This window comes from Pseudomonas sp. COW5, from assembly GCF_026240005.1.
Classification (GTDB): Bacteria; Pseudomonadota; Gammaproteobacteria; order Pseudomonadales; family Pseudomonadaceae; genus Aquipseudomonas; species Aquipseudomonas kribbensis.
Genome location: NZ_JAPHVP010000001.1, coordinates 4,511,711 through 4,569,381 on the forward strand (window position 1 = coordinate 4,511,711; position 57,671 = coordinate 4,569,381).

The 57,671-nt window shown below is 61.8% G+C and carries 47 protein-coding genes and 1 pseudogene (2 of these 48 running past the window's edge); 20 read left to right on the top strand and 28 right to left on the bottom strand.

Annotated features, from left to right (window positions below; genetic code table 11):
- From OQ248_RS20640 to OQ248_RS20665, 6 genes are all read right to left on the bottom strand, one after another.
- Window positions 1-771 carry the 5' portion of a transporter substrate-binding domain-containing protein gene (locus tag OQ248_RS20640; protein ID WP_265813807.1) on the bottom strand. It extends 15 nt beyond the left edge of the window, so 771 of the gene's 786 nt are visible here — the first part of the coding sequence; its start codon is at window positions 769-771; its stop codon lies beyond the left edge, outside the window.
- A 59-nt stretch (window positions 772-830) separates the two neighbouring features.
- Window positions 831-1,694, bottom strand: coding sequence for a copper homeostasis membrane protein CopD (gene copD / locus OQ248_RS20645; protein ID WP_265813808.1), 864 nt, complete (start codon window positions 1,692-1,694; stop codon window positions 831-833).
- Between the two features lie 3 nt (window positions 1,695-1,697).
- On the bottom strand, window positions 1,698-2,072 hold the full coding sequence (gene copC / locus OQ248_RS20650) for a copper homeostasis periplasmic binding protein CopC (RefSeq protein ID WP_265813809.1): 375 nt from the start codon (window positions 2,070-2,072) through the stop codon (window positions 1,698-1,700).
- A gap of 31 nt (window positions 2,073-2,103) precedes the next feature.
- Entirely contained in the window at window positions 2,104-2,961 is an 858-nt protein-coding gene (locus OQ248_RS20655; RefSeq protein ID WP_265813810.1) for a copper resistance protein B, read from the bottom strand.
- A gap of 11 nt (window positions 2,962-2,972) precedes the next feature.
- Window positions 2,973-4,685: a copper resistance system multicopper oxidase gene (locus OQ248_RS20660; RefSeq protein WP_265813811.1), complete on the bottom strand. Its 1,713-nt coding sequence runs from the start codon at window positions 4,683-4,685 to the stop codon at window positions 2,973-2,975.
- An 84-nt stretch (window positions 4,686-4,769) separates the two neighbouring features.
- On the bottom strand, window positions 4,770-5,417 hold the full coding sequence (locus tag OQ248_RS20665) for an NAD(P)H-dependent oxidoreductase (protein ID WP_265813812.1): 648 nt from the start codon (window positions 5,415-5,417) through the stop codon (window positions 4,770-4,772).
- A gap of 101 nt (window positions 5,418-5,518) precedes the next feature.
- Here OQ248_RS20665 and OQ248_RS20670 point away from each other — a divergent pair, with 101 nt between their 5' ends.
- Window positions 5,519-6,373 carry a LysR substrate-binding domain-containing protein gene (locus OQ248_RS20670; protein WP_265813813.1) on the top strand — a complete coding sequence of 285 codons (855 nt, stop codon included), beginning with the start codon at window positions 5,519-5,521 and terminating at the stop codon, window positions 6,371-6,373.
- Window positions 6,374-6,379: 6 nt separating this feature from the next.
- On the opposite strand, the gene OQ248_RS20675 is transcribed toward OQ248_RS20670, so the two are convergent.
- A complete protein-coding gene (locus tag OQ248_RS20675; RefSeq protein ID WP_114884309.1) occupies window positions 6,380-6,862 on the bottom strand; it encodes a hypothetical protein in 483 nt (160 codons plus the stop codon).
- A 170-nt stretch (window positions 6,863-7,032) separates the two neighbouring features.
- Between OQ248_RS20675 and OQ248_RS20680 the strand changes: the two genes are divergently transcribed.
- The 4 genes and pseudogenes from OQ248_RS20680 (at window position 7,033) to OQ248_RS20695 (ending at window position 10,227) form a co-directional block, all read left to right on the top strand.
- On the top strand, window positions 7,033-7,698 hold the full coding sequence (locus OQ248_RS20680; protein WP_265813814.1) for a ribonuclease T2: 666 nt from the start codon (window positions 7,033-7,035) through the stop codon (window positions 7,696-7,698).
- Window positions 7,699-7,836: 138 nt separating this feature from the next.
- Window positions 7,837-7,941: pseudogene (locus OQ248_RS20685) on the top strand (PAAR domain-containing protein); the annotation flags it as partial.
- A gap of 188 nt (window positions 7,942-8,129) precedes the next feature.
- Window positions 8,130-8,465: a hypothetical protein gene (locus OQ248_RS20690; protein WP_265813815.1), complete on the top strand. Its 336-nt coding sequence runs from the start codon at window positions 8,130-8,132 to the stop codon at window positions 8,463-8,465.
- 190 nt (window positions 8,466-8,655) lie between these two features.
- Complete coding sequence (locus tag OQ248_RS20695; RefSeq protein WP_265813816.1) at window positions 8,656-10,227, top strand: diguanylate cyclase; 1,572 nt, start codon at window positions 8,656-8,658, stop codon at window positions 10,225-10,227.
- A gap of 58 nt (window positions 10,228-10,285) precedes the next feature.
- Here OQ248_RS20695 and OQ248_RS20700 read toward each other — a convergent pair whose 3' ends face one another.
- From OQ248_RS20700 to OQ248_RS20715, 4 genes are all read right to left on the bottom strand, one after another.
- On the bottom strand, window positions 10,286-10,582 hold the full coding sequence (locus OQ248_RS20700) for a hypothetical protein (protein WP_265813817.1): 297 nt from the start codon (window positions 10,580-10,582) through the stop codon (window positions 10,286-10,288).
- Between the two features lie 81 nt (window positions 10,583-10,663).
- Complete coding sequence (locus tag OQ248_RS20705) at window positions 10,664-13,087, bottom strand: TonB-dependent receptor (protein ID WP_265813818.1); 2,424 nt, start codon at window positions 13,085-13,087, stop codon at window positions 10,664-10,666.
- A 98-nt stretch (window positions 13,088-13,185) separates the two neighbouring features.
- Window positions 13,186-14,145 (bottom strand): FecR domain-containing protein, encoded by a 960-nt coding sequence (locus OQ248_RS20710; RefSeq protein ID WP_119428478.1) that lies wholly within the window; start codon window positions 14,143-14,145, stop codon window positions 13,186-13,188.
- Window positions 14,145-14,651: a sigma-70 family RNA polymerase sigma factor gene (locus OQ248_RS20715; RefSeq protein WP_192552064.1), complete on the bottom strand. Its 507-nt coding sequence runs from the start codon at window positions 14,649-14,651 to the stop codon at window positions 14,145-14,147. The genes OQ248_RS20710 and OQ248_RS20715 overlap by 1 nt, the downstream gene beginning before the upstream one ends.
- Window positions 14,652-14,880: 229 nt before the next feature.
- On the opposite strand from OQ248_RS20715, the gene OQ248_RS20720 reads away from it, so the two are divergent.
- Window positions 14,881-15,321 carry a carboxymuconolactone decarboxylase family protein gene (locus OQ248_RS20720; RefSeq protein ID WP_265813819.1) on the top strand — a complete coding sequence of 147 codons (441 nt, stop codon included), beginning with the start codon at window positions 14,881-14,883 and terminating at the stop codon, window positions 15,319-15,321.
- Window positions 15,322-15,325: 4 nt separating this feature from the next.
- On the opposite strand, the gene OQ248_RS20725 is transcribed toward OQ248_RS20720, so the two are convergent.
- The 3 genes from OQ248_RS20725 to OQ248_RS20735 all read right to left on the bottom strand — a co-directional run bounded on the left by OQ248_RS20725 (window position 15,326) and on the right by OQ248_RS20735 (window position 18,897).
- Window positions 15,326-16,918 (bottom strand): DHA2 family efflux MFS transporter permease subunit, encoded by a 1,593-nt coding sequence (locus OQ248_RS20725; RefSeq protein ID WP_096822022.1) that lies wholly within the window; start codon window positions 16,916-16,918, stop codon window positions 15,326-15,328.
- Window positions 16,915-18,036, bottom strand: a complete 1,122-nt coding sequence (locus OQ248_RS20730; RefSeq protein WP_265813820.1) for an HlyD family secretion protein — start codon at window positions 18,034-18,036, stop codon at window positions 16,915-16,917. The genes OQ248_RS20725 and OQ248_RS20730 overlap by 4 nt, the downstream gene beginning before the upstream one ends.
- 96 nt (window positions 18,037-18,132) lie before the next feature.
- Complete coding sequence (locus tag OQ248_RS20735) at window positions 18,133-18,897, bottom strand: helix-turn-helix transcriptional regulator (protein ID WP_265813821.1); 765 nt, start codon at window positions 18,895-18,897, stop codon at window positions 18,133-18,135.
- 97 nt (window positions 18,898-18,994) lie between these two features.
- On the opposite strand from OQ248_RS20735, the gene OQ248_RS20740 reads away from it, so the two are divergent.
- From OQ248_RS20740 to OQ248_RS20755, 4 genes are all read left to right on the top strand, one after another.
- Window positions 18,995-20,128 carry an MFS transporter gene (locus OQ248_RS20740; RefSeq protein ID WP_265813822.1) on the top strand — a complete coding sequence of 378 codons (1,134 nt, stop codon included), beginning with the start codon at window positions 18,995-18,997 and terminating at the stop codon, window positions 20,126-20,128.
- A 105-nt stretch (window positions 20,129-20,233) separates the two neighbouring features.
- Complete coding sequence (locus tag OQ248_RS20745) at window positions 20,234-21,961, top strand: ShlB/FhaC/HecB family hemolysin secretion/activation protein (RefSeq protein WP_265813823.1); 1,728 nt, start codon at window positions 20,234-20,236, stop codon at window positions 21,959-21,961.
- A 94-nt stretch (window positions 21,962-22,055) separates the two neighbouring features.
- On the top strand, window positions 22,056-26,525 hold the full coding sequence (locus OQ248_RS20750) for a hemagglutinin repeat-containing protein (RefSeq protein WP_265813825.1): 4,470 nt from the start codon (window positions 22,056-22,058) through the stop codon (window positions 26,523-26,525).
- Window positions 26,526-26,670: 145 nt separating this feature from the next.
- The gene (locus OQ248_RS20755; protein WP_265813826.1) at window positions 26,671-27,399 is read left to right on the top strand and encodes a class II aldolase and adducin N-terminal domain-containing protein; all 729 of its coding nucleotides are present in this window, start codon (window positions 26,671-26,673) and stop codon (window positions 27,397-27,399) included.
- A gap of 173 nt (window positions 27,400-27,572) precedes the next feature.
- On the opposite strand, the gene OQ248_RS20760 is transcribed toward OQ248_RS20755, so the two are convergent.
- The 3 genes from OQ248_RS20760 to OQ248_RS20770 are packed head-to-tail and all read right to left on the bottom strand — an operon-like array spanning window position 27,573 to window position 31,512.
- Window positions 27,573-28,628, bottom strand: a complete 1,056-nt coding sequence (locus OQ248_RS20760) for a GlxA family transcriptional regulator (RefSeq protein WP_265813827.1) — start codon at window positions 28,626-28,628, stop codon at window positions 27,573-27,575.
- Between the two features lie 13 nt (window positions 28,629-28,641).
- Window positions 28,642-30,303: a choline dehydrogenase gene (locus tag OQ248_RS20765; protein ID WP_265813828.1), complete on the bottom strand. Its 1,662-nt coding sequence runs from the start codon at window positions 30,301-30,303 to the stop codon at window positions 28,642-28,644.
- Window positions 30,304-30,342: 39 nt separating this feature from the next.
- Window positions 30,343-31,512, bottom strand: coding sequence for an aromatic ring-hydroxylating dioxygenase subunit alpha (locus OQ248_RS20770; RefSeq protein ID WP_265813829.1), 1,170 nt, complete (start codon window positions 31,510-31,512; stop codon window positions 30,343-30,345).
- Between the two features lie 188 nt (window positions 31,513-31,700).
- Here OQ248_RS20770 and OQ248_RS20775 point away from each other — a divergent pair, with 188 nt between their 5' ends.
- From OQ248_RS20775 to OQ248_RS20790, 4 genes are all read left to right on the top strand, one after another.
- Window positions 31,701-32,540, top strand: a complete 840-nt coding sequence (locus OQ248_RS20775) for a hypothetical protein (protein ID WP_265813830.1) — start codon at window positions 31,701-31,703, stop codon at window positions 32,538-32,540.
- Between the two features lie 57 nt (window positions 32,541-32,597).
- Window positions 32,598-33,098 carry a sigma-70 family RNA polymerase sigma factor gene (locus OQ248_RS20780; RefSeq protein ID WP_045121794.1) on the top strand — a complete coding sequence of 167 codons (501 nt, stop codon included), beginning with the start codon at window positions 32,598-32,600 and terminating at the stop codon, window positions 33,096-33,098.
- A gap of 40 nt (window positions 33,099-33,138) precedes the next feature.
- Complete coding sequence (locus OQ248_RS20785) at window positions 33,139-34,122, top strand: FecR family protein (protein ID WP_265813831.1); 984 nt, start codon at window positions 33,139-33,141, stop codon at window positions 34,120-34,122.
- A gap of 98 nt (window positions 34,123-34,220) precedes the next feature.
- Window positions 34,221-36,644: a TonB-dependent receptor gene (locus OQ248_RS20790; RefSeq protein WP_265813832.1), complete on the top strand. Its 2,424-nt coding sequence runs from the start codon at window positions 34,221-34,223 to the stop codon at window positions 36,642-36,644.
- Window positions 36,645-36,686: 42 nt separating this feature from the next.
- Here OQ248_RS20790 and OQ248_RS20795 read toward each other — a convergent pair whose 3' ends face one another.
- From OQ248_RS20795 to tssI, 4 genes are all read right to left on the bottom strand, one after another.
- Window positions 36,687-37,838 (bottom strand): MFS transporter, encoded by a 1,152-nt coding sequence (locus OQ248_RS20795; RefSeq protein ID WP_265813833.1) that lies wholly within the window; start codon window positions 37,836-37,838, stop codon window positions 36,687-36,689.
- 110 nt (window positions 37,839-37,948) lie between these two features.
- Window positions 37,949-39,055 (bottom strand): hypothetical protein, encoded by a 1,107-nt coding sequence (locus tag OQ248_RS20800; RefSeq protein WP_265813834.1) that lies wholly within the window; start codon window positions 39,053-39,055, stop codon window positions 37,949-37,951.
- Window positions 39,052-42,300 (bottom strand): phospholipase D-like domain-containing protein, encoded by a 3,249-nt coding sequence (locus OQ248_RS20805; RefSeq protein WP_279309476.1) that lies wholly within the window; start codon window positions 42,298-42,300, stop codon window positions 39,052-39,054. The genes OQ248_RS20800 and OQ248_RS20805 overlap by 4 nt, the downstream gene beginning before the upstream one ends.
- 2 nt (window positions 42,301-42,302) lie before the next feature.
- A complete protein-coding gene (gene tssI, locus OQ248_RS20810) occupies window positions 42,303-44,732 on the bottom strand; it encodes a type VI secretion system tip protein TssI/VgrG (protein ID WP_265813836.1) in 2,430 nt (809 codons plus the stop codon).
- Window positions 44,733-45,001: 269 nt separating this feature from the next.
- Here tssI and OQ248_RS20815 point away from each other — a divergent pair, with 269 nt between their 5' ends.
- Window positions 45,002-45,994: a diaminopimelate epimerase gene (locus OQ248_RS20815; protein WP_265813837.1), complete on the top strand. Its 993-nt coding sequence runs from the start codon at window positions 45,002-45,004 to the stop codon at window positions 45,992-45,994.
- Window positions 45,995-46,147: 153 nt separating this feature from the next.
- On the opposite strand, the gene OQ248_RS20820 is transcribed toward OQ248_RS20815, so the two are convergent.
- The 6 genes from OQ248_RS20820 to OQ248_RS20845 all read right to left on the bottom strand — a co-directional run bounded on the left by OQ248_RS20820 (window position 46,148) and on the right by OQ248_RS20845 (window position 52,030).
- A complete protein-coding gene (locus tag OQ248_RS20820; RefSeq protein WP_265813838.1) occupies window positions 46,148-46,804 on the bottom strand; it encodes a carboxymuconolactone decarboxylase family protein in 657 nt (218 codons plus the stop codon).
- A 114-nt stretch (window positions 46,805-46,918) separates the two neighbouring features.
- Entirely contained in the window at window positions 46,919-48,154 is a 1,236-nt protein-coding gene (gene codA, locus OQ248_RS20825) for a cytosine deaminase (protein ID WP_265813839.1), read from the bottom strand.
- A 14-nt stretch (window positions 48,155-48,168) separates the two neighbouring features.
- Complete coding sequence (gene codB / locus OQ248_RS20830; RefSeq protein WP_265813840.1) at window positions 48,169-49,440, bottom strand: cytosine permease; 1,272 nt, start codon at window positions 49,438-49,440, stop codon at window positions 48,169-48,171.
- A 170-nt stretch (window positions 49,441-49,610) separates the two neighbouring features.
- On the bottom strand, window positions 49,611-50,423 hold the full coding sequence (locus OQ248_RS20835; protein WP_265813841.1) for an alpha/beta hydrolase: 813 nt from the start codon (window positions 50,421-50,423) through the stop codon (window positions 49,611-49,613).
- Window positions 50,424-50,507: 84 nt separating this feature from the next.
- Entirely contained in the window at window positions 50,508-50,864 is a 357-nt protein-coding gene (gene queD, locus OQ248_RS20840; protein ID WP_007955941.1) for a 6-carboxytetrahydropterin synthase QueD, read from the bottom strand.
- Between the two features lie 86 nt (window positions 50,865-50,950).
- Window positions 50,951-52,030 (bottom strand): patatin-like phospholipase family protein, encoded by a 1,080-nt coding sequence (locus OQ248_RS20845; protein WP_265813842.1) that lies wholly within the window; start codon window positions 52,028-52,030, stop codon window positions 50,951-50,953.
- Window positions 52,031-52,175: 145 nt separating this feature from the next.
- On the opposite strand from OQ248_RS20845, the gene OQ248_RS20850 reads away from it, so the two are divergent.
- Genes OQ248_RS20850 through OQ248_RS20865 form a run of 4 tightly spaced genes read left to right on the top strand, consistent with a single transcriptional unit; the run spans window position 52,176 to window position 54,777 of the window.
- Window positions 52,176-52,484 (top strand): PepSY domain-containing protein, encoded by a 309-nt coding sequence (locus OQ248_RS20850; RefSeq protein WP_265813843.1) that lies wholly within the window; start codon window positions 52,176-52,178, stop codon window positions 52,482-52,484.
- Window positions 52,484-52,795: a PepSY domain-containing protein gene (locus OQ248_RS20855; RefSeq protein WP_119428499.1), complete on the top strand. Its 312-nt coding sequence runs from the start codon at window positions 52,484-52,486 to the stop codon at window positions 52,793-52,795. The genes OQ248_RS20850 and OQ248_RS20855 overlap by 1 nt, the downstream gene beginning before the upstream one ends.
- A 3-nt stretch (window positions 52,796-52,798) precedes the next feature.
- Window positions 52,799-53,467 carry a response regulator transcription factor gene (locus tag OQ248_RS20860; protein WP_085712534.1) on the top strand — a complete coding sequence of 223 codons (669 nt, stop codon included), beginning with the start codon at window positions 52,799-52,801 and terminating at the stop codon, window positions 53,465-53,467.
- Window positions 53,464-54,777 carry an ATP-binding protein gene (locus OQ248_RS20865; RefSeq protein WP_265813844.1) on the top strand — a complete coding sequence of 438 codons (1,314 nt, stop codon included), beginning with the start codon at window positions 53,464-53,466 and terminating at the stop codon, window positions 54,775-54,777. Before OQ248_RS20860 ends, OQ248_RS20865 begins: the two co-directional genes overlap by 4 nt.
- 199 nt (window positions 54,778-54,976) lie before the next feature.
- Here OQ248_RS20865 and OQ248_RS20870 read toward each other — a convergent pair whose 3' ends face one another.
- Complete coding sequence (locus tag OQ248_RS20870; RefSeq protein ID WP_265813845.1) at window positions 54,977-57,124, bottom strand: methyl-accepting chemotaxis protein; 2,148 nt, start codon at window positions 57,122-57,124, stop codon at window positions 54,977-54,979.
- A 314-nt stretch (window positions 57,125-57,438) separates the two neighbouring features.
- Between OQ248_RS20870 and OQ248_RS20875 the strand changes: the two genes are divergently transcribed.
- A protein-coding gene (locus OQ248_RS20875; protein WP_085712531.1) for a Na+/H+ antiporter NhaC family protein crosses the window boundary here: on the top strand, window positions 57,439-57,671 show its beginning. It continues 1,087 nt past the right edge of the window; only the first 233 of its 1,320 coding nucleotides appear in the window; it begins with the start codon at window positions 57,439-57,441; its stop codon lies off the right edge, out of view.

Sequence of the window (57,671 nt, forward strand, 5' to 3'; positions counted from 1 at the left end):
CAGCCACTCACCAATAACTTTCTGATATTTCCCGGTGACCTTGCTCAGGTGCAGCCACTGATCGACATACAGCTTCCAGCTCACGTCATCACGGGGCAGCAGGTAAGCCTTTTCCCCGTACTGCATGAACTGCTCCGGGTTGACCGCGCACAAACCGGGTTTCTGTTTCTGCTGATACCGCGCCTCGGAAGCGTCGGTGATCATCACGTCGGCCTTGTTGTTGAGCAGCTGCTGGAAGATCGTCACGTTGTCATGCAAGGCCAGTTGCGCCTTGGGCAGGAAGGCGTGGACGAAGGCTTCGTTGGTGCCGCCGGCGGGTTCGACCAGGCGCACGTTCGGCTGGTTGATCTGCTCGATGGTCTGGTACTTGGACTGGTCGGCGCAACGCACCAGCGGGATCTTGCCGTCGACGTCGAGGGTGTTGCTGAAGTAGGCCTTTTTCTGTCGCTCCAGCGTCACCGAAATCCCGCCCATGCCGATGTCGCATTTGCCAGCCTGCATGTCCGGCATCAGGGTTTTCCAGGTGGTCTGCACCCACTCGATCTTGACCCCGAGACTGTCGGCCAGCGATTGCGCCATGGCGATGTCGATGCCTTCGAAACCGCCGTCTTCGCGTTTGAAGGTGTAGGGCTTGTAGTCGCCGGTGGTGCAGACGCGCAACTGGCCTTGTTGCTGGATGGTGTCCAGGTGTGAGGCTGGTTCTTGTGCCTGAGCGGTGCCGGCCAGCGCCAGCAAACCGCAGAAGATCATCGTGTTTTTTCGATTTGTCATTGTGATCGGGCTTGTGCAGTGGGAGTGCGGGCCAGTGTAGTGAAAGGGTTTGCCGGGTGTCATCCCGCGTCCGGCCCCAGCGTTCCCAGCCACGCCACCAGTGCCACGATCAACAGCGCCATCCCGAGCTCCACGGCAACACTGCGTCGTAGCGCATTGGCTGCCACTTGATGCTGGCCGTCTCGCAACGATTGTTCCAGCAACGGCCCGAGGTGAAAGCGGTTCAACGCCGCTAAAACCAGCATGCCGGCGAACAGCACGACCTTGATCCCCAGCAGCATTCCGTAGGTGCGGAGCAACATGTCGTCCAGTGTCGGGCCGACGATGAACAGGTAGTTCGCCACACCGGTCACCGAGAGGATGAGCACAATCGCCGCGCCCACGCCTTCGAAACGTTTGACGGCATCGGCCAGCGAACGAATGCGCGCCTCACTGCACAGCGCATCGAGCCGCGACATCAAGATCAACGCGAACATCGCGCCCATCCACGCACCCGCCGCGAGCAGGTGCAGGATGTCGCTGAGCAGATGCCACGCGCCATCCATCGCGCCGTGCCCGCTCCAGGCCAGAGAGGCGAGGGCGAGTGCGCCGGCTATCGACGCCAGCCACATTCCCGGCCAGATCATCACCACGATCAGTGCAAACATCCGCACCGCCCACGCCACGCCGACATCGGTTTCAAACAGCATCATTTGCAGATGCGGCCACAGCGCCGCGAATTGCGTTTCGCCACTCATGGCGCGGGTCATCAGCACCAGTCCCGCCACTGACAGCAGTGCACCGATCAACGCCATCCCGCGCAGCATCGGCCGAAACCGCAGCGTCGCGCCAACGTTGTACAACCCGAACAACGCCACCCCGAACAACAACAGCAAATCCACGTACAACGCCATCCGCAGCAGGATGTTGATCAGGTCGGCCATCGATCACTTCACTTTGAACGTGACGTTGCCGGTGATCGGGTGCGTGTCCGACGACACCGCGCGCCATTCGACCTTGTAGGTGCCGGCCGGCAAGGGCGAGAGCGGGGTGACGAGCATGGTTTTCGGGTCGCTGCCGGCGCTGACCTTGGCCTTCATCGGCATCGGCGAGTGAGCCATGCCGGGCATTTCGGTCATCACCAGTTTGGCGCCGGAGAACTGGGTCATCAGGTTCTCGGAAAAATGCAGTTCGATTTTCTCCGGTGGTGCGCCGTCCGCGCCTTCGGCCGGGGTCGATGACAGCAGTTTCGGGTGGGCCTGGGCCAACGTGCTCAGAAGCAAACCGGTGGCGAGGGCGAGGGAAATTTTCAGTGTGCGCATGCAAGACCTCTGTGTTGTTTTTTGAAGGGAGTCAGAACCACATCCGCACGCCAAGGACGAGTCGCGCTTCGCTGCGATCCTCGCCTTCTTCCCGTGCGTAATCAGCGGTGTTGCCGTAGTTGCGGTTCCAGGTCACGCCGATGTACGGCGCGAATTCACGACGGATTTCATAGCGCAGACGCAAGCCGGCTTCGGTGTTCGCAAGGCCCGAGCCGATTCCGCGTTGCGGATCGTTTTTGCCGTAGACGTTGAGTTCGGCGGTAGGCTGCAGGATCAGGCGATTGGTCAGCAGGATGTCGTAGTCGCCCTCCAGCCGTACCGCGCTCTGGCCGTTTTCGCCGAGGAACGCCGTGGCTTCAGCTTCGAAGTTGTACAGCGCCATGCCTTGCAGACCGAACGCGGCCCAAGATTGCGGGGCGCCGGGTTTGAAGTCCTGGCGCACGCCGCTGACCACGTCCCACCACGGCGAGATCGCGTGGCCCCAGAGCGCCTGGATCTCCGCGTCTTCGGTCTTGCCGTTGCTGCGCTCGCCTTCGGAGCGCAGCCACAGGCGATCAATGTCGCCGCCGATCCAGCCGGACAAATCCCAGGCCAGCGTGCTGGCGTCGTCGCCGTTCTGCCATTCGAGTTTGTCGGCGAGGAAGTAAGTATTGATGGCGCTGTCGTGCACCTGGTGGCCACCGTGACTGGTGAACACGGCGGCACGGTCAGCGTCGGTCAACTTCGGGATCGGCGTGCGGCTTTCGGTCGGCGCGGCGGGTTGCATCATGCCGTCGTCCATGCTTTGCAGATTGCCCATCTGGCTGTGGTCCATGCCCTGCATGTCGCTGGCGGCGAACGCCGAAGACAGCGACAGAAGTGACAATGAAAACGCGGCAAATCGAGTCATGGTCGGCGTCCTCATTCTTCCACCCGCACTTCACGGAACATGCCCATTTCCATGTGATAAAGCAGGTGACAGTGAAAGGCCCAACGACCCAGCGCATCGGCGGTCACGCGATAGCTGCGGCGGGTGCCGGGGGGCATGTCGATGGTGTGTTTGCGCACCTGGAAGTTGCCGTTTTCGTCCTCCAGATCGCTCCACATCCCGTGCAGGTGAATGGGGTGGGTCATCATTGTGTCGTTGACCAGCACCAGGCGAACGCGCTCACCGTACTTCAAACGCAGGGGCTCGGCGTCGGAGAACTTGATGCCGTTGAACGACCAGGCGAATTTCTCCATGTGCCCGGTCAGGTGCAGTTCGATGGTGCGACCCGGGTCGCGGCCATCGGGGTCTTCGAACGTGCTGCGCAGGTCGGCGTAGGTCAGCACGCGGCGCCCGTTGTTGCGCAGGCCGAGGCCGGGGTCGTCGAGTTTCGGCGCGGTGGTCATGGCTTGCATGTCCACCAATGGATTGTCCTTTTCGCTGTCGGGGTGCGACTGCATCGGGCCCATGTTCATGCTGGCGTGGTCCATGGCGCTCATATCACTCATGTCCATCGAACCATGATCCATGCCGCCCATGCCCATGTCGTCCATGGTCACCAGCGGGCGCGGGTCCAGCGCCGGCACCGGCGCCGACAACCCGGCGCGGGCGGCGAGGGTGCCGCGGGCGTAGCCGGTGCGGTCCATCGACTGGGCGAACAGGGTGTAGGCGTCGGCGGCGGGCTCGACGATCACGTCATAGGTTTCCGCCACGGCGATGCGCAGTTCATCGACGGTCACCGGTTTGACGTGCAGGCCGTCGGCGGCGACCACGGTCATTTTCAATCCGGGAATGCGCACGTCGAAGTAAGTCATGGCCGAACCATTGATCAGCCGCAGACGCAGTTTTTCGCCGGGCCGGAACAGCCCCGTCCAGTTGGAATCAGGGGCGTGGCCATTCATCAGGAAGGTATACGTGGCGCCGCTGACATCGGCGATGTCGGTGGGATTCATCTTCATCTGCGCCCACATCGTGCGATCGTCAACGGTGGCGCCCCAGCCTTTTTCACCGACGTCCTGGATGAAATCGCCGACGGTGCGCTTGTGGTAGTTGTAGTAGTCGGACTGCTTTTTCAGGGTTTTCATCAGGCTGGCCGGGTCTTCGTCGGACCAGTCGCTGAGCATCACCACGTGCTCGCGGTCGTACTGGAACGGCTCCGGCTCCCGGGCGTCGATCACCAGCGGCCCGTAGACGCCGGCCTGCTCCTGCAACCCGGAATGACTGTGATACCAGTAGGTGCCGTGCTGGCGCACCTTGAATTGATAGACGTACACGCCACCCGGTTCGATTCCCTTGAAACTCAGGCCCGGCACGCCGTCCATGTTGGCCGGCAGCAGAATGCCGTGCCAGTGGATCGAGGTGTCGGCCTTGAGCCGGTTGCGCACCCGCAGCGTCACGGTGTCGCCTTCGCGCCAGCGCAGCAGGGGACCGGGGACGCCGCCATTGATGGTCATCGCGGTACGCGACTGGCCGGTGAAGTTGACCGGGGTTTCGCCGATGAACAGCTCGAACTCGGTGCCGGTCAGTTCGTTGAGTTGACCGGGACTGTTGAGTGCCAACACCGGCGTGCGCCACAGGCCGAGGCCGCCGAGCAGACCGCCGGCGGCCAGGCCTTTGACGAAGGTGCGTCTTGAGGTGTTGGAAAGCATGCGCTGGAAGTCCCCGTTTGACCAATTACGGGGAGGCTAACCAGCGGCAGCTTTCAGTTGGCTGAGGCGCGGATTACAGTTGCGTCAGGTTCGGCGGGCGAGGTTGTCCGCAAGATCCCGAGCTTGTTGCGATGCGGCAAACCGCGAATCGCGATCGACCTCTTCACCGAAGATCGTTTTCTCGACAATCAACGTGTGCACATCGCTCACGCCGATAAACTCCAGCCACGCTTCCATGTACGGTTTCTGAAAATCGAACCGCTCGGCCGGCGTGCTCGATTGCGCCGAAAAATCCATCCCTCGCGCATAGGCCACCACGGCTTGCTTGTCTTGCAGCAGACCTTGCAAACCGCGCTCCGGGTCGAAGCTGAAGAGGATGTCTTTCTGCGACACCAGGTCGATGAAATGCTTGAGTTTGTAGGGAATGCTGAAATTCCACAGCGGCACCGAGAACACCAGCACATCGGCCCCGCGTAGGTGGGCGGCGAGGTCTTCGAGGGTCTGCCAGGCCGATTGTTGCGACGGCGTCAGCGGCGTTCCACTCAGGCCTGCGTATTTGGCGTTCATCGCGTCCTCGTCAAACTCCGGCAGGTGCAGGCGCCATAAGTCGAGTGTGCGAACCTGGGTCTGCGGATCATTTTGCCGATAGCGCTCAATGAAACGGTGCGCCACTTCAATGGACGCGGAGCGTTGTTTGCGGGGAGAGCATTCGATGTGCAAGAGGGTGGTCACGGTAGGCCTCGACGTTCGGGTGGGGAAGGCGAGGCATTGCAACATAGCTGGCTTCTTACTATAAATTGTAAATAAATAAGCTATTGATCACGTACTGAACTATGTTCGACACCCTGTTGTTGAAGACATTTGTCACCGTTGTCGATGAGGACGGCTTCAGCCGTGCCGCCGAAAAACTGCATCTGACCCAATCGGCGGTCAGCGGTCATCTGCGACGGCTGGAAGAGCAGATCGGCAAACCGTTGCTCAAGCGCACGACCCGCTCCCAGCAATTGACGGCGGATGGCGAGCGCTTGATCGCCTATGCGCGCACGATTCTGGCGCTGAATCGCGACGCCTGGGCACAGCTCACGCGCACGCCGTTTCAGGGAAGGGTGCGGATTGGCGTGTCGGAGGATTTTGTCGAGCCAAGGTTGTTGCGGGCACTGCAGGACTGTGCGGCGCAGCATCCGGGCATGGAGATCGATGTGCAGGTCAACATTCCCGGTACGTTGTTGAACCAGATGAAGCAGGGCAATCTGGAGTTGGTCATCGGGTCGCTGTGCGAGACCCGAGAGCCGGGGTTGTTGCTGTGGCAGGAACCGCTGGTGTGGGCGTGGTCGGCGCAACCGGTCGCCCAATTGCCGACGCCGTTGCCGCTGGCGCTGTTCCCCGAACCCTGTCCGTATCGCGAAGCCGCGTTGACCCGCCTGGCCCAGGCCGGCATTGCCCAGCGCACCGCGATGCTCTGCACCAGCACCGCTGGCTTGCGTGCCGCGGCGTTGGCCGGGTTCGCGGTGGCACCGATGGCCGCCAGCCAGTTGGGGCAGGGCCTGGCGGCGCTCGGTGTGGAGCTGGGTTTGCCGACGCTGCCGGACGCGGAGTTTCGCCTGTTCACGGCGAGTCATGCCGATCCACAAATGATCGAAGCGGTTTCCCGGGTGATCGTCGACTATTGCTCGGCGCGACGGGAGTGAAGCGTCCTACAACCCGAGACCTTCCTGAACCACCAGCAACAGGTTGTTTTCCGTCAGCGCAATCGCATCCAGTTGTTGACCGGTCTCGATGGTTTGCAACCACCAGTGACTCTCGCCGTGTTCATCGACGGTACGCAGCAGTGAAGTTTCCTTTCCCGGCAGGACAATTTGCACGCGCCCGGCACCGTCTTCGGTGAATCGCGCAATGGGATCGAACGTCAGGCTGTGGTGGTTGGCTTCGATGATCAACTGGTCGATGGCGTAGTCGTGGGGCTCGCCGTCCGGTGAACTTTCGCAAACATGGGTAGGATTTCGCCGAATCTTCAGTCCTACCTCGGTGACCGGTTGCAACCAGCCCTCGATGCGGTGATACAGGTCGTAGACCACCGCCGGCCAGCAATCGATTTCCAGTTCGGCGCAGGTGATGTCGTCCGCGTGAGTGTGCCGGGTTTGCTTGAGCTTCGCGGCGAGTTCGTCTGCTTTACTCATTTCGGGGATCCCTGTTTTTGGTGTCTGCTTATTAATCGTAGACCTTTCAACGTAGTACAGCTTTGCCTTGCGTCATGCGCTTGCAACACTGGCATGACTCAATCAGCCCCTGACCATTTGACGGTCAGACCACAGAAACCACGGACGCACGCGTCCCAAGGAACGGGAACATGAAAAAGCTTTTTACAATTATGGCGCTGATTGCGCTGACGGTCGGTAGCATCGGCCTGAGTTCTGCGCGCCAGTCACACGCCAACAAGGCACCGACGGAGTCGGTGGCGGGGGTGTTCGATTACTACCTGCTGACGCTGTCCTGGTCGCCGACGTTCTGCCTCACCCACAAAGATGACCCGCAATGCACCGGCAAGGGCTACGGTTTTGTCCTGCACGGCCTGTGGCCGCAATACGCGAAGGGTGGCTGGCCGGAATCCTGCCCGCCCCTGACCACGCTCTCGGCCGCTGAAACAGCCAAGGGCATGACATTGTTCCCGACGAAAAAACTCCTCGATCACGAATGGAGCAAGCACGGCACCTGCAGCGGCCTCGGCGCTATGGGCTACTTCGACGAAGCAGACAAAGCCGTGGCGGCGGTGACAATCCCGCAAGAGTTGCAACCGTTCAGCAACTCTTATTACTTCGAAGCACAGGAAATCGCCGACCTGTTCCGCAAGAGCAATCCGGGCATTCCGGCCGACGGCATCGCCGTGATCTGCAGCGGCCCGGAGCTCTCGGAAGTACGGGTGTGCATGGGCAAGGATCTGCAATTCGGTGCGTGCGGCAAGGGCGTGAAAACCCAGTGCCGGGCGGGGGATATTCGGGTTCCACCGTCGCGGTAACTCAATCGGTTACCGGCCATAAAAAACAGGCGCCTTTTCAGGCGCCTGTTTTTTTGCGTGCAGATTTGATCAGCGTCGCGACTTTGTTCATGCTGCGCGCCCCACGGATGATGACGCGATACTGCAAGGAGCTTTTTCATGAGCGGAAAACCCGCTGCCCGAGTGACCGACCCGACAGCCTGCCCATTACCGGGACATGGCACCAACCCGATTGTCAGTGGTTCGCCGAACGTGAATTTCGAATTTTACTGATGTTTAGATTGTTCGTTTGCCTGCTAATCGTGATTTGTTCTGGTTGTGCAAAAGACCATGCATGGCCTCCAGCGAACTTGAGCTATGTCTCAGTTGAGAGAGACAGGTCTTTATATGTAATCAGATATCAGTCGAATGTTGATGTCTTGGATCTTTTTGGCCGGGGAGAAAGGGTAGGAATGGCTTCAGGCATGCTTCATTGTGCCTTAGCTGATGATCAGGATTTCTCGGTTGGTAAAGCGATTCGCTTTTCAGCGTTTGGCCTGATATCGCCCGATAAAAGAGACGGAGCCCCAGCGGGATACTCTTATCTGACCCATGCGTTCATTTCCGAGACCTCTAGCGACCGAAGTTCGGAAAGATACTTGTCAGTGGCAGAAATCAACCAACTTCTCTCAGGCAAACAACAAATCCCCTGCAAAGTCGTCGTCACCGCTTACGGCTACAAACCCTACTACTCAAACACCATGAATCTCCCGGTCGCAGACCTGCTGCGCGAAGTCAACAAGCCCTGAACCGGCTTGAGTCGTGAGGCCTGAAAAATAAATCGCCGCGCAGGTCATCCATTTCCACTGCGCGCCGATATCAACGGGGTCGGGATTGTCTCGGTGGCACTTGGTTGCCCCGTACTATCCGGTGGGCTACGCTCACAAAAAACAAGGGTTTCGGGCCTTTGCCCCTGTCGTACCTGCCCAGGACACGCTTTTGCCTATCCCCATTCACGATCCGCATCAGGCCCCCGGCGGCACTCTAAAGCGTTTGCCGCTGCGCAAGGCGGCGGTGCTGTTCATCGTTGCCGTGTGTCTGTGCCTGTCCGGTCTGCTGTATTTGCAGATTGAACAGTCGCGGCGGCAGGATCTGGCGAATGCGCAGATGGCCTCGGCCAACCTGACCCGGGCGATGGCGCAGCAGGCCGAAGACACGTTTCTGGCCGCCGATCTGGTGATGACCAGCCTGGTCGACTGGATTCAGGAGGACGGTTATGGCGCGGGGCAGAAACCGCGTTTGCAGAGAACCTTCGCACGCCGGGTGCAGCAGCTGGAGCAGTTGCACGGTATGTTCCTGTTTGATCGCGAAGGGCAGTGGGTGATCACTTCATTTCCTGATCTGCCACGCGGCAACGGTGTGGCGGATCGCGAGTACTTCAAATATCACCAGCAGAACGTGTCTTCCGTGGCGCACATCGGCCCGGCGATCCGCAGCCGCGAAAACGGCGAGTGGATCATCCCGATTTCCAAGCGGGTCAATGACCGCGCCGGTAATTTCCAGGGCGTGCTGCTGGCCGGCATCAAAATGTCGTACTTCGACAAGTTCTTCAAAAGCTTCAGCCTGGACGACAACGGCACCATGTTCCTCGGCCTGACTGACGGCACGCTGCTCGCCCGTCGGCCGTTCGAGGAGTCCTTGATCGGCACCTCGCTGGCCAAGGGCGAGATCTATCAGACGTTGCTCCCCAATGCCTCGGCCGGCACGGCAATGATCGATTCGGTGGTCGACGGGGTCACACGACTTTACGGCTATCGGCAGCTCGACAGTTATCCGCTGGTGGTGTCTGCTTCTTCATCGCGGGACACGATTCTCAAGGGCTGGCATGACCGTGCCTTTCAGTCCAGCGTGATCGTGGCGCTGGTGATGCTCGGCGTGGGGCTGTTTGGCTGGGTGTTCATCCATCAGGTGCGCGACGGTGAGCGGATCGAGAAAAACCTGATCAAGGCCCAGCGGGCGCTGGAGCTGATTGCCACGCACGACAGCCTGACCGGGCTGGCCAACCGGCGCCTGTTCGAGCAGTCGCTGGAAATCGAGTTCGCACGGGGCGCCCGGCAGTCGAGCCCGGTCAGCCTGATCATGCTCGATATCGATTTCTTCAAGCGCTACAACGATGCCTACGGCCATGTGGCCGGCGACCATTGCCTGACCCAGGTTGCCCAAGTGGTGAAGAACTGCTGCCAGCGCAAATCCGATCTGGCGGTGCGCTACGGTGGCGAGGAGTTCGCGGTGCTGTTGCCGGACACCGACATCAACGGCGCGCTGGCGATTGCCGGGCAGATCCGCCGCAGCGTCATGGACAAACACATCACCCACAGCGGCTCGCCCACCGGTTACCTCACAGTAAGCCTGGGCTGTTATTCGTTCATTCCGCTGGGCAACGACAGCCCGGAACTGTTCATCCAGCGTGCCGATGCGGCGCTGTATCAGGCCAAGAACGCGGGCCGCAATCGCGCGGCTGTGTTGTCGATGGACGGTGGCATTGGCGAGCTGATGCGTTCGGATCGCTGACGGAAAACGGGTTCAGACACAGACCATGATGCGCTCACCATGGCCTGCTCTTGTTCGTTCAGCCGCCGGTACCGGCTCCGGAACCACCCGTTCCGCCACCCGCTGCGCCCGTTCCTCCACCCGCGCCCGAACCTGAGCCGCTGGCGCTGCCGTTGGTTCCGGTACCTGTTTTCATCCCGTCGGACGGGCCGTCGTTAGGTCGTTTAGTGGTGTTGTCCGGCGGCATGCTCGTTCCGCCGTTGGCGCCGGACTGGGTGCCCGACGTGTCGGCACCGTCATTGGCGGCAAAACTGGCGGCGGACGCTGTGGCCAACAAACCGGCCAGCAGCATCGAGGTCAATGTGCGCGTCTTCATGGTACGTCTCCAGAAAGGGGATTTACCTGATATTGGTCTGAAGCGCGCATCGCTTGGTGCCGACCGGGTGACCAGCGGTACTCAGAAATCCACGGTGGCCGAAACCTTCAACGTGCGCGGTGCGCCTTGGGTCAGGTAGCCGCCATTGGCCGAGGCCCAATAGGCTTCGTTGGCGACGTTTTCCAGATTGGCGCGCAGGGTGATCTGCTTTTCATCGAGTTTGAAGGCGTAGCGCGAGCCGAGATCGAAGCGGTTCCACGACGGGATGCTCTGGGTGTTGGCCGCGTTCAGGTATTGGCCGCCAGTGCGCAACATACGGGCGGTGAGGGCTGCGCCTTCGAGTCCCGGAACATCCCAGTCGGCGCCGATGTTGAACTGGAAGCGTGGCACGCCGATGGCGCGGTTGCCGTCGTTGACGCCGTTGCTGCTGCCGTCGAGTTCGGTCTTCATCACCGTCGCGCCGCTGAGCAGGCGCAAGCCGTCGACGGGTTCACCGTAGACGTTGAGTTCCACGCCCTTGTTGGTCTGCTGGCCGTCGACCCGGAAGATCCCGTCCTGGGTGTAGCTCGACGGTTGCTCGATGCGGTAGACGCCGAGGCTGGCGCCATAGCTGCCCATGTCCAGCCGCACGCCGGCCTCGACCTGTTTGCTGCGCACCGGGGCGAAGGTTTCGTCGCGGTTGATCGCGCTGGTCGGTGGCGTCGGGCCCTTGGCCAGGCCTTCGATGCGGTTGGCGTAGAACGACACGTGTTCCCAGGGCTTGATGACCAGGCCGTAGACCGGAGTGGTGATCGATTCGTCGTAACTCGAAGTGCGCGCCCCGGTGGCCGTGGCCCAGCCATCGACCTTCATTTGCTGGCGGCGCAGACCGAGGGTCAGCAGCACGCGATCATCGAGGAAACCGAGGGTGTCGGAAATCGCTTCGCTGCGCAGGGTGTTCTTGCCGACGACACGCGGATCGTTAATGTCACCGGCGAACGAGGTGGCCGGCGGGCGCGGTTTGTCGGTGACGTTGTACAGATTGGTGGAGTAGCGCGAGGCGTTGCCGATGGTTTCGAACGCCGAGCGTTGCTCACCCCAGATGCCCGCCCAGCCGAGGTTCAACTGATGGCTGACGGGGCCCGTGTCGAAGTGACCGTTGAGGCCGGCCATTGCACTTTGATTGTCCTCGTCGTGGGGCGGATAGAGCATGCCGCCACGGGCGCTGCCGTTGAGGTCGGTGACGGTCAGCGACGAGTACACGCCGTTTTCCCGGGTGTGCTTGGCGCCACCGGACACATAAGCGGTCCAGTTATCGTTCAGGTCATATTCGGCGCGGGCCATACCGAAGGTGTCCTCGAGCTGCGAGTAGCTCCAGCTCTGGGCGTAGCTGGCGTTTGCGTGCGGCACCTTGGGGGCTTTGCTCAGGCTTGAGTCGACGTAGATCACCGAGCGGCCCTGATTGATCACCTGCTTCTGATAGCCGAAATCGGTCGAGACCCGCAGGCGCTCGCCGCGATAGTCGAGGCCGACGCTGAACAGCGACGAACGCTGGTCTTCTTGATCAACGGCGGTGTCGCCTTCGCGCTGCATCAGGTTGACCCGCGCGCCGAAGCGGTTGTCTTCGCCAAAACGCTGGCCGAGGTCCAGATGCGTGCCGACCCGGCCGTCGGCGCTGTAGTCGAGCGTGATGCTGCGGGTCGGGGTGTCCAGGGCGCGTTTCGGTTGCAGGTTGATCCCGCCGCCTATGCCGCTGCCGCTCGGGGTGACACCGTTGACGAATGCGTTCGGGCCCTTGAACAGTTCCACCCGATCCAGCGCTTCGGTGGCGATGATCTGTCGGGGCAGCACGCCGTACAGGCCGTTATAGGAAATGTCATCGGAGGCCAGCGGCAGACCACGGATCATGAACATCTGCGAGAAGTTGCCGAAGCCGTTGGACTGGCGCACGGAGGCATCGTTGAGCAACACATCGCCGATGGTTTGCGCTTGCTGATCGGCCATGGTTTTGGCGGTGTAGCTGGTGACGCTGAAGGGCAGGTCGTTGACTGCCTGATTGCCGAGCATGCCGACCTGCGCGCGGCGGGCGACCTGTTCGCCGCCGTAGGTGTCGTCGCTGCTGTCGTGCAGGGCGCTGACGGTGGTGGCGCCCAGTTCCAGCGCGCCGTCCGCCGCGACTTTCGGCGCCACGGTGTAGCCGTTGTCGCCGGTGCTGATCAGTTCGAAACCACTGCCTTCCAGCAGCCGGGCAAAACCGCTTTGCGCGGTGTAATTGCCTTGCAGGCCCGGGCTCTGGCGATTACCGAGTTGTGCCGGGTCGAACGACAGCGGCACGCCGACGCTGACCGCAAATTGCGCCAGCACATGGCTGAGCAAGCCCGGGCCGATGTTGACGTTTTGGCTGGCACTTTCGCTGACGCTGTTGGCGGCGTGGCCGACAGTCGGCAACAGTGCGCCGAAAGCCAGGGCCAGGCTCAGGGCTTTGAGTGGAAAAGTGGCGGGGCGAGACGTGGGCAATGCGGTCATTCGGCGATCCTGTCGGGCGCGTGGAAATAAAAGGTCTATCCACTCACCGGACGAGGCGCGAAAAGGTATCAGTGAACATTGAAAATTTTTTCGAGGGCTCAGACGCGAGGCTCCACCGACAGCCAGTAACGGGTCAGGCTGTTGATGTTCAGCGGCAGGGTGTCGCTGAGCAGACGCAGGCTGGCGTCGGTGTCACGCAGGGAAAACGCCCCGGACACACGCATCGCCGCGACGTCCGGATGACAGCGCAAGACGCCTCGACGGTAACGGCTCAGTTCGCCGAGCAATTCGTCCAGACGCATGTTGCTGGCCAGCAGCATGCCCTTGTCCCAGGCCAGGCTGGCGGTGTCGAAGGTTTCGGCGCTGTCGAAGCCGTTCAGCTTGAAGCGCTGGCGTTCGCCGGCCTTGATGATCGCGTTTTGCTTGAGCAATTCAGGGGTGATTTGGACCTGGCCCTCCAGCACCGACACCAGGCTGCGCGAACCCTCGGTGCGCACGCAGAACCGCGTGCCGAGCGCGCGGGCGAGGCCTTGCGGGGTTTCGACAATGAACGGGCGGGCGGCAGCATCGCTGGCGGTGTTGATCAGCACCTCGCCGTTGAGTAACAAGACTCGGCGCTCGACCGGGCTATAAGCGATGTTTACGGCACTGTCGGTGTTGAGCAGCAATTGGGTGCCGTCCGGCAATTGCAGATTCTTTTGTTCGCCGACGGCGGTGCGCTGGTCGGCGGTCCATTGCTGCCACGGCACATGTTGCGAGGCGATACCCAGCGGCCCGGCCATCAACAGCAGGCCGAGGCGGGTGAGGGTCTGGCGACGGCTGAGGCCTTCCTTGCGCGAAGCCCGTTGCAGGGTCTGGATCGCGACGTTGGCCGGCACACTGCGCAAATCACCGAGCAGGGCTTCGGCCCGTTGCCAGGCGATCGCGTGTTCGGCGCTGCGGCTGCGCCATTGGGCGATGGCCTGATGATCGGACGGGGAGGCCGTGCCCGAATGCAACTGCACCAGCCAATCGGCGGCTTCACCGAGAATCTGCGGATTGATCATCGACGAACTCATCAGGCGACACTCAGGCAGGCAATGAACGCGGCACGCATGTGGCGTTTGACGGTAATCAGCGAAACATTCAGGCGTGTGGCAATCTGCGCGTAGGTCAGGCCTTCGATCTGCGACAGCAGAAAGGTGTCGCGGGTCTGCGCCGGCAACTCGCGCAGCAAGGCTTCGATGCGCCACAGGGTTTCGAGAATCAGGTAGCGGGTTTCCGGCGACGGCACCTCGGCGGCGGGCAGGCTGGCGATGGTTTCCAGGTAGGCGCGCTCGATGTCCTGGCGCCGCCAGCGGTCGATCACCAGACCTTTGGCAATGTGCGTCAGCAGTGCCCGGGGTTCGCTGCCCAGCGGTTTGACCACCTGACGGCTGAGCAGGCGCAGAAACGTATCGTGCGCCAGGTCGGCCGCATCGCAGCGATTACCCAGCTTGCGTTGCAACCAGCCCTGCAGCCACCCGTGGTGTTCGCTGTAGAGCGTCTGGACTTGCTGATTCAATGGCGGATCGAAAGACGACATGGGCGGCAGATACTCGTTGCGGGCATCCGATGCCTGGCTGCAATTAGAGTGCAATTAAGAATTGATCGCATTCTAGTGGCGCGGAACGAGCGCTGGCAATTGCCCTGTTGCACTTTCTTTTCTGGCGCCAGAAAGGAGTGGCCTACCCGTCTTCCGGGAGATTGGCTATTTGTTTGGCCCGGCCCCGGGACTAACGTAGCCACACATTCACTCGCCCCGGAGAACCACCATGAAACCTCGTGCCGATTTCTACACCGCTTCCCCAGACGCCCTGAAAGCGATGATCGCCCTGGAAACCGCGGTCTCGAAACTGCCGCTGGAAAAGACCCTGATCGAACTGGTGAAACTGCGCGCCTCGCAAATCAACGGCTGTGCGTTCTGCATCGACATGCATACCGCTGACGCGATCAAGGGTGGCGAAACCCCACGTCGGCTGTTCGCCGTGACGGCCTGGCGTGAAGCGCCGTTCTTCACCGACCGTGAACGCGCCGCGCTGCTGTGGACCGAATCCCTGACCCAACTGAGCCTGACCCACGCCCCGGACGAAGATTACGATGCCGTCGCTGCCCAGTTCTCGCCGAAAGAAATGGTCGACCTGACCGTGGCGATCAGCACCATCAACAGCTGGAACCGTCTGGCCGTGGGCTTTCGCAAAACCCCACAAGCCTGATCGGTCAATGTGCATCGGCACTCGGCGCGGCCGGTGGTTGCACCTTGCGCATCAAGGGCACCATCGCCGTGGCGATCACGAAGCACACCATGATCATCAGGAACGTATCGCCGTAGGTCTGGGTCTGCGCCTCGCGGTAGGTCAGCAGCCATAATTGATGCAGGCCGGCGGTGATGCCCACGTCACCGCTCTGACCCAGTGCGGCGAAGTTGCCGCCGACCTGGGCCAGCCACTGGTTCAAGGCTTCGTTGCTGCTGTTCAGATGCTCCGCCAACCGGGTGAAGTGCAGGTTGGTGCGGTCGTTGAGAATGGTCGCGCACGCGGCGATCCCGATTGCACCGCCCAGGTTGCGCATCAGATTGAACAGGCCCGAGGCGTGTTTCAAACGCGCCGGGGCCAGACCACCCAATGTCAGCGTCACCGCTGGCGGCACCGCCAGTTGCTGGGCAATCCCGCGCAGGGCTTGCGGCAACATCAACTGCCCGGCACCCCAATCGTGGGTGATCGGACTGAATTCCCACATCGATAGGGCGAACAACGCCAGGCCGGCCATCATGATCCAGCGCAGGTCGATGCGATTGGCCAGAAAGGCGTACAGCGGGATCGCCATGATCTGGAACACCCCGGTGGAGAAAACCGCCAGACCAATGTCCAGCGCCCCGTAACCGCGCACCCGGCCGAGAAACAACGGCGTCAGGTAAATCGTCGCGAACAGGCCGATGCCGGTGACGAAGGAAAAGAAGCAGCCGAGGGCGAAATTGCGATCCTTGAGGGCGCGTAGGTCGACGATCGGATTGGCCACGTGCAGCGTGCGGCCGACGAACGCCACGCCGGCCAGGGCGCTGATCCACGCGGTGGTGAGGATGGTCTGGTCGCTGAACCAGTTCCAGCGTGGGCCTTCTTCGAGGGTGTATTCCAGGCAGCCGAGAAACAGCGCCAGAAACACCATGCTCAGATAATCCGCGCCCTTGAGCAGCGACAGTTCCGGCTGGTCGATCTTCACCAGCATCGGCACCGCCACGGCAACGAAAATCCCTGGCACCAGGTTGATGTAGAACAGCCAGTGCCAGGACGAAATGTCGGTGATCCAGCCGCCGATCACCGGGCCCAATGTGGGTGCCAGCGACGCCACGGCGCCGATGGTCGCGGCTGCAATTACTCGCTGTTTACCGGTGAAGAAAAAGAACGCCGTGGTGAACACCAGCGGAATCATCGAGCCGCCGAGAAACCCTTGCAGCGCCCGAAAGGCAATCATGCTCTGGATGTTCCAGGCTGCGCCGCACAACAGGCTGGCAAGGGTGAAACCGACTGCCGAAGCGCAAAACAACCAACGCGTGGAGAACACCCGCGACAGCCAGCCCGACAGCGGGATCACGATGATCTCGGCGATCAGGTAACTGGTCTGCACCCACGCCGTTTCATCGGTGCCGGCGGACAGCCCGCCGCCGATATCCCGCAGCGAAGCCGAGACGATCTGGATGTCCAGCAGCGCGATGAACATGCCGATGCACATCGTGGCGAAGGCGAACACCTTAGTCGCCGTCGCCATCTCGGCGGCATTGAACGGCTGTGCAGGGACGGCGAGGGCGCGGCTCATGGCGCGCTGGCCACGGCGGTGGTTTCAGGCTGGGCACGGGTGTCGACTTCAGCGGTCACTGACAGGCCCGGGCGCAGGTGGCCGAGCACACTGTCGGCGGGGTCGAGCAGGATCCGCACCGGCACACGCTGCACGATCTTGGTGAAGTTGCCGGTGGCGTTTTCCGGCGGCAGCACACTGAACTGCGAGCCGGTGGCCGGGGCGAGGCTGTCGAGGCGACCGTGGAATTCCTGGCCGGACAGCACATCGGCACGGATGCTCACGCGCTGGCCCGGCTTCATCCGCGCCAGTTGGTCCTCTTTGAAATTGGCATCGACCCACAGACCACTGGCCGGCACCACCGACAACTGTTGCGAACCGGCCTGGGCGTAAGCGCCGACCCGCGCGCGACGGTTGCCGATCACGCCATCGACCGGGGCGCGCAATTCGGTGTAGCCGAGGTTGAGTTGTGCCAGATCGCGCTCGGCCCGGGCTTGCTGAAGGGCGGCGCGGGCCTGTTGTTTCTGGGTTTCGATCACCGAGAGCTGGCGTTGCGCAGCGAGCAGTTCGGCCTGGGCTTTTGCGCTCAAGGCTTGGGCGGTCTTGAAGGTGGCGTCGGCCCGTTGCGCGGCTTCCACCGAGACTGCATTGGTGGTGACCAGGCGTTTGTAGCGTGCGTTGTCATCCCGGGACCGGGCGGTTTCGGCGCCGGCAGCATCGATGCCGGCGCGGGCCTGGCCGATCACTGCCTGTTGCAGTTGTTCGGTAGCGTCGAGATTGGCCAGCAACGCTTCTTCAGCGGCGACGGCACCTTCGGCCTTGGCCAGATTGGCGCGGTAGTCCCGGGCGTCGAGGCGGATCAGCACATCGCCGGCCTTCACTGGCTGGTTGTCGCTGACCAGCACCTCTTCGATGTAACCGGCGACTTTCGGCCCGATCACCGTGACATCGCCGCCGATGTAGGCATCGTCGGTCTCTTCGAGAAAGCGTCCGGCGCCCCACCAATGCACGGCATACAGCCCGGCGAATACCAGCGCGGCCAGCCCCGCAGTCGGCAACAGCAGGCGTTTGAGCAGGGGAGGTTTGGGGGCGCTGACCGGAACGGCGAGGTCGGGTTCAACGGTGGGCATGCTGGTCATGGCGTAATACCTGCGAAGCGAGGGTGTTATTACGGCTGTAATATGACGCGAGTAATATTTTGTGGCAATTGATTTTTATCGCCGGTCGTCAGTTACTTATCTGAGCCAGGCGCCGGGTGTACTGCCGGTCATGGATTTGAAGAACGCAATGAATGCGCTGTCGCTGGCGAAGCCCAGTTCAAACGCGCAATAGCCGAGGTTGCGTCCGGTGGCGAGCAACTCCATGGCGCGCATCAGTCGCCACTGCTGGCGCCATTGCTGATAGCTCATGCCGGTTTCTTTCTGGAAGATCCGGCCGATGGTGCGGCTGCTGGCGCCGATCTGTTGCTCCAGCACTTGCAGTTCCGGTGGCAATTGCTCGGGCCGTGCGAGCAGGGGGGCGAGACGCTTGTCTTGCGGCAGGGGTAAAAGCATCGGCTGCTGCGCCGCCTCGCGGATTTCACTCAGGTACAGCCCCAGCAGATGGACGAATTTGCCCTGCTGCCAATCGGTGGCGAAATCGGCAATCGCCATCGGTTCCAGCACGGCGCGCAGCAGCGGGCTGACCTCGATCACGCAAACCTGTTGTGGCAGCTCGCGGCACAACTCGGGCGTCAGGTAGATGGAGCGGTAATCAACGCTTTGTTGCATCACCGCCCGATGCGTGACGCCGCCGGGAATCCACGCCGCCCGCGACGGCGGTAGCAGACACAACTGCTGCGCCAGCGTGATGCGGGTGCAGCCCTGTCGGGTGTAGAGCAATTGCCCGCGCTGATGCCGATGCAGGCCGGAGTCGTGATCGCCAAGGGTGGAGGCGATGCCGATGACCGGCGCCGGGAAGCGATCCGGGTCAAAACGGTCGTGGGCTTCGAGCCAGGCCATGGGTTGTCCGGTTTCAACGATAAATTGTCAGGGTTCGGATAATACGCCAGCCACGGCTTTTTAAACTCCTCGGCGTTTTTGTTGAGGAGTCATGGTGATGAGCCATAGAACGTTTTTGATGTTGGCGATTGCACTGCTGATGTTCCCGCAGATCGCCCAGACGTTGTTCAGCCCGGCGCTTGGGGATATCGGCCGTGCGTTCGATGTCGGTCCGCAAGTGGCGGCGCAGACATTGTCGGTGTACTTCCTGGCGTTTGCCTTTGGCGTGGTGACGTGGGGGCGGGTGTGCGACCGGGTTGGCCGGCGGCCTTCGATGCTCGCCGGTCTGGCGATTTATGCGCTTGCCTGCGTAATTGGCTTGAGCGTGCGCAGTTTCAACGGTCTGTTGATGGCCCAGGCGCTGGCGGCATTCGGCGCTGCTGTTGGCTCGGTGGTGACCCAGACGCTGTTGCGCGACCGTTTTCGCGGAACCGAACTGGCCCAGGTGTTTTCTTTGGTGGGCATGGCGCTGGCGGCCAGCCCGGCCATCGGTCTGTTCAGCGGGGCGAGTCTGGTTCAAGGCTTCGGCTATCGCGGTGTGCTCGTTGCGTTGTTGCTGCTGGCATCGATCTTGTGGATCTGGAGTTGGCGCAACCTGCCGGAAACCCGTCCGCCACAACTCACCTCCGTCGGCCTGTTCGCAACCATGGGCGACATGTTGCGCGATCCGGGCATCTGGCGTTCGGCGCTGTGGATCGCATCGTTCAACGTGGCGTTGTTCAGCTATTACAGCCTCGGACCTTTCCGGTTCGAACGTCTCGGCCTGAGCGGCGAGTGGTTCGGCTACAGCGGCGTGATGCTCGCGCTGGCCTCAGGGTTTGGAGCATGGCTTAACAAAAAATTGCTGCAAACCGGTTGTCGCCCGCTGCAGTTGATTCGCCTGGCAGCGCTCACCGGTTTGCTCGGTGGCATCGGCGTTTGGCTGCTGGAAGCGTACGTCTGGTTCGTGCTGCCGATGCTCCTTGTGATACTGGCGTTCGGCATGGCAATCCCGAATATCCTCGGCGCAGCCTTGCGCAATTACACGGATCGTTTGGGCACCGCCGGTGCATTGCTGGGGCTGTTTTATTACCTGCTGATTGGTGCGGGATTGATGTTGGCCGCCTGGTCTCAGGCCCTCGGGGAAACCCTGATGATCTGCAACTTGCTGGCGTTATCGCTGGCGATCCGTGCTAAAAACGCATTTGTTTAAGAAATGTAAGCGATGTAGGAAGCGTCTTGCATTTGTGTAGGAAGGCTCTGACTATCACTGCAATTGATGGGATGGCATTAAGCCATTTGATTGCAAGGATGTTGAGTGCCGTATTCGATTCGCGCTGTTTCTCGTCGTAGTTATCTGCCTCGTCCGCTGTTGTCGGCCTTGTTGTTGAGTGTGTGTGCGCCCAGCGTTTTCGCCGCCGAACTGTCGAATCCAGGCCAGGAAGTGCTGCGCCAGCAGCAACAGCAACAGCGCGATCTGCAACAACTGCAACTTGAACAGCGCAAACGGCAACTGGAGCGCGGCGCGTTCGGCCCGACGCCTGCCACCCCGGCCATTCCCGATTCGATCAAGCCCGACGAACGCTGCTGGCCCCTGAGCGGCACGCGCATCGGCGGCGTCACGTTAATCGACAAAGACAAGCTCAACGCGCGCATCCAGCCATTGCTGGCGCCGTGCATGGGTGTCGGCCAGATCAATCATCTGCTGGCGACCATCACCGCGCTCTACGTGGAGAAGGGCTACATCGCCAGCCGGCCATATCTGAGCAGCGCGCCAGCGGCGGGGCAGTCGCTGGATATCCTGATCGACGAAGGCTACATCGAGTCCATCGAACTGGCCGACCAGAGCCTGCCGGTGTCTCTCGGTGGCGCATTCCCGGGCATGCTCGGCAAGCCGTTGAACCTGCGGGATCTGGAGCAGGGCCTTGATCAGTTGAACCGCCTGCGCTCCCTCGATCTGACCGCTGACATCGCCCCCGGCAGCCAGCCCGGCGCGTCTAAAATCATCCTGCGTTCACGGACCTCGGGACAGTCACGCTGGTCCCTCGGTGCCGGTTTCGACAACCTCGGCAGCGCCAGCACCGGGCGCGATCGCAACACGCTGACCCTGAGCCTCGACAGTCCGCTGGAACTCAACGACCTGTTGAGCGTGAGTGCCAGCGACACCCTCAACCAGGGCGACCGCTACAACCGTAACGCCAGCCTCTATTACGCAATTCCTTATGGCTACTGGACGTTCAGCACGTTTGCCAGCCATGCCGAATACCGTGCGCCGTTCAAACTGCCGGGCACGACGCTGTACAGCACCGGCATCACCGATCAACTCAGCCTGCGCGCCGACCGCGTGTTGTGGCGCGACCAGAGCCATCAGCTCAGCGCCAACCTGCAACTGGCGCACAAGGACGTCGACAGCTATCTGGAAAACGTCCGCCTCGGCATCCAGAGCCCGACCCTGACCGTGGCCGAGGCCGGGCTCAATCTGTTCTGGCTCGACCGCGCGGTGTGGAATCTGGATTTCAACTACGCCCAGGGCCTGCGCTGGCTCGGTGCTGACGACGATGCCGATCACCAGGTCAAGAACCTGCCCAAGGCACAGTTTCGCAAGTACCGCGCCGGCCTCAGCCAATGGCGCAACGGCCAGCTCGGCGCGCAAGCCTGGCAATGGCAGAGCCAACTGAACGTGCAGTACAGCCCGGATCCGCTGCCGGCCATCGAACAACTGCTCGGCACCGACGATTCCGCCGTGCGCGGTTACCGGGTCAGCAGCGCGTCCGGTGCCAGCGGTGCGATCTGGCGCAACACCTTGCGCCTGCCGCTGCGCAGCGATTTGCCGGTGCAACTCACCCCGCGTGTCGGCCTCGACCACGGCTGGATCAAGGCCGATCACGGCGCCCCGGTTCAACGCCTGAGCGGCGCCAGCATCGGTCTCAATCTGGGCTGGAAAAACCTGCAGGTGGATGTCGATTACCAGCGCAGCCTCAACACCCCGACCGGCCTGCACCGCGAGCCTGAAACCTGGCTGATGCGGGTCGGATTACAGATATGAACGTCAGTGAACAACAGCCATCGGACCTGAGCGCGACAGCCGTGGCCTTCAACTCAACGCGCAACGTGATGCCGCACTACATGGAGAGTTTTTTATGCCAATGAACACCTTTGCGTTTCATCTTTCCCCACGGGGCAAACTGCGCTGGGCCATCGCCAGCCTGTTCCTGGTCGCTCATCTGCCGGGCGCCATGGCCGGCGGTGTGGTGGTCGCGCCCGGCCCCGGCGGCACCGCGCAATTGCAGACCCAGGGCGGCGTCCCGATCGTCAACATCGTTGCGCCCAACGGCTCGGGCCTGTCGCACAACCAGTTCCTCGACTACAACGTCGACCGTCAGGGCCTGGTGTTGAACAACGCCTTGCAGGCCGGGCAATCGCAGCTCGCCGGGCAACTGGCGGCCAACCCGCAATTGCAGGGGCAAGCCGCGAGCGTGATCCTCAACGAAGTGATCAGCCGCAATCCGTCGGCCATCAACGGCGCCCAGGAAATCTTCGGTCGCGCTGCCGACTATGTGCTCGCCAACCCGAACGGCATTTCGGTGAACGGCGGCAGCTTCATCAACACGCCGAACGCCAATCTGGTGGTCGGCCGTCCCGAGCTGAACGACGGAAAACTGCAAGCCCTGAGCACCCGCGACGCCACCGGTCAGTTGCAGATTCAGGGCGGCGGGCTGCGTAACGGCGAAGGCTCGATCAATCTGATCGCCCCGCGCATCGACAGCCAGGGTGCGATCACTGCGCGTGATCAACTGAATCTCACCGTCGGGCGCAATCAGGTCGACTACGCCAGCGGCCAGGTGAAAGCCGTGGACCCGGCAGGCAACACCACCGATCAACGGATCGACGCCAGCCTGTTCGGCGCGATGCAGGCCGGGCGCATCAACATTGTCAGCACCGCTGAAGGCGCGGGCGTGAAGGTCGGCGCGGTGCAAATCGCCGGGCGTGACGGTGTGCAGATCCGTTCGGCTGGCGACTTGAGCGTCAGCGGCCAGGCGATCCCGGACAGCCTCGACGTGACCCGTGCCGGCATCCGCAGCAGCCAGGGCGACGTCGGCCTGCACAGCGGCAAGAACCTGACTTTGGCCGCCACCGATGTCAGCGGTCGTGACGTCAAGGTCGATGCCAAGCGCAACCTGACCCTGACCACCGTCGAAAGCCGCAAGCTCCAGGAGCAGCGCGAGAACTGGAACAACAGCACCATCGGCATCACCTGGGAAACCTACGAGCGCACCAAGACCGACAGCGATTCGCGCCAGCACGGCAGCCAGATCATTGCCAGCCGCGACGCGCAACTGTCGTCCGGCAAAGACACCGAACTGAAAGCCGCCAAGGTCGACGCGAAGAACAACCTCAGCGTGCAAAGCGGCGGCGATCTGCGCCTGACCGCCGCCACTGAAAGCCATGTGCAAACCGATCAGGGCAAGCACCGCAAACACCTGTGGAAAGCCGACTGGGACAGCAGCAGCGAAGAGCAGCGCAGCGTCACCAGCCAGTTGAAGGGCGGCAACATCGCCCTGCAAACCGCTGCGCTGTTGCGCTCCGAAGGCGCCGAAATCGACAGCGCCGGTGACCTGCAACTGGCCGGCAAACAGGTGGAAATCACCACCGCGACCCGCACCAATCGCAGCAGCGACAACCGTTATTCCGGTGATCTGGTCGGCGGCGGTTTCTTCGGCAAGACCGGCGACGCCGACAAGGGCCAGACCCAGCACCAGGGCAGCAAGATCAACGCCGCCGGCAAGCTGCTGGTCAAGGCCGACGACGTGCGCATCAGCGGCAGCCAGGTGCGTGGCGCCAAAGACGCCAGCGTCATCAGCGACAACGGTTCGCTGACCATCGACGGCGTGCAGGACACTTCGCACAGCAACAACCATGACAAGGACAGCAAGTTCTTCGGCATCACCAAGGACGAGTCCCGGCAGAACAGCAAGGACAGCACCACGGTGCGCAGCGAGCTGGCTTCCGACAGCAACCTCAAGCTGAAAAGTGCCAAGGACATCGAAGTCGCCGGCTCCACGGTCAAGGCCGGTGGTTCGCTGACGGCGGATGCGGCGGGTGATGTGAATGTGCATTCGACGCAGAACACTCACGACAGCAGCAACAGCACGCAGACCCGTGGCTTCGACGCCTACGCCAAGGAGCAGACGGCGGAGCAGTATCGCGCCGGCGTGCATTACGAAGACAAATCCCAGACCGTCACCGCCAACGATGTCACGCAGCAGGGTTCCAGCCTCAGCGGCGGCACCGTGCAGGTGAAGGCGGGCGGCGACGTGACGCTCAAGGGCGCCGAGGTGAAATCCACCGCTGGCGACACCACGCTGAGCGGCAAGAACGTCTCGTTGCTGGCCGAGCAGGACAGCCATAGCACCTCGACCGAGACCCGCAGCACTGGCGGTGGTTTCTACTACACCGGCGGTCTCGACCGCGCGGGCAGCGGCGTGGATTTCTCGCACAACACCTCGCAAGACACCACCGCTAAAACCACCGCGCAAACCACCGGCGTGCAGAGCAGCGGCAGCCTCAACATCAATGCGGACAAACTCGCCACCGAAGGCGCGCAGCTCAAGTCCGGCAACGGCCTGAACGTCGCCGCCAACGAAGTCGACAACCGTGCCGCCAGCAACACCGAGAGCAGCACCCACAAGGAGAGCAGCTGGTCGGCGGACATCGGCGCCAACGTCGAGTACAAAGACATCGCCCGGCCGATTGCCGGCGCGGTGAAAGACGTGCTCGACGGCAAGGTGCCGGACAAGGACGCATTGGCCAATCTCGGTCAGCCGAATGTCGGTATCGACGTGGCGGTCGGTCACGCCAGCGCCGATAAAACCGAGCAGAGCAGCAATGCCGTGGTCAGCCGGTTCGACGGCCAGACCGTGGACGTGAAGGTCGGCGGCACGCTGCACGATCAGGGCACGCAGTACAACGCCAGCGCCGGCAACGTGAACATCAGCGCCGACAAACTGGTGGCCGATGCTGCGAACAACACCCGCAGCAGTACCGACAATGCGGTGGATGCCAAGGTCGATGTGCGCGTCTACACCAAGACCGGTGAAGACGTGAACGTGGCCGGCAGTGGCGCGGGTGGCAGCCGCCAGTCGAGCAAGGACAGTTCCACGGCGGTGGTCGGCGGTTACGCTGGCAATCAGGGCGTGAACATCAATGTCGCCCGCGACGCACAGTTCGAAGGCAGTCGTTTCGACGGCGGCCAGGGCGGTGTCAGCGTCAAGACCGGCGGTGATCTGGCCCTGAATCAGGCCAACGACCGTCAAAGCAGCGACAGCTCCAGCCTGCGCGGCAACGGCTCGCTGACCGTCGGCACCTTGCCGGGTACCGATGGCACCAATGTCGATCTCGGCGCCGGGTTCCAGCTCGATCACAAAGTCAACCAGACCACCGACACCCAGGCGCATGTCGCCAGCATCAGCGGTAACGGCCCGGTGCAATTGAGCAGCGGCGGCAATCAGGTTCAGCAGGGCACGAAGATCGACAGCGCTGACGCTATCGACCTGAAGGCCGACGGCAAGCTCGACCTGCAAGCGGCCACTGACACGCACGTCGCCACCGGCAGCAATCTTGGCGGCGGTTTGAAGGCGGGCGGCAGCAAAACCAGCAGTGAGAAGAGCCGCGATCAGGGCGGCAACCTCAGCGGCAACTTCAACATCGGTCGGGTCAACGAGAACACGCAGACCCTCACCGGTGGTCAGCTCAACAGCCAGAACGGCATTGCGCTGAGCGGCGACTCGGTGCGCCTGCAAGGCACTCAGGTCAGCGCGCCAAACGTCAACATCGACGCGCAGAAGGGCGGTTACGTTCAGGAGTCCGCGCAGTCCACCGACAACCGCAACAACTGGAATGTGGCGTTGAATGCCGGTGGCAATCTGAGCAAAAGCACACCGACCGCCGCCGATGAAAAAGTCAGCAGCGATCACGGCTTCAATGTCGGGGCCAAGGTCGGCGTGGATTACCTGCAAGGCACCACCCAGCAGAACAGCCAGATCAAGGCTGACACTGTGGTGCTGAACAGCGCAGGTGATGCGAGCCTGAGCGGTGCGCGGATTGATGCGCGCAATGTCAGCGGCAACGTGGCCGGTGATCTGTCGGTCGAAAGCCGTCAGGACTCCAGCACTCACGCCAAGGTCGATGTCGATCTGGGCCTGACCGCCAAGAAAACCCCGGCCGACGACAAGGGAAAACTCGCGGGCACCGACTACAAGCCGACGCTGAAAGCCGAAGGCGAATACGCGCACAAGGACAGCGTGAAACAGGCTTCCGGCATCAGCGGTAGCCAGGGTGTGAACCTCACCGTCGGCGGCACTACGCAGCTGACCGGCGCGCGGATTTCCGCCACTGAAGGCAAGGTCGATCTGGGTGGTTCGAAGGTCAGCAGCACCGACCTGAGCAACCGCGACTACGGCGTGAAAGCCGGCCTGGACCTGCCGCACAAAACCGAAGAAAACGCACCGAAGGTCTCCCTTGAGAACGGCAACCTGAAGGTCGGCCCGGTGACCCTGAGCGGGCATCTGGACAGTCAGTCCCTGCAAGCAGGGATCGACGGAAAAGGTTGATTCACCGTGAGTGAAACCGGCGGGAGCGAGCCAGCTCGCTCCCGCTTCTGATGGATTCCCCGCTCAAAACGGCAGCCACTGTCGTTTCCCGTCAAGTCGATAAAAGCATGCGCTCTACACTCGGGTGAAACCGGGAGGCCGCGCCATGCACGACAACGTCGAACAACTGAGAATCCAGCTGGCCTGCGCCCTGCGCTGGGCCGCGCGCTTGAACCTGCACGAGTCCATCGCCAATCATTTCAGCGTGGCCACTTCACCGGACGGCCGCGAGTTTCTGATCAATCCTTACGGCAAACATTTCTCGCGGATCCGCGCCAGTGATCTGCTGTTGCTCGACGCCGACGATCCGGCCAGTCTCGACCGCCCGGATGCCCCGGACATCACCGCCTGGGCCTTGCACAGCGCTTTGCACCGCAACCAGCCCCAGGCCCGTTGCATCCTGCACACCCACAGCAAATACGCGACGACGCTGGCCTGCCTGAAGGACTCGCGCCTGCCACCGATCGAGCAGAACAGCATGCGGTTCTTCGAGCGGGTGGCGATTGATGAAGGCTTTGACGGCATGGGGTTGGGTGAAGAGGCGGAGCGGGTGAGCAGGTTGCTCGGTGACAGGCCGATCCTGCTGATGGGCAATCACGGCTTGCTGGTTGCGGCGCCGAGCGTGGCTCAGGCGTTCGATGATTTGTATTACTTCGAGCGGGCTTGCGAGGTGTACATCACGGCGTTGGCGACCGGGCGCGAATTGCGTGTGGTCAGCGATGAAGTGGCGCGCAAGACCTGTCGGCAATGGCTGGACTATCCGGGGTTTGCCGACAAGCATTTCAGTGCATTGATGGGCATTCTTGATGAGGAGGAGCCGCAGTATCGGCAGTGACTTCAGCCCTCATCGGAACGCCGCCCGCCTAACCCTCCCGAAACGTCGGACCGCCCAGAGGGAGAGGGGACTGACCGGGGGAAATTGGGGAAATCCGCCGACGTGAACGAATTGCATTGAATCCATAATCGACTCGATGTCTCAGGTCGGCGTATAGCTTGATACACCTCACCCTAACCCTCTCCCTCCGGGAGAGGGTTAGGGTGAGGGGCTTTTTTGCTCAACGGCTGGCGCATCACCGGCGCGCTCCACGCCTGACGCCGGTCCTCGCTCGGCGGGCAGCCAAACCGCGCACGGTAAGTGCGGGAGAAATGCTCAAGCGAGCCGAACCCCGAACACGCTGCCACCTGGGCCACGCTCATTTGCGTCTGTTGCAGCAGGTTGTGCGCCCGGGCCAGGCGCAGGGTGATGTAGTATTTGAGCGGCGAGAGCCCGGTCTGATGCTTGAACTGGCGCTCCAATTGCCGCCGCGACAAGCCGACTTCACTGGCAATCGCCTCGCAGTCCAGCGGTTCTTCCAGCGCCTTTTCCATCAACTGCACGGCGCGGCGGATCTTGTTGCCGTACATCCCGCTGTTGCCCAGGCCGCCGTCGAGCTGATTGTCCGCCGGGGCGCGCATCTGGCCCATCAACAGGTGCAGGCCGATTTCCCGGGCCAGATCCGCATCGATGCGCTGGCCGATCCAGCCCAGCAGCATGTCGAGAATGGTGGTCGCGCCGGCGCAGGTCAGGCGCTGGCGTTCAAGGGTGTAAAGCTGCGGTCGGGCGCGGACCTTGGGGTAGCTTTCCTGAAAGCCTTGCAGGTTGTCCCAATGCACCGCCGCTTCGTAGCCGTCGAGCACACCGGCAGCCGCCAGCAATTCAGTGCCGGTTTCCACGCCGATCAACACCGCGCCGAACAGCGCCTGCTTACGCAACCAGCTCTTGAGCGCCGGATTGCGGCTGTGTTGATGCACCTCGAAACTGGCCAGCACCACGCAGGCGTCGAAGGCCTGCTCAATGTTCAAGCCGTCCTCGGCAATGCTCACCAAGCCGTTGCTAGCTGTCACCGGGCCCGGCTGCAACGACAACAGCGTCCATTCGAACAGCCTGCGCTGACTCAGCCAGTTGGCGATGGCCAGCGGTTCCAGTACCGCCGCCAGACCGAAGTTGGAAAACGCCGGCAACAACAGCACCGCCACTCGCAGCGGTGCTTCATGGCGCGGTACAGCTTCAGCGGATCGGGTCATCGCCATCTCTGCCTTATCGTTGTTCGGTCTGCCAGTGCGGATGGGTCCACACCGGTACATCGGCGGCTGGCAGCGGGGCGAGGTTGCGGATCAGGTCGCTGGCCTTTTCCGCGATCATCACCGTCGGTGCGTTGGTGTTGCCGCTGACGATCACCGGCATGATCGATGCGTCCACGACGCGCAAGCCGTCGAGGCCGTGCACTCGCAGTTGTGGATCGACCACGGCTTCAGGGTCGCCAATCGGCCCCATCTTGCAGGTGCCGCTGGCATGGTAGCCGGTTTCCGTGACCTGCCGCGCCCAGGCGTCGAGTTCGGCGTCGGTCTGCACCGAACGGCCCGGCACCAGTTCTTCACCCTTGAACGGAGCCATGGCCGGCTGGTCGAGGATCTCGCGCACCAGCTGTGCGCCGGCGCGCATGTCGGCACGGTCCTGCGCGGTCTTCAGGTAGTTGAACAGAATCCTTGGCGGCCGCCGGGGTTCAGCGCTGTGCAACGTCACGCTGCCGAGACTGGTAGGGCGCATCAGGTCGATGTGGATCTGGAACGCGTGGGTCGGCACCAGCTCGACACTGCCGGGTTGCACGGCCAGCGGCATGAAGGTCAGTTGCAGGTCCGGGTGTTCGACGCCGGCCCGTGATCGCAGGAATGCACCGGCCTCGAAATGATTGCTTGCCGCCAGACCATCGTGACGGACGAACCAGCGCGCTCCGATCCACCATTTGCCCGGCGCGGTGGTCCAGCGATACAGCGACACCGGTTGCTTGCAGCGAAACTGCACCACGGCGTCCGGGTGATCGTTGAGGCGTTTGCCGACGCCGGGCAGGTCGTGAATGACGCTGATCCCGAGGTCGCGTAATTCTGCTGCCGGGCCCACGCCCGAGAGCAACAGCAACTGCGGGGAGTTGATTGCCCCGGCGGTCAGCAGCACTTCCCGACGGGCGCGGACAGTGTTCGTTTCACCGTTCTGTTCATAGTCAATCCCGACGGCTCGCCGTCCCTCGAACAGGATGCGCAACACCAGTGCATCGGTGACCACTCGCACATTGCCCCGGGCCAACGCTTCGCTCAGATAACCGCGCGAAGTGCTCCAGCGCCGACCGTTGCGCGTGGTGCGATCAACCGGGCCGAAGGCTTCCTGACGGTAACCGTTCAAGTCCTCACTGACGCCATAACCGGCCTCGGCTCCGGCCGCAATGAACGCCGCGCACAACGGAGTTTCGACATCGCCGGGAGTGACGTGAAAATGGCCGCCGGCGCCGCGATACTCATCGCCACCGTCGGCGTGAGTCTGCGCACGCTTGAAGTACGGCAGCACCTCGCGATAGCTCCAGCCGGTGCAGCCCTGTCCGGCCCAGCCGTCGTAATCCCGGGCATGGCCACGGATGTAGACCATGCCGTTGATCGACGATGAACCGCCGAGGGTGCGGCCTCTTGGCGTGCCGATCCGCCGGCCGTCAAGGTACGGCTCTGGCTCCGACTGATAACGCCAGTTGTAGCGCGAGCCGCCCACCACAAGACCCACGGCGGACGGCATGTCGATCGTCCAGCTCTTGTCCTCGGGGCCGGCCTCCAGCAGCAGGATGCGCAAGTTCGGGTCTTCGCTCAGGCGATTGGCCAACACACAACCGGCCGAGCCGGCGCCCACGATCAGGTAATCAAACCCGGTTTCGTCCATGGTTTGCTCCGTTCTGACAAATGACGAGGGAAGGGCGGATCAGTCCACGCAATGGCCGTGAATGCCGTTGAACACCAGGCGATGAAAGTGATGCACCAGATGCTCGCTTTCATTGCTGCGCTGAGCGTCGATCATGTAGCGGCCCTGGTCGTAGCCGAGCGAGCGCAGGCCTTTTTGCACCGAGATGTTCAGGGCGATGTCCTCGGGGCCGAGGTCTTCGTTCATCCACTTCATGCACGCCGTGCTGACGGCGGCTGTCTCGGGGTTGCTGGAGTAGTAACCGAAGCGCAGCAGCGAGCGCTCGGCATCCAGCGGAATCATGATGAACGAGCCGAGAAACTCGGAGAACGGGAAGGTGTAGAAGGTGTTGTTCGGCCACATGCCGATGTTGAAGAAGCATTCCTGCGGGTTCAGAACGCTCTTCAGCGGCACGCCGTAGGCCTCGGTCGCCGAGAGATTGGCCGGTGCGGCGTAGGTCCACCAGTTGTCGCGTTTGATCAACTGGTAACCCTTGAAGTCGATCAATCGGGCGAGGTCGATGTGGCACGGGCCGGACAGTTTGAAGTGATAGCCCTCGATTGAATTGTCCATGATCACCTTCCAGTTGGCCGGCACGATGACGTCCTGTTCCTCGATCAGGCGCATGTCGGTCAGGTCCGGGAACACCCGGCGCATTTCTTCGTCGGCACCGGGGAACAGATCCCGCAGCGACGGCGCATTCGGGTCGAGGTTGAAGTAGATGAAACCGCCGAGTTCTTCGGTGCGCACCTGGGGAATGTTGAACTGCGCCAGCTCGAAATTCTTCATCCGCTCGCAACGCGGCGCACCGCGCAGGCTGCCGTCCATCTCGTAGCACCACGAGTGATAGGCGCAGCGCACCACGCCGCCGGTGGTGCCGCGGCGTTCTTCGAGCAAGCGATTGCCGCGATGCTGGCAGACGTTGTGAAAGCCGTGGATCTGCCCCTGCCGGTTCTTCGCCACCACCACGCTCTGATCGAACAGATCGGTGACCACGAACTGCCCCGGTTCGGCGAACTCACTCACGTGCCCGGCGACATGCCAGGCCTTCATGAAAATGTTGTCGCGCTCGGCACGGAACAGACTGTCATCGTAGAAATAGCGTGAGGGCAGGGTGAAGGCCTGCTCCGGATCCTGCTGATCCCAGGCGTCGACCGGGCTGTGCTGCTTGCGGGTCTGGAAACTGTGCATGAGGCGATCTCCACGGCGTGTTGTTGTGGGATCTAATCTAGGGCGCGGGCCGGTGGGACAGTTGATGGATTGCGACGAGATGCAAGGAGGAATCATCAAGGCCCGGGTGATTGATGGCAAAGCTACTGGGGACGGACTAGGGTATTGAAGCGCACTCTCACGGCAATGGACTGACAGGAAGCGACATCATGGGCGTCAAGGTTGGCAGGTGGTGGGTCGAGGAGGGTGCATTGGTTACCCCCGCCAAGAGGAATAGCCTGGCAGAGGCCCAGGCGCAATTTCCGGACTGTACTCCCTTGGCATTTCTGGCGGGAGATGGTCATGGGAACCCCCCTTTCGGATGGACGAAGACCGAAGAGTGGTGGGGGATTCTGGAGCCGAAGGTGATCGCCAATCAGGTCTACTGCCACGTCGAAAAAACTCAGAGAGACGTCAAGATAGACTCGGTACCCTGGTTTTTCGCACCTGTGTTTGGTCACCACAAAGTCAGGGGCTGGGAGCTGCCGATTTCCGATGAAATATTGAACGCCATGGGGATTTTCGTGATGAATCGCCATTTGGCACCCGCTCGGCTGCCGAAACGGCTGGTCGATGAGATGTGTACAGTGACAGCGCGGGTTGCGGCAGCGGGCTTGCTGAGAGAAGAGGATGCCAATTTGCAGAATTTCCGGCACAGCCTGCTTCCCACACCGCAGACAATAGCGGGACAAGTGATCCAGGTTCACGAAGACTACTTTGGTAACGGAGACTGCCTGCAGCCTGAAAAAGGTGAGCTTTTCATGAACCTGTGCACGAAATACCACGACGCGGTGGTTGGTTACAGGACCAATCCTCACATGCACAGGGCGATAGCCGAACCGCTGGCCGAGGTCATTGGTCTTCATCGGGACCATATTCATTTGATCGCGATCGGATACACCCATCTCGAAGTCAATCCGTTTTATAACTACCTTGCACTGCCTGAAGGCTATTTCGGCATCGCGGATCGGAGTTCGCATTATCCTTCAGTCGGTGCCAAGCCGGAATGATTTGCGGGGCTTAATAGGAAGCATTACTATTCCCGCCCCTTTCCTCAGCACGCCGCAATGATCCCCATGCTGCCCCGCAGACCCGGCTTTCTCGAGCATTACGAAGAGTTGATCGGCACCTGGACCCGTCGCCTGCGCAATCGCTCGCAGGCCGAGGATCTGGCGCACGACACCTTTGTGCGGGTGCTCGAATCCGATTCGTCGGCGGTGCAGCAACCCCGGGCGTATCTGCATCAGACGGCGCGCAACATCGCGGTGGATGGCTATCGGCGTGAGGACCGGCGGGGTGCCATGGAGTCGGAGGCGATCGATCTCAGTGAGTCGCCGACCGGTGACCCGGAGCATTACATGCATGCGATCCAGCTGGCCGATTCCATCGAACGGGCGCTCACGGAGTTGCCGGTCAACTGCCGGCGGATTTTCGTCTGGCAGAAGATCGAGGGCCTGACCCAGGCGGAAATCGCCGAGCGCCTGGGCCTGTCCAAGAACATGGTGGAAAAGTATATGATCCGCACCCTGCGGCATCTGCGTGATCGCCTGGACGGGGCGCAATCATGAGCCGCGGCGTCTTTTCATCCCCAGCCAAACAGGACATTCCATGATGGATACTCGTGATTGCGCGTGCGGGCAAACAACGGTGCGCGATGAGGCGGCACGCTGGTTTGTGCGTTTGCAGGAGCCTGCTGTCGACGCCGAACAATATCGGAACTTCGAAGCCTGGCTGAACGAACATCCGCAGCACCGTGACGAATTCCAGTTGCTGCAAGGCCTGTGGACGGCGGCGGATCTGCTGCCGGCGCCACGGCTCAAGGCCCTGTGCGACACTCCGCCAGCGCGTCGCGAGCGTCGTCCGCTGCTGCGCTATGCCGTGGCAGCCAGTGTGGTCACGATGGCCCTCGGACTCGGTCTGTTCAGTGGCTTGAATCACCCGGCAGGTTACAGCGCCGAATTCGCCACGGCGTTGGGCGAGCGCAGGCATGTGGCGTTGCCGGACGGCTCGGTGATCGATCTCAATAGCCGCAGCCGCTTGCAGGTGCGATTCGAGAAGGATCGGCGCCTGATCGAGTTGACCGAAGGCGAGGCGATGTTCAGCGTCGAGCACGACACCTCGCGCCCGTTTGTGGTCGAGGCCGGCAGCGGCAAGGTCACGGTCACCGGCACGCGCTTCGATGTGCGCCGTGACGTGACGCAAACCCGGGTCGCGGTGGAGCAGGGCACGGTCAAGGTGCAGGGGCGGCATGCGCCGGACAACCAATTCATCAACTTGACGGCCGGCCTCGGCACCCATGTCGACGCCAATGGCGTGGTGGCTCAGGCCTACGCGGTCAACCCGGCGGAGCTGACGGCGTGGCGCAGCGGCAAACTGGTGTTCAACAACGCCAGCCTCAGTGAAGTGGTCGAAGAGGTGTCCCGTTACCGCGACAAGCCTTTGACCGTCGCCAACCCGACGGTGGCCAGTCTGCGCCTGACCAGCGTGTTCAAATCCGACAACACCGACGCCTTGCTCAAGGCCTTGCCGAACATCCTTCCGGTGGCCGTGCGGACCCACGCCGACGGCAGTCAGGAAATAATTTCAAAATAAAATTCAGGTTTTTTTCGAGTTTGTCGTCTTCCTGTTCAACTGCAACTGGTTTGCATTAACAGCCGCACACTCTTGCGATCCACAGGACTCCGTACGACGTGAAAAACACCACTGCCAACAACAAAAAATCCCCTTGGTTGCCGCTGGCGCTTGCGCTGGCGGTCAACGCTGCGATGCCGCTGGCATTCGCCGCCGACGCCATTCATATCCGCGCGCAGCCACTGGGCCAGGCGCTGAGCGAACTGGGTCAGCAAACCTCGCTGCAGGTGTTTTTCAGCCCCGATCTGGTTGCCGGCAAACAGGCCCCGGCCGTCGATGGCAATCTTTCGCCGGAGGACGCGCTGCGCCAGTTGCTGCAGGGCAGCGGCCTGAACTATCAGATCAATGAAGGCTCGGTGACCCTGTCGCCAGCGCCGACCGCAGCCGCCAGCGGCCCGCTGGAACTGGGCGTGACCGACATCAAAGTGGTCGGTGACTGGCTCGGCGACGCCGATGCCGCCGTGGTGCAGAACCACCCGGGCGCGCGGACGGTAATTCGCCGTGAGGCCATGGTCGAGCAGGGCGCAATGAACGTCAGCGACGTCCTCAAGCGTGTGCCGGGCGTGCAGGTGCAGGACTCCAACGGCACCGGTGGCAGCGACATCTCGCTGAACGTCGGCGTACGTGGCCTGACTTCGCGTCTGTCGCCGCGCTCTACCGTGCTGATCGACGGCGTGCCGGCAGCGTTCGCGCCGTACGGTCAGCCACAACTGTCGATGGCTCCGATTTCCTCCGGCAACCTCGACAGCATCGACGTTGTGCGCGGCGCCGGCTCCGTGCGTTACGGGCCACAGAACGTCGGCGGCGTAATCAACTTCGTGACCCGTGCCATCCCGGAAAAAGCCACCGGTGAAATCGGCACCACCCTGGAAACCACCCGTTATGGCGGCTGGAAACACATCGACACCGCGTTCCTCGGCGGCACCGCCGACAATGGCATGGGCGTCGCGCTGTTGTACTCCGGCGTCAACGGCAACGGTTACCGCGAGCGCAACAACGGCAACGACATCGACGACGTGCTGCTCAAGACCCACTGGGCGCCGACTGATCAGGACGATTTCAGCCTCAATTTCCACTACTACGACGCCAGCGCCGACATGCCCGGCGGCCTGACCCAGAAGCAGTACGACGACAAGCCGTATGACTCGGTGCGCGACTACGACAACTTCAGCGGCCGCCGCAAGGACGTGTCGTTCAAGTGGATCCGTCAGATCGACGAACGCACCCAGGCCGAAGTGCTGACCTATTACACCGACAGCTTCCGTGGCAGCACCATCGCCGCCCGCGACCTGAAAACCCTGAGTTCGTACCCGCGTTCCTACTACACGCTGGGTATCGAGCCACGTGTCTCGCGGGTATTCGACGTCGGCCCGACCACTCAGGAAGTCAGCGTCGGTTATCGCTACCTGAAAGAGGCCATGCACGAGCAGTCGAGCCGTCTGGCGCTGGTCAACAATGAGCCGGTGGTCACCAAGACGTCCGACGGCCACGTGTTCCAGGACCGTACCGGCGGCACCGAGGCCAACTCGGTCTACGTCGACAACAAGATCGACGTCGGCAAATGGACCATCACCCCGGGCATTCGCTTCGAGCACATCAACACCGACTGGCACGACCGCGCCGTGCTCGACACCGCCGGCAAACGCGTGCCGGAGAAAAACCGCAGCATCGAGAGCAACGAACCGCTGCCGGCGCTGAGCGTGATGTATCACCTGTCCGATGCGTGGAAGCTGTTCGCCAACTACGAAACCTCCTTTGGCAGCCTGCAGTATTTCCAGCTGGGACAGGGCGGCTCGGGTGACCAGACCGCCAATGGCCTGGAGCCGGAAAAGGCCAAGACCTACGAGATCGGCACCCGCTACAACGATGACGTGTGGGGCGGTGAAGTGACGCTGTTCTACATCGACTTCGATGACGAGCTGCAATACATCAGCAACGACGTGGGCTGGACCAACCTCGGCGCCACCAAGCACCAGGGCATAGAGGCTTCGGTGCACTACGACATGGCGGCGCTCGATCCGCGCCTCGATGGCCTGACCGCCAACGCTGGTTTCACCTACACCCGCGCGACGTACGAAGGCGAGATTCCAGGCTTCAAGGGGCGCGACCTGCCGTTCTACTCGCGTCAGGTAGCGACCGTCGGTCTGCGCTACGACATCAATCGCTGGACCTACAACATCGACGGTTTCGCCCAGTCCAAACAGCGTTCACCAGGTACCGGCGTGAATGCCGACGGCAGCTTCAGCAACAACTACATCACCGAAGGCACGGCGGACGGTCAGTACGGCGACATCCCGGGTTACGTGACCTGGAACGTGCGCGGCGGCTATGACTTCGGTGCGCAGCTGTCGAACCTGAAGCTCGGCGCCGGGGTGAAAAACATCTTCGACAAGCAGTACTTCACCCGCTCCAGCGACAACAACTCGGGGATGTATGTCGGCGCGCCGCGTACGTTCTTCGTGCAGGCCAGCGTCGGTTTCTGACGCTGTTTGGCTCGTTCCCGCACGGCGTGGGAACGAGCCGGTTCAGACCTTGAGGGCTTTGCCGCCTATCGCCACCGCCACCAGCAACGTCGCCATCAATCCGAAGGCGAAACTCAGGCTGCTGGCATGAGCGACAAACCCGATCACCGCCGGCCCCGCCAGAATCCCCGCGTAACCCAGCGTGGTGATCGCCGGCACGGCGATGCTTTCCGGCATCACCGTCTGTTTGCCCACCGCCGTGTACAGCACCGGCACGATGTTCGAGCAGCCGGCGCCGACCAGTGCATAACCGACCAGCGCGGCTTCCCAGCTCGGGGCGAACGTCGCCAGAAACAAACCTGCCGCCGCCAGCAGTCCACCGAACAGAATGATCCGCGTCGCACCCAGCGCGCGAACAATCCGGTCACCGGTCAAACGACCCGCAGTCATCGTCAGCGCGAACGCGGCATAACCCAGCCCCGCATAGGCCGTATCGATCCCGCGTTCCTGCGCCAGAAACACCGCGCTCCAGTCCAGCGCCGCGCCTTCGGTGAGGAACACGATGAAGCACATGCCGCCGATGAACAGCACGATGCCGTGGGGCACCGCGAACGCCGGTCCCGAGCTTTCACTGCCGTAAGGCAACATGTGCGGCACAGCCTTGAACAGCGCCGCGATCAGCACCACGACCACCACCAGCATCGCCGCCAATGGCGACAAACCGAGGCCGAGCAGAGCGCTGACGCCCGCCGCGCCGACGATCCCGCCGAGGCTGAACAGGCCGTGAAACCCCGACATCATGTTCTTGCCGCTGGCCCGCTCGACGATCACCGCTTGCAGGTTCACCGTCGAATCCACCGTGCCGAGTCCGGCGCCGAACATGAACAGCGTGGCGATCAACGCCGGAATCGACGACACCGTCGCCAGCAACGGCAACGCTGCACAGATCAGCAGCGTGCCACCGGTGGCCACGCGCCGGCAGCCGAACCGCGTGGCCAGGATCCCCGCCAGCGGCATTGCCAGAATCGAGCCCACCCCCAGACACAACAGCAACAGACCCAGCGTCCCTTCATCAAGCCCGGCCCGCGCCTTGGCATACGGCACCAGCGGCGCCCACGCGGCGATGCCGAGCCCGGCGATGAAGAAGGCGATGCGCGTGGACATCTGTTGCAGGCGTCCGGGAGCGAGGGGAGGCGGGGTATTGATGGCAGTCATGAAACGTCCTTGGTCTTGCGGTCTATGGCGTGATGCAGGGCAACATCCTTGCATATCAGTCCATGGGCCGCGACCTTGAGTTCCCGATCAGGCCGGTCGGCGAGAACGGATCACTGCTCGCGGATGCTTTGCGTCAACTTCAAAAAGCGCGGTACGACTGCCTCGGGCGGTGGCACCAGATCTTTCAGTCCGTCGGTGCCTTTCTGGAAAGTGAACATCTGCGCTGCGATCAGCGGGCTGGCGAGACCGCCGACGTGGGCGATGGCGAACCAGGCGCGATCCTGTTCGGTGGTTTCCGGGCGAGGGTCCAGACGCCAGCCTTCGAGGGTGGTCATGCGATCGCCGATATAGAACTTCTCCATGATTTTCGACTTTTTCCAGATTTCGGCATCGTAGCCGGGGCGGTAGTCGGTATCGTAGGTGCCGTCGGTGGGTTTGGCGTGGTTGCCGAGTGAGGCACTGATAAGACTCATGATCACGTTGGGCGTGCTGGTGAAGCGCAGGCTGTTCTTGACGTTGAAACCGGTTTTGCCGTCGTCATGGATAAATCCGTAGGGCATACAGACGCCGGGGCCTTCGGGTACTTGATAGAGGTCGCGGGCTTCGAAGCGGGCGGCAAGGTCCTTGATCCGTTGTGCGGAATTTTCGGCGGGTTTGTTCATGTTGAAGTAGAACACCCGGTTGTTGCGCCAGAGCAGGAATTCGTAGGGGATATTTTCGCCGCCCATGACGTAGGCGTCGGGGATACCGAGGTCGTGTTCGTATTTTTTTACTTTGGGTATTTGCTCTTCCAGTTTTTTTATTTGTTCCTCCTGCTTTTTCACCATGTCATGGGAATAGTTCATCTCCTTGATCGATACCAAAAGGTCCTTGTTGGTTTCAAGCTTGTCCTCGAGGCGCTTTTTGTAGAGTTCGGTTTCGTGAAGAATGGCGTTGCGTTGTCTTTCAAAATTTTCACGTGTCGTGGCATCGCTGACTCTGATGGTGAGTTCGTCAAAGTCATAACTAACGTAGTCGCCCACCGCATGCACATTCTTGGAGAATACGTGTCCTCCTGCACCTTTCATGTTGCTACGTTCGATAGCAAACGTTGCCCACTCGAATGCTTCCGGTGACTCGAATCTGGTACGTCCCAGACATTCGTGCAGGGCAGGCTCAGCAAGGGCAAATTGGGTGCCCAGCAACAAGCCGGCGAAGGTGGCGATGATTCGTGTCATGAACTGTGCTCATTTCGATTGGACGTTTCGCTCACACTTGCGATGTGTACGTCGCTCTTTCTGTCTTCGTTGTGAGCGATGATCGTCAGGTTCAACCCCGAGTCATTGTTCTCACCTTTAGTCCAGCCGATTGGTAGGGCAGTAATGAAGCCCTTGATGCCCATGGGAGCGGAATAGGTTTTCACCCCAGCCCATGTCTTGCTCTCCCAAAAACCTTCTTCATGTGGCAAACAGTCTGCCAGTTTTCCACCACGTTTATGATCATCTGGAGAGCGATATGTCCACGTTGGCCAGATTGATGCTGGCATATCCCCGGCGGATTCAGACGCTGTCGTTGGATCAACAAGTATTTGCACCTGACTGATGTTCTGAGGAATGAAGTTGAATGACTGCTCGTAAGCTTCCGAATTATTCTTCGCGCGCTTCTGAATATCTCGCCAAGTTTTTTCTGCAGCAGGCTGATCGAGAACTTCGTCCGAAACAGTAAAGTGAGCCACAGGGCCATTTTGCTTCGCCTGACTCATTCCGAAGTGCTTTTTCCACAAATCCTTGCGCAATTTATTGATTGTCTTCCCTACCTTCTGGTTGTGTTTGCCGTCCAGCTTGGCTTCAGTCGATTCGCTATCGCGCACAATGACTGCCAGCTCAGAGTCACGTGTCCCGCATTGACTGCGGTCATTGATATTGGCGCTGCCGAGAATCGCCACTCGATCATCCGCGATCAACAACTTGCTGTGCACGTAGATCTGTTCAGTGACGACTCTATCACCGAGGGTGGCCCAAGTCCGAAGGTTCAGCAGGGTCAAATATTTTGACCAGTCCTGTTGCGCATAAACTGGCTTATTTTTGCTATCCACCCGCTCAATAATCTTCCCGGCCTCTTCCTTGCTCGCCCCGCGATCCATCATGTCCTTCATCGCCATGTGCCGTTGAATGCGTTTGACCAGACTCTGCTCACCAAACACCAGACTTTGCATGGTCAGGTGAACCTGGTGCATGAGGTTCAGCACATTCAGCGCGCCTTCCGGGTGCACCGGCAAAATCAGGTACACGTGAAAAGGACGGTTTTCGGCAATCGCCCGGCCGATGCGGTCGGCCAGCGCCTTGCCGATGCTGTTGGTGAGCTTCTGTTCTTTCCCCAATTTCTGCGTCAGCCAGCCCTGTGCGTTGGTCTGCCAGATCGCCAGGAAATTTTTGAGAAAGGTTCGGGCCTCTTCGCCGGGTTCCTTGCTGATGGCGTTGACTTCTTTCCAGTCGATCCGGGTGAAATCCTGGTCTTCCATCGCTTCACGCAATTTGATCCGGGCGACGAAATTCTCGTTCAAAGTGGACGGGTCGCGCAGGCTGGCCATCGGGCCGGACAGTGGCCGGCCTTCTGCCAGTTCGCCCTCGTCACCGAAGTCGGTCTGGAAGAACTGGTTTTCGATGTAGATGAAGTGCTGGGCACTGGAAATGGTCTGCAGCATGGCGCGCAGGCAATTGTCCTGGACGCCGCCAACGTTGAAACCCTCGGGCAGCGGCAGGTTGACCTTGGCCTGGTTTCGCCCTTTGGCTTCCTGAGTGGTCATCGCGGCTGAAGCGCTGCGCAACACCTGCACGCTGACGCCACCTTGCGCGGTCTGTGGTGGTGTCGGCAGGGTCGGGGCCTGATCGATCCACACCGGTTTGGGCATGGGCAGCTTCAGGTTGATCTGATTGTTGAGGTCCAGGTGGTGGGGCAGGCCGGCGTCCCTGACCAGGGTGTTGACCCACTCCATCAGGGCGACGATGACAGTGGTCTTTTCCAGGCTCTTGATCTCGGCGATGTAGGCCTGTTGTCCGTTCCAGCGGTCGATGAAGTTGCGCGACAGGTCGTACACCGACGGCCCCTCGATGCGGCTGTGAACGTCTTGCCACGGCATGCGCGGCTGATCCTTGTCCAGCCGGCTGTAATCTGCCGAAGCCAGCGGCTGCGGTTTGTGTTTGAGATAGACAAAGGGTTCCTGGTGATTGGCCACGCGGTCTTGCAGCAACGCGTAAAAGTGCCCGAGCAATGAAGTGGTCAATTGGCCGATGTTGTTCAGCCAGCCCATTTTTTCTGCGGGCATCGCGTCGTAACCCTTGTCGCAAAACATCGCGACGAGGCGGCCGAGATCGGTCGAATTCGTCCAGTTGTTGATCAGCTCGTAACTCTTCAGACGCAGCGAAGCCTGCAAATTGCCGGCGCTGCTTTCGACTTCGCGAATCCACACTTGAGCCTGGCCCTTGAGCGGTTCGGCAAGCGGCAGACGTGTCCAGTTGTGTTTGATCAGCGCGGTGATATTGCGGATGGCCGCGTCGGTCAGATATTCCCTGGGCCTGGCCAAAGGATCGATGGAGGACACGTATTCCTTCAAACTTTTGCCCGCCTTCATTGCCCGATCCAGAACGGGCAGGGGCGGGCTGGCGAAGAAGTTCTGAATCGCCGCGACGGCGTTGATGACGGCAGCGCGACTGGGCAACGCCAGTTTGACGTTGTTTTTTTCGGTGCCGATGGTCGTTTCGGCCAGCGGTCTGGACAGGTCGAACAGCGTGCCCAGCAGCAGGCCGGCTCGACTGACGTGTTTGTTCATGTCCATCCAGCCCAGATGCGGGATCCCCGGGTTATATGCATCGTTACCCTTGCGGTCGCTGGCATCCAGGCTGAAGTTGTTGTCGTCGCGACGCCCGTAGGCCAGGTCGATACCACCGACATAACCGATCTTGTTGTCGATCACCACGCACTTCTGGTGATGGGAAAAAGTCGAACCCAGGCCCTTCATGTCGCTTTGCTGGATGGCCGGTGTGCAGAAAGCACGCGGAATCTTCAGCCCGGCGTTGAGCTGGAAAACCGCGAGCATGGTTTCGAAGTCATGAGTGCCGACGCTTGCTGCCGGGCTCAGCCACGGCATGACGTAGATTTTCAGGCCGGGCTTTTTCAGGGCGTTGCTCAGGCATTCCCACAAGGTCTGCTTGCCGTCCAGGGTGACGTCGTAGTTGACCTGCCAGCCGGTAATGAAAATCGAGGTTTCGGCCTTGGCGATTTCCTTGGCCAGATCCTTGTAGTAATCCTCGCCAGTGGTGAAAAAACGCACCTGGTTGCCACTGCGCTTGGGCGCGAAGGCAGACTTGTCCTGAATGAAAAAGTCTGGCGCATTGACGGCGGGCAGCGCTTTGCCGGCGGCCGTGTTGATCTGGCTGACTTCCTTGTGGCGAACGCCGTTGTAGGGGGTAGCGAAATCCGTCATGGTCATTCGTCCGTGCTGTGCAGTCGGCTGTACAAGTCACCGTCGGTGAGCAAGTCCTGCTTGCTGCGTTCGTTGCTGGCGCTGTTGATCGTGCGGTGGCGGGTGCTGTCATGAAAGTCGAGGGCGGCGAGGGCGAAGCGTTCTTTGTCCGCGTCCGCCGGCTCGTCATGCAAGGCCACGGGCACGCGTTGCCCCGGATAGCACAGCCACAACGGGCCGGCTTCGGCATAGGCTCTGGAGAGTTTCAGGCGTTGCGGTTCGTCGATATTGACGCGTCCGTTGTCGTCGGTCTGACCTTCGAGCAACGGTTCATCCACGCCGTCCTGGACGATCTGCCAGAGCGTGTGGGCCAGCGGGAAACCTTCATCGCCGGGCACGTCGGTCAGGGTAATGTCGAAAAAGTATTCCCGTGGCTCGGGTTTGGTCGGCACGACGCCCGGTTGCGCGGGCGCCATGAGATTGCCGGCCTTGGCCGACGGCGCAGGAATCGGCAACAGCGGCATCAGGATCGCAATCCCGGAACCCGTTCCCGCCGAACCACCGGCGTTGATCTTCACCACCGGCCCGACCACGGTGATGCCGCCGCCATCGAGTTTGATGAAGCTGCCACCGGCCTGGATGGTCAGTTCGCTGCCGGCCTCGATGACCATTTTGTCCCCGGCCTTGAGGTGGATTTCCTTGCCTACGCTGGTCAGTTGAGCCGTACCGAGCTTGATGTGCTGATCCTGGTTCACGGTCAGGTGGTCGCTGGCCTTCACTTCCACTTTGCGGTCGGAAATCGTGGTGCGGTGTTCTTCGGCCTTCAGCTCGGTGTAGGTGTTCTTCACCACGGTGTCGTGGCGTTCATTGCCGACGCGGATTTTCTGGTCGTGTTCGACGTTTTCATCCCAGTCGCGCTGGGCGTGGATGAAGATTTGTTCGGCGCCTTTTTTGTCTTCGATGCGCAGTTCGTTGTAGCCACCGCCGCCGGGGGAGCTGAGGGTTTTGAAGACGGTTCGGGTTTTGTTCGCCGGCAGGGCGTACGGCACCGGGTTTTCCTTGTGGTACAGGCAGCCGGTCACCAGTGGCTGGTCGGGGTCGCCTTCGAGGAAGGTGACGAGGACTTCCATGCCGATGCGCGGGATGGAGATGGCGCCGTAGCGGTCGCCGGCCCAACTGCTGGAGACGCGTAGCCAGCAGCTGGTCTTGTCGTCGGCCAGGCCTTCGCGGTCCCAGTGGAATTGCACCTTGATGCGGCCGTACTGGTCGCAGTGGATTTCTTCGCCTTTGGGGCCCGTGACCATGGCGGTCTGGCTGCCGAGCACGCGAGGTTTCGGGTGTTCGAGGGCCGGGCGGTAGAACACGTCCCATGGGGTGGCGAGGAAGGTGTTGCGGTAGCCCTGGTGGAAGTCGTCCTTGTTGTCGGTGGTGTCGCTGGTCACCGATTCTTCGAGGACTTGCGGCTGTTTGCCTTCGTGGAAGATTTCGGTGAGCAGCCACAGGTCGTTCCACTCGCTGCGCGGGTGGTCGGACATTTCCATGAAGTGGCCGCTGACCAGTCGGGTCTGGTCGCCGCGACCTTCGGCCTGACGGTAGTCGGCGCGATGGCGCTCGAGGGCGCGCTGGCTTAGGAATTTGCCGCGGGCGCGGTCGATGAAGCGGCCGGGGTAGTCGTAGTCTTCCAGGTCCGGCTCGGTGCTCTCACCATCCGGCTTGTACGCGGCTTCCATTTGCAGGCGCGGCTTTTCGAAGTCGTAGTCGCGGCGGGTGGTGCGGCTGGTGCGGGTCTCCAGGCGCAGCCGGAAGCCTTTGATCACCGGTTCCTCGGCGACCATGCCGCTGCCCTGCACATACGCGGTGGGCTGGCCGAGGTTCGGGAACACGGTCTGGTCGTCACCAAACACCAGTAGATGGCCTTTCTTGCTGTGCTGGAAGTGGTAGTGAATGCCTTCTTCTTCGCACAGGCGCTGAACGAAATGCAGGTCGGTTTCGTCGTACTGCACGCAGTAGTCGCGATCCGGGCACGGCTGGCTCAACTGGAAGCTGTAGGCGTTGCCCTTGATGCCGTGTTCGTCGAGGATCAGCGCGATGATTTTCGGCGCCGACATCTGCTGATAGATGCGCTGGTTGGTGCGGTGATGCAGGTACTGCAGTTGCGGCACCAGCGAGACTTTGTAGCGGGTCAGGCGCTTGCCGGCATCGCCCTGGGCCACGCGGTAGATCTGGCCGTGAATGCCCGAGCCCTGCGGATCGAGGGCGAGGAACGCCTGTTTGTGCAGGAGTTTTTCCAGGTCCAGATCCGGGTTTTCGCTGACCAGTTCCAGGTCGAAACGGAACGGCTGGCTGATGCCTTCGGTGCCGGTGAACGACAGGACTTGCAGGTCGCTTACCTGCCCGCCTTGAGAGCCGTCGAGCGTCAGGCTGAAATGCGTTTCGTTGGCCGGATTGAACATTTGGCGCTCCTTGAAATGAAACCGAATCTCCTGAAAGTTCTACCGTCGGCGAAGACCTGATCCAGAACCGAGTCGGATCATAAAGGCTAAAAGTTGCGCAAAAAGTTGCGCACATGCCATGAAAGCACCGGTTTAGAAGGTTTTCTTGAAGTTGCTACGAAATATTTCTTGGCAAAGTGATATCACTTTTGCTGATGCTTTCTCGTGGTTGTCGGTCCCGTCAGGCAGTAGAGTGGAGCGCTGACAGGAACGTGAGCGCAGGAAGACAGATGGCGAAGTTCTACGATGCACGGGGCAATATCTATGGCGTGGTTTCACCCCGACAGGTGCGTGAGGCAGGCATCAACCTGCCGGCCAGCGCTGAAGATGCCGCTTTATTCAGAACCGCATGGAGCGAGCAGGCCATTGAGACATTCTGCCAATGGCCTGACGCGATTCGTCCTGCCGGTGCCAAACACCATCGCAGCGATGGCTTGCTGATCGGTCCGTTCCAGTCCTCGCCACCCTTCGATCTGCTGATCGTAAATACCGACGGCACGCTGGCCGAACGCAGTGGCAATGGTTTGACGATTTTCTCTCAGGCGCTGCTCGAAAAGGGGCTGATGCCGGAAGTGGGCGCGACGTTGCGGGTGCATCACGACAAACAGGATGCGCCGTCGCCTGTACCGGTCTCGGTCAAACCGGCCGAGGTGGCGAGCGTGCAAGGCTTCTGGCTGGATCTCGGGCAACCCGGTTTCGGCCCGGAAGCTGTCGGTGCAGTCGGCGTTGAATCGGTGCGGTTCAATAACGTGGAAGTCAGCCGCGTCCGGCCATTGGCGCAACTCGATCCTGCCTGGGAACACAGCCAGTTCGTGCGCATCGGCAATCCCCATTGCGTGACGCTGGTGCAGGACGAAGCCGCACTGCCGGGCAACGCGCAGATGCTTGAGTCGCCGCTGGCCGACAGCCTGACCGCCATCGCCTTCGCCACCCCCGTTGGCGCCGGCCAGCCGTGCCCGGCCGGGGTCAATCTGCAATGGGCAATGCGCGCAGGTGATCAACGCATCGTTGCGCGGGTGTTCGAACGCGGCGAAGGCCCGACGGCGTCCTCCGGCACCAGCGCCAGCGCGGTGGCGAGCGCAGCATGGCGGGTGGGCTGGGTGTCGTCGGGAGAAGTGCAGGTGGTGATGCCGGGCGGGACCGCGCCGATTTTACTGGAGGAACAGGGCGGTGAACTGAGCGGCGTGCGTCTGTTCGGCACCGCATACCAGACAAAAAGGTGAAGTCCCTTTCATGATCGTCCCCCCGGGAACGATGGATCCCTTGGACTTCACTGTGAGCCGGTTCGCTGCGGTTGTCGCCTGTCAGATCTGACAGGGCGGCTCTATCGTTTTGCAATAAGGCCGCTCCGTCCCATAACCATGAGTTCCCTCGATTCAGTGCGCCTTGAACAGTTTCACTGCAACCACGGCAGCGGTGTCCACCGTCAGATGCAGCAGTGCCTGCGGAGTGGTCTGCGTATCCTTGAAGCATTCGACGATGACCGCTTGCGCCGCGCAGGCCTGTATCGCCAGCCGGTCAGCGTCGCGCAGCTGCCGTTTCACCGCCGCACTGACCGGGATCGGTGGGTGGCCCTCGCGAACCGCTGTGCAGAATTTCAGAGAGATTTCTCTTGGCGTGGGCGGTGGCGGTGAGGCCAGGCCCGCTTCTGCAAATAAATGATTGAGCTGCTCCGCCGCACTGACGGCTCGCGGAAAACCGGCAAAGGCTGAGGCCTGCAGCAGCACCTCGGTCATTTCGCCAGGCGCCAGGCCTGATGCGAGCCCGGTCTTGAGGTGCACGCTGAGCGGTGGCCCCACCATGCCCGATGCCACAACGGAGGCAAATGACACCGCTTCGCGCAATCGCGGGTCGAGACCGGAGCGCGAGTGCAAATGCCCGTACACCACGCCAACGGCCAGTTCGCCCAACGCGGGAGCGGTATGAAACAAGGCATCGAGCCGGGCGCCGCCATCGGGCACCAGATCGATGAACGTATGACGGCCTTCGCGATACAGCGTGGCCATGGGATCGGAAGCAGTTTTGGGGTTCATGTCGCGTCCTCATGCAGCAATGAGGATGGCAGCGGAGCAACAACGCGCGAACTACGGCATGACAGGGCGTCCATCGGGAAAGGTCGGCGCCGTTGTGACGCCGACCTCTACACCTTAGACGAACTCCACCACCGGCATCTGCCGCTTCACCAACACCTTGCCGTCACGGATCGAATACAGCGGCAGACCCTGGCTGCGGATGACTTCGTAATCGCTGTCCGCCGACAGGATCAGCAGGTTGGCCGGGCGACCCTGTTCAAGACCGTAGCGTTCGCCAAGGTGCATGGCTTTGGCGCTGTTGTCGGTGACCAGATCCAGTGCGCTTTGCAGATTGCGGTAACCGAGCATGTGGCAGATGTGCAGCCCGGCTTCGAGCACCCGCAGGATGTTGCCGTTGCCCAGCGGATACCACGGGTCGACGATCGAGTCCTGACCGAAGCAGACGTTCATGCCGGCTTCGAGCAGCTCGTTGACGCGGGTCACGCCACGGCGTTTCGGGAAGTTGTCGAAACGGCCCTGCAGGTGAATGCTTTCGGTCGGGCAGGAGACGAAACTGATGCCCGAATGCCCGAGCAGGCGGAACAGTTTGGCGCAGTAGGCGTTGTCGTAGGAACCCATCGCGGTGGTGTGGCTGGCCGTCACACGTGCGCCCATGTCGCGGCTGCGGGCCTCTTCGGCCAGCACTTCGAGGAAGCGTGAATGCGGGTCGTCGGTTTCGTCGCAGTGCACGTCCACCAGGCAGCCGGTGCGTTCGGCCAGGTCCATCAAAAACTTCACCGAGCTGACGCCCTGGTCGCGGGTGTATTCGAAATGCGGAATCCCGCCGACCACATCGGCGCCCATGCGGATCGCTTCTTCCATCAGCTCGCGACCATTGCGGAACGACTCGATGCCTTCCTGGGGGAACGCGACGATTTGCAGGTCGATCAGGTGACGGCTTTCCTCGCGCACTTCGAGCATCGCCTTGAGCGCGGTGAGTTGCGGGTCGGTGACGTCGACGTGGGTGCGCACGTGCTGGATGCCATGGGCGGCCAGTGTCTGAATGGTTTTCTTGGCCCGGGTTTTGGTGTCTTCCTGGGTGATGGTGACCTTACGCTCGCCCCAGCATTCGATGCCTTCGAATAGCGTGCCGCTCATGTTCCAGCGCGGCTCGCCGGCGGTCAGGGTGGCGTCGAGGTGAATGTGCGGCTCGACGAAGGGCGGCACCACCAGATTGCCGCCGGCGTCGAGGTCGTCGGGGCCCAGGGTCGGCGCTTCGGTCTGGCGCGCGATGCTGCGGATCAGGCCGTCTTCCAGGTGCAATTCGTGCAGACCTTCCTGGTTGCGCAGGCGGGCGTTGATGATGTGCATCAGGCAAATCCTTCTTATAGGTCTTGTAGTGGCGCGCTGGCGCGGCGGGCGCCCAGCAGGCCGGTGACGATGACATACGTTAGCGCGGCAGCGGCGATCCCCACCAGCGGCGCGATCCACGGCGAGTGAAACGCCGCGAGGGTACCAACCGCGTAAGCCCCGAGCCCCGGCCAGTTGAAGGCCGGCAGCCGTGCGTCGGCCAGGCGCGGATAGTGACCGCGCCAGCGGAAGAAAAAGTCAGCCATGATGACCCCGCCAATCGGCGGAATCACGGTGCCGAGCAGGATCAGATAAGGCACCAGCATGTCATACATGCCCAACAGCGCGAGCAGCGTGCCGATCACCGCACCGGCCAGGGTCACGGTCTTGCGGCGCCCGGTGCGCAGCAGGTTGCAGCCGGCGACGGCGAAGTTGTAGATGGTGTTGTCCTGGGTGCTCCAGATGTTCAGCAACAGCATGGCCATCGCCGCCATGGCGAAACCTTGCAGCAGCAACACCTCAACCACGTCGGGTTGTTGATAGACGATCGCGCCATAGGCACCGATCAGCACCATCAGACCGTTGCCGATGAAAAAACCAATGAGGCTGGCCAGTACCGCTACCCGCGCCGAACGGGAGAAACGCGTCCAGTTGGTGGCCTGGGTCGCGCCGCTGACGAAGGTGCCGAACACCAGCGTAATGGCGGTGGACCAGTCCAGCGAACCGGTCGGCACCACGGCCAGCAAACCATCAAGGCCGCCGACCTTCACCGTGGCCACCCACATCGACAGCATCAGCAGCAACATCATGGCCGGCACCGCGATGTACGACAGAATCTCCAGGCCGCGATACCCGACATACGCCGTGGCGCAGAACACCAGGCCGAACAGCACCATGAGCCCGAGCACCGTGCCGTCGTCCAGGGCGAAATATTTACCGAGTACTACCGCTGCCGTCGCCGTACCCCAGGCGTACCAGCCGATCTGAGTGAAACCCAGGATCAGGTCGCTGAGCTTGCTGCCCACTTCTCCAAAGCAGAATCGGCCCATCAACACCGAGTTCAGGCCGCTCTTGAAGGCGATGTAACCCAGCGCTGCGGCGTACAGGCCCAGCAGCAGATTGCTGATGATGATCACCGCCATCATCTCGCCAAAGTCGAACGCCACGCCGAGCTTGCCGCCGGCAAACATGGTCGCGGTGAAGAAGGTGAAGCCCAGTAGCACCATCGCCGTTGAGGCCAGGCCTTTGCGTGCGTGCATGGGGACTTCGCTCAGGGGGTAGTCGTTGCCGGGATCGTTCTGCGTCATGGCGGGCGTTCCTTGCTGGAAAGGGGAGGACGCGAGGCGGTTGCAGCGGTCGTGCCAGATACCGATTGGCGAGGTTATGTATAGACGAGGGAGCGGATTTGGCGCGAAAGCGGTGCGCCTGCCTCCGCTGAAGCACAATGTGGGAGCCATCAGGCCGGTTGTTTTTCGGCTCAGAGAAAACGTAGCAGAGCGGCGACAATGGCCTCGGGTGCATCTTCCTGCACCAGATGCCCGGCATTCGGGATCGGGTGAAACTGCGATCCGGGGATCATCTGATGCAATGCCCGGCCGCGTTCGATGGGAATCCACTGATCTTCCTCGCCCCAGAGAATCTGCACCGGGCAGCGAATCGTCGGGTACAGCGGCTGAGTTTCCAGTGTGTAGCGCTGGTCCATCTGCGCGATCTGCCGGTAGAACGCCGCTTGCCCCGGATCACCCAGCCACGGCTGAACGTAGGGCGCCAGTTCATCATCGGGAATATCCCGGTGAATGGCGCCGCGAATGTAGGTCGGGACGATGGCGCGCTGGATGTAGTCCGGCAGGCCGCTGAACGCCGCTTCATGCTGGCGCACGTGCTGCACGAACGGCGAGCCCCAGGGCGTCAGCGCCACCGGGTCGATCAGCGTCAGGGTGCGGTAATCCTTGCCGTTGAGCAGGTGTGCGCGCAGGGCGGTGGCGCCGCCGAAGTCGTGGGCGACCACGTCCGGGCGTTGCAGGCCCCAGTGATCCAGCAACTGAGCGAGCAGTTCGTTCTGCACGCCGAGGGAGACGTCGGTGTCCGGTTGCTCGGAGCGCCCGTAGCCCAGCAGGTCGAAGTAATGCACCCGATGGCTGGCGAAAAAATGCGGCGCGATGCGGTGCCACACACAGGAAGAGAAGGGCGTGCCATGCACGAACACCAGCGGCGGGCCGTCGCCACGCACCCCGTGGCGAATCTGTCGTCCGTTGAAATCAAAGACCTGATCCAGCAGCCAGTCCGTCATGGGCCTGTCCTCTTGGCGGGTTCGAGCCAAAAAGCATAGGCGTAAAAAAACCACCGGTCTCGGTGGTTTTTTGTGTCGCGGGAGTTACTCGCCGCGATAGATGCAACCGCTGGTGCAGGTCTCGTGGATGCGGATCGCACTGAGTTCCGGCAGCAGGGGCTTCAACTCATTCCAGATGAACTTGGCCAGCACTTCGCTGGTCGGGTTCTCAAGGCCCGGAATATCGTTCAGGTAGTTGTGATCCAGACGCTCGTACAGCGGCTTGAAAATCGCCTTGATCTCGGAGAAATCACGGATCCAGCCGGTGTGCGGGTCGAGGTCGCCGCTCAGGTGAATCGCCACTTTGAACGAGTGACCGTGCAGACGTCCGCACTTGTGGCCGTCCGGGACGTGGGGCAGGCGGTGGGCGGATTCGAACGTAAATTCCTTGAAGATTTCCACAGTGATTTCAGCTCTGTTCAGATGGCGTTCGCCGCAGCGAATTCGGGCAGGCGGCGAGTTTATCAGCTTGTCCCCGGCTGTGCTGACTAAAGGGTCAGCAAGCGCTCGGCGAGGCGACCATTGGCAGTCAGTTCAAGGAACTCGTCGCCCAACCGGCGGCTCTCGTCCATCGCCGCGTGCCAGTATTTCTGCCGGCTCGGTGCATCGCCCATGAAGCGCTTGAAGTCGTTACGGTCGGGGAGTTTGCCGTAGGGCAGGCGCGCCAGGTATTCCTTCGACGGCGCCAGCAACAGCACGTCCTGCAAGCGCTCGGTCGAGGCTTTACGCCACGGCAGGGTCTTGTCGAACCAGCCCGGGATCACCCGGTCGGTGAAGTGCGGGTAGAGCACGATGCCGTCGCCGCTGTAGGGCAGGTCGAGGTGATAGTCCAGCAGGCCGCCGTCACGAAAGGTGCCGGCGCCGGCGCCCGGCAGGTCGCGCACGCCTTCCATGACCATCGGGATCGACCCCGAGGCCAGCAGCGCCTGACGCAGGTTGCCGGCATTGAGGGCGACGAAGCGCGACGGGAAATCGTTCAGCGCGTGCACCGGCGGCGCCAGGCGCGGGTCGTGGATGATCAGCCGTTCGAAGTGCCGCGACAGCCGCGCCCGGCCCCGCAGGTTGTCGGCGATCACCGACCCCAGCGCCAGCCCGAGCCGGCCACGATGGTCGTCCGCCAGCCCGCCGTGGCTTTTGACCACCATGATGTTCAAGCGGTAATGGGCATTGTCGAGCAATAGCGCATCGCGGCCGTCGAGCAGGTCATCGAGCATGCGCTGCGAGCTGCGGCTGACGTCGCTGATGGTCACGCCCTTGTTGAAGTTCTGCTCGGTGTACAGATGGCCGAGGCGACGAATGCCTTCAGCGGCGTCCGGCAGACAGGCGCTGGCGAAGCGCCAGGAGCCGACCGACGCACCGATCAGCGAGCGCTCACGCGGCGCCGCCGGCAGCCAGTCGCCGAACAGCGCCAGATCCAGCCCCTGAATCCCCAGCGCCTTCGGTCCGCCGGCCGCACCGGGCAGGGTGCCGACGTCGGCAGCGTTCAGGCCCTGGGCACGGATGCGTGCCATGGCGCGGGGGCCGGCCTTGAGGGTGAGGGCAGGGAACTTGATGTGGATGGCTGTCATACCGGTCTCGATCGTTAGCAAGCGAAAGATTATAAGCACATGTTGCCGACACTGCTGAAGCTGGCCAGGTGATGGCCATTCAGTTTCAGTTAAGTTCGCACCGTTATGGTGCTGTCCGTAGCGGCACTGAAAACACGGAGACCCCATGAAAACCCTGACTGCCCTGAGCCTCGCCTCGTTCATCGGTCTGGGCGCGAGCCTGGCCCACGCACGGGATCTTGGCCCGGATGAAGCCCAACGTCTGCACGACGCTGGTACTATCGTGCCCTTCGAGCAGCTCAATGCCACGGCGCTGGACAGGCATCCGGGTTCCACCATTACCGACGCCGAGCTGAAAGAGAAGTACGGCAAGTACCTCTACCAGCTCGATCTGCGCGACCCGCAGGGGCTGGAATGGGATGTGGAACTGGACGCGGTCAGCGGGCAAGTGCTCAAGGATCATCAGGATACGTAATGAAGGTGAATGCTCGCGCCACCGGTCGAACCGCGTTGGCGCTTTTGATTTTCTGCTCGGTGGCCGGGGCTCGTGATCTCGATCAGGATGAAGCCCTGCGCCTGCGCCAGCAGGGGGTGATTCTGCCGCTGGAGCAGGTGCTGCATAACGCGCTGGATCGCTACCCTGGCGCGAAACTGCTGGAAGTCGAGCTGGAAGAAAAGCACGACGTCTACATTTACGAAGTCGAGTTGCTGACCGTCGACGGGGTGACCCGCGAACTCCATCTCGAAGCCGCCACCGGCCGTTTGCTGAAAGACAAGGAAGATTGATCGATGCGCTTGCTTCTGGTGGAAGACCACGTCCCCCTGGCCGATGAACTGATCGCCGGCCTGCAACGCCAGGGTTATGCCGTGGACTGGCTGGCGGACGGGCGTGACGCGGTCTATCAGGGCCGCAGCGAACCGTACGACCTGATCGTGCTCGACCTCGGCCTGCCGGGCGTGCCGGGCCTTGAAGTGCTGGCGCAATGGCGCGCCGGCGGGCTGGCGACGCCGGTGCTGATCCTCACGGCCCGGGATTCCTGGGCCGAGCGCATCGAAGGCCTGAAGGCCGGCGCCGACGATTACCTGACCAAACCCTTCCATCCGGAAGAACTGTATTTGCGTATCCAGTCGCTGCTGCGCCGCTCCAAGGGGCAGGCCAACCAGCCGACGCTCAAGGCCGCAGGGCTGCATCTGGACGAGGGTCGACAGTGCGTGGTGCGTGACGGCGCCGACATACAACTGACCGCCGCCGAGTTCCGCCTGCTGCGTTACTTCATGCTGCACCCGGAGCAGATCCTTTCCAAAAGCCACCTCGCCGAACACCTCTACGACGGTGAAACCGAGCGTGACTCCAATGTGCTGGAAGTCCACGTCAACCACCTGCGGCGCAAGCTTGGCAAAAGCGTGATCGAAACCCGTCGCGGCCAGGGTTATCTGTTCGGCGGACAGGCTTCGTGAGATCGATCCAGCGCCGCTTGAGTCTCGGCCTGATCAGCGTGATGGTGGTTGTCGGCGTGATACTGGCGCAAACCAGTTTGTGGCTGTTCGAAGTGGGTTTGCAGCGCTACCTCGAAGCTGGTCTGCGCAACGACAGCGAGAGTCTGCTGGTGGCGCTGGTGCGTGGCCCGCAAGGCTTGCAACTGGATGAGCGACACCTCTCGCCGGCCTACCAACGGCCGTTTTCCGGCCATTATTTCCGCATCGACTTTGCCGACAGTCACTGGCGTTCACGCTCGCTGTGGGATCAGGACCTGCCGCTGCTGCCGGAGCCCGGTCTGCACAGCAATCTGCAACTGGGGCCGGACGGGCAGCAACTGCTGGTCCTGCGCTCTGACTATCGACGGCTCGGCCAGTCGATCTCCATTAGCGTGGCCCAGGATTACACCCCGGTGCGCGAGAGCTTCCAGCGCATGCGCCAGATCGGTCTGGGCCTTGGACTGGCCGGGCTGCTGCTGATCCTGATTCTGCAACGGCTGACCGTGCACCGCGCCCTGCGACCACTGGAAAAGGCTCGCGAACAGATCGCCCAGTTACAGCAAGGCCAGCGCTCACAGCTCGATGAGCAAGTGCCGGCAGAACTGGAGCCGCTGGTGGCGCAGATCAACCACTTGCTGGCGCACACTGAAGACAGCCTCAAGCGTTCGCGCAATGCCCTGGGCAATCTCGGGCACGCACTGAAAACCCCGCTGGCGGTGCTGCTGAGCCTGGCCTCGAACGAAAAACTCGATGCCCATCCCGAGTTGCGCAAGATCCTCAAGGAACAACTGGAACAGGTTCAGCAACGCCTGAACCGCGAGCTCAACCGTGCGCGGCTGTCCGGCGATGCGCTGCCGGGGGCGCTGTTTGATTGCGACGCGGAGCTGCCCGGACTGCTGGCGACATTGAACATGATCCACGGCGAACACCTTTCGCTGAGCTACGTCGCGCCGACCGGGCTGCAATTGCCGTGGGACCGTGAAGACTTGCTGGAACTGCTCGGCAATCTGCTGGACAACGCCTGCAAGTGGGCGGATGCCGAGGTGCGGCTGAGTGTGGTCGAGACGGCTGAAGGTTTTGTGCTGAGCGTGGAAGACGATGGGCCGGGAATTCCCGAGGCACAGCGCGATCAGGTGTTCAGCCGGGGCGCGCGGCTGGATGAACAGACCCATGGGCATGGGTTGGGGCTGGGGATTGTGCGGGATATTGTCGAGACTTGGGGCGGGGTTCTGGTGTTGGGCGAAAGCGAGTGGGGCGGGTTGAAGGTGGGGATTCAGTTGCCTCGGCGGTGAGCCCGTAGAAGCCCTCACCCTAACCCTCTCCCGGGGGGAGAGGGGACTGACCGAGGTGGATGTACGGGATACATCGACCTGAAAGTCCTGAGTCGAACTCAGGTTTGAACAGCACGGAGATCTGCTCCCTTTCCCCTCGCCCCCTTGGGGGAGAGGGCTGGGGTGAGGGGGTAAGCTCTTGATCTTCAGCAATCTCCCGTCAAACCCGGAACTGATCCATCAGACTCTGCTGCTGATTCGCCAGGCTATTGAGCGACTGACTCACCCGCGCCGATTCATTCGCCTGCCCCGACAGCGACTCCGTCACATCACGGATCGTCGCGACGTTGTTGTTGATCTCTTCGGCTACCGCGCTCTGTTCTTCAGCGGCGCTGGCGATCTGCAGGTTCATGTCGCTGATCACGGTCACTGCATCGCCGATCTGGCGCAGCGCAGTTACGGCCTGGCCGACCTGTTCGACGCTGCCCTGGGCCTGACGATGGCTGTTGCCCATCGAACCGACCACGTCCTGGGTGCCGCTTTGCAGTTGCTCGATCACCTGGCGGGTTTCTTCCACCGACTCCTGGGTGCGGCGGGCGAGGTTGCGCACTTCGTCGGCGACCACCGCAAAGCCACGTCCGGCTTCACCGGCGCGGGCGGCTTCGATGGCGGCGTTGAGGGCCAGCAGGTTGGTCTGTTCGGCGATGGCGCGGATGGTCTCCAGCACCGTGCCGATCTTCTCGCTGTTGGCGGCCAGGCCTTCGACCTGCACCATCGCCGCGCTCATGTCGGCGGCCAGAGTGTCGATGCTGGCGGTGGTGCGGTCGATCACGGTCAGGCCCTGACGCGTGGCGCGGTCGGCATCCTTGGCCGCTTCGGCGGCTTGCGCGGCGCTGCGGGCTACGTCCTGGGCGGTGGCGCTCATTTCGTGGGACGCGGTGGCGACCTGATCGACCTGACGGTATTGCTGCTCCATGCCGGCGCTGGTCTGGGTGGCAATGGCCGAAGACTGGTCGGCGGTGTTGCGCGCATCCTGCACCGAGCGTTTTACCTCGGCGATGATCGGTTGCAGTTTGTCGAGGAAACGGTTGAACCAGCCGGCCAGTTGACCGAGTTCGTCTTTCTTGTCGTAGGCCAGACGACGGGTCAGGTCGCCTTCGCCGCTGGCGATGTCTTCCAGCATGTGCGCCACGCCGAGAATCGGCTTGGTCACGCTGCGTGCCATCAGCCACACCAGCAGCAGGCCGAGCAGTGCCGCCAGAACGCCGAGGCTCAGCTCGATCAGGGTGCCCGAGGTGTTGCTGGCATCCAGTTGCTGCTTGAGCGCTTCGGCGCGACTCACCAGCACTTTCTCCGGCACATCCAGCAGCACGCCCCACGACGGACCACCGGGAATCGGCTGGAACGGCGACAGCACTTTCAGCTGTGCATTGCTGTGCAGGCTGCTGACGGATTTGCTCGATGCCAGCAGGCGCAGCAGTTCGGCACCGCTGGTGGTGTCCACGGCATCCAGGCGCTGGCTGAGTTTGTTGGCGTCCGGGCTGTAACCGGCGAGCAGGCCGGCGGGGCTGATGATGCTCACGGCGGTCTGGCCGTCATAGAGCTTTTTGCTGGCGCCCTGGCTGATTGCCTGCAGGCTGTTGAGGTTGATGTCCACCGACAGCGAGGCGATAACTTTGCCGTTGACCATCAGCGGGAACACGATGCTGGTCATCAGCACCTTTTGCCCGTCGATCACATAGAAGTACGGCTCGATCACGCACGGCTTGAGCGTGGTGCGCGGGCAGGTGAACCAGGCGTTGGCGGCCTGGCCGCTGGGGCCGGTACTGGTGTCGGCCATGTCGCTTTCCGGCAGCGCCATCGAGGTCACTTTGCCCGGGGTCGGCTGCGACCAGTACAGGGCGAAGCGGCCCTTGTCGTTGCTGCCCAATTCACTTTGCCCGGCGAACAGCTCGTCCTTGCCGTCCAGTGCATTGGCTTCGAACACCAGCGACAGGCCGAGCAGTTCCGGGTTGGCCTGCAGCGCCGATTTCACCTGACGGGTCATGTCTTCGCGCAGGTCGAAGGCATCGAGAAAGCGCTTTTCGGCCTGCTCGCGCAGGAACAGCACCTGACGCGAGAAGCCGTGGCCATATTGGTAGGCGTCCATGAACTGCTGGCGAATGCCCGCGGCCTGAACTTCGCCCTGGGATTCGATGCGCGCCTGGGCCGATTCGGTGAGCATCTCCATGCTGGAGGCTTTGACCAGTTCGGAACTGTGCTCCATGCGATACAGCGAAAGACCCACCAACAGGGTCACGATACCGGCCAGGCAGAGGCCGGCGAGCAGGGTGATTTTCCATTGGATGGAGAGTTGTCTGAGCGACATGGAGACGTCCTTATTCGATAAATATCTGAGACTTTGCACTGTAACGGCCGCGTTTCGACTTTCTTTATGGCGCAAATGCAATACGGCGAATTGACGCACTTTGTGGCCGATATGCCGTTGTCGCCGGTTTGATCATGGAAAGTTACACAGTGACGCGACCGGTCGCTTTGACACTGCGCGCGCTCTGCGGCACAGTGCGCGCCCTTCTAATAAGACCCTCTATGCAAATCCGCTGGCGACCTTCGTGGCTTGCCGGCCGGACTCATCCTGTCTGGCGGTGAATGGCTTTACCGTCGTGTTTTTGAGGTAGTGAAATGAATGCAGTGATTGCTGCGGTCGGCGTCATGCTGATCCTCAGCCTGTCCCGGGTGCATGTGGTGATCGCGTTGATCGTCGGTGCGCTGGTCGGTGGCCTGACCGGCGGCCTGGGCATCGACGCCACGCTCAAGGCCTTCAACAGTGGCCTGGGCGGTGGGGCGACGGTGGCGTTGTCCTACGCGTTGCTCGGCGCTTTCGCCGTAGCGATTGCCAAGTCCGGCCTGGCCCA

Excerpts from the sequence above, each read along its gene's own strand:
- tssI (WP_265813836.1), bottom strand. The coding sequence starts at position 44,732 with ATGTTCAATCCGGCCAACGAAACGCATTTCAGCCTGACGCTCGACGGC.
- OQ248_RS20835 (WP_265813841.1), bottom strand. The coding sequence starts at position 50,423 with ATGACGGACTGGCTGCTGGATCAGGTCTTTGATTTCAACGGACGACAG.
- OQ248_RS20715 (WP_192552064.1), bottom strand. The coding sequence starts at position 14,651 with ATGTCGTCTTTCGATCCGCCATTGAATCAGCAAGTCCAGACGCTCTAC.
- OQ248_RS20705 (WP_265813818.1), bottom strand. The coding sequence starts at position 13,087 with ATGACCGCATTGCCCACGTCTCGCCCCGCCACTTTTCCACTCAAAGCC.
- OQ248_RS20795 (WP_265813833.1), bottom strand. The coding sequence starts at position 37,838 with ATGACTGCCATCAATACCCCGCCTCCCCTCGCTCCCGGACGCCTGCAA.
- OQ248_RS20870 (WP_265813845.1), bottom strand. The coding sequence starts at position 57,124 with ATGTCGCTCAGACAACTCTCCATCCAATGGAAAATCACCCTGCTCGCC.
- copD (WP_265813808.1), bottom strand. The coding sequence starts at position 1,694 with ATGGCCGACCTGATCAACATCCTGCTGCGGATGGCGTTGTACGTGGAT.
- OQ248_RS20680 (WP_265813814.1), top strand. The coding sequence starts at position 7,033 with ATGAAAAAGCTTTTTACAATTATGGCGCTGATTGCGCTGACGGTCGGT.
- OQ248_RS20730 (WP_265813820.1), bottom strand. The coding sequence starts at position 18,036 with ATGACCAGCATGCCCACCGTTGAACCCGACCTCGCCGTTCCGGTCAGC.
- OQ248_RS20700 (WP_265813817.1), bottom strand. The coding sequence starts at position 10,582 with ATGAAGACGCGCACATTGACCTCGATGCTGCTGGCCGGTTTGTTGGCC.
- OQ248_RS20850 (WP_265813843.1), top strand. The coding sequence starts at position 52,176 with ATGAAAACCCTGACTGCCCTGAGCCTCGCCTCGTTCATCGGTCTGGGC.
- OQ248_RS20770 (WP_265813829.1), bottom strand. The coding sequence starts at position 31,512 with ATGCACAGTTTCCAGACCCGCAAGCAGCACAGCCCGGTCGACGCCTGG.
- codA (WP_265813839.1), bottom strand. The coding sequence starts at position 48,154 with ATGCACATCATCAACGCCCGCCTGCGCAACCAGGAAGGTCTGCACGAA.
- OQ248_RS20735 (WP_265813821.1), bottom strand. The coding sequence starts at position 18,897 with ATGGCCTGGCTCGAAGCCCACGACCGTTTTGACCCGGATCGCTTCCCG.
- OQ248_RS20710 (WP_119428478.1), bottom strand. The coding sequence starts at position 14,145 with ATGAGTTCGTCGATGATCAATCCGCAGATTCTCGGTGAAGCCGCCGAT.
- OQ248_RS20720 (WP_265813819.1), top strand. The coding sequence starts at position 14,881 with ATGAAACCTCGTGCCGATTTCTACACCGCTTCCCCAGACGCCCTGAAA.
- OQ248_RS20765 (WP_265813828.1), bottom strand. The coding sequence starts at position 30,303 with ATGGACGAAACCGGGTTTGATTACCTGATCGTGGGCGCCGGCTCGGCC.
- OQ248_RS20675 (WP_114884309.1), bottom strand. The coding sequence starts at position 6,862 with ATGAGTAAAGCAGACGAACTCGCCGCGAAGCTCAAGCAAACCCGGCAC.
- OQ248_RS20755 (WP_265813826.1), top strand. The coding sequence starts at position 26,671 with ATGCACGACAACGTCGAACAACTGAGAATCCAGCTGGCCTGCGCCCTG.
- OQ248_RS20785 (WP_265813831.1), top strand. The coding sequence starts at position 33,139 with ATGATGGATACTCGTGATTGCGCGTGCGGGCAAACAACGGTGCGCGAT.
- copC (WP_265813809.1), bottom strand. The coding sequence starts at position 2,072 with ATGCGCACACTGAAAATTTCCCTCGCCCTCGCCACCGGTTTGCTTCTG.
- OQ248_RS20860 (WP_085712534.1), top strand. The coding sequence starts at position 52,799 with ATGCGCTTGCTTCTGGTGGAAGACCACGTCCCCCTGGCCGATGAACTG.
- OQ248_RS20740 (WP_265813822.1), top strand. The coding sequence starts at position 18,995 with ATGAGCCATAGAACGTTTTTGATGTTGGCGATTGCACTGCTGATGTTC.
- OQ248_RS20725 (WP_096822022.1), bottom strand. The coding sequence starts at position 16,918 with ATGAGCCGCGCCCTCGCCGTCCCTGCACAGCCGTTCAATGCCGCCGAG.
- codB (WP_265813840.1), bottom strand. The coding sequence starts at position 49,440 with ATGACGCAGAACGATCCCGGCAACGACTACCCCCTGAGCGAAGTCCCC.
- OQ248_RS20660 (WP_265813811.1), bottom strand. The coding sequence starts at position 4,685 with ATGCTTTCCAACACCTCAAGACGCACCTTCGTCAAAGGCCTGGCCGCC.
- OQ248_RS20855 (WP_119428499.1), top strand. The coding sequence starts at position 52,484 with ATGAAGGTGAATGCTCGCGCCACCGGTCGAACCGCGTTGGCGCTTTTG.
- OQ248_RS20815 (WP_265813837.1), top strand. The coding sequence starts at position 45,002 with ATGGCGAAGTTCTACGATGCACGGGGCAATATCTATGGCGTGGTTTCA.
- OQ248_RS20820 (WP_265813838.1), bottom strand. The coding sequence starts at position 46,804 with ATGAACCCCAAAACTGCTTCCGATCCCATGGCCACGCTGTATCGCGAA.
- OQ248_RS20760 (WP_265813827.1), bottom strand. The coding sequence starts at position 28,628 with ATGACCCGATCCGCTGAAGCTGTACCGCGCCATGAAGCACCGCTGCGA.
- OQ248_RS20845 (WP_265813842.1), bottom strand. The coding sequence starts at position 52,030 with ATGACAGCCATCCACATCAAGTTCCCTGCCCTCACCCTCAAGGCCGGC.
- OQ248_RS20670 (WP_265813813.1), top strand. The coding sequence starts at position 5,519 with ATGTTCGACACCCTGTTGTTGAAGACATTTGTCACCGTTGTCGATGAG.
- OQ248_RS20800 (WP_265813834.1), bottom strand. The coding sequence starts at position 39,055 with ATGACACGAATCATCGCCACCTTCGCCGGCTTGTTGCTGGGCACCCAA.
- OQ248_RS20775 (WP_265813830.1), top strand. The coding sequence starts at position 31,701 with ATGGGCGTCAAGGTTGGCAGGTGGTGGGTCGAGGAGGGTGCATTGGTT.
- OQ248_RS20805 (WP_279309476.1), bottom strand. The coding sequence starts at position 42,300 with ATGACGGATTTCGCTACCCCCTACAACGGCGTTCGCCACAAGGAAGTC.
- OQ248_RS20750 (WP_265813825.1), top strand. The coding sequence starts at position 22,056 with ATGCCAATGAACACCTTTGCGTTTCATCTTTCCCCACGGGGCAAACTG.
- OQ248_RS20690 (WP_265813815.1), top strand. The coding sequence starts at position 8,130 with ATGGCTTCAGGCATGCTTCATTGTGCCTTAGCTGATGATCAGGATTTC.
- OQ248_RS20655 (WP_265813810.1), bottom strand. The coding sequence starts at position 2,961 with ATGACTCGATTTGCCGCGTTTTCATTGTCACTTCTGTCGCTGTCTTCG.
- OQ248_RS20780 (WP_045121794.1), top strand. The coding sequence starts at position 32,598 with ATGATCCCCATGCTGCCCCGCAGACCCGGCTTTCTCGAGCATTACGAA.